Here is a 54651-nt window from a genome sequence, read left to right on the forward strand (position 1 = left end):
GGTGTATAACAGGTTAAAATACAGGTACGGTGCAGCAATCAAGCGGTGCCGGTCATAAGGAAAATCATCATGGCTTCACCTGAACAATGCGCGATCGATGCACCCGAGACGGACGCCCAGGCGCAGGCGCCGGATTACCTCGGGACGGCCACCTACAGCCCGGAAGACAACAAACTTCGGTTCTACCCGTTCGCGCGACTGTCCAAGGAGGATTATCAGCGCGCCAAGGACGCGGGGTTTTCGTGGGCACCCCGCCAGGAGCTTTTCGTGGCCCCGATGTGGACGCCGGCCCGCGAAAACCTGATGCTGAAATGGTGCGGCGAGGTGGACGACGAAGACCGCACGCTCATGGAGCGCGCCGAGGACCGGGCCGACCGCTTCGACGGCTACAGCGAGCGCCGCAGCCAGGAGGCCGACGCGGTGCGCGCCAAGGTCAAGAGCATTTCGGATGGCATCCCCTTTGGCCAGCCGATCCTCGTCGGGCACCACAGCGAGCGCAGGGCGCGCAAGGATGCGCAGCGCATCGGTGACGGCATCCGAAAGGCGGTGAAGCTGTGGGACACGAGCGAATACTGGGAGCGCCGGGCCGCAGCGGCGAAGCAGCACGCGCAGTACAAGGAGCGCCCGGACGTGCGGCATCGCCGCATCAAGGGCATCGAGGCCGACCTGCGCAAGGCCAGGAAGAACGAGGCCGAGGCGCAGGAACTGGGCCAGCTGTGGGCCGCCGAAGGTCTCGACCTTGAAAGAGCGAAGACGCTGGCCGACCGCGGTTATTTCTCGGTGAAGGAACGCGGGGAGCAATGGGGCACCTCAGCCTATACCCTGTTGACGCGCTCCGAAAACCCGTGGAACGTGGAGGACGTGGCCGCCGCGGCGATCCGGCTCTACGCCCGAGGCCTGGAGCATTCCCGGCGCTGGATCGCCCATTACGAAAACCGCCTCGCCTACGAGCGCGCCATGCTCGCCGAGGATGGCGGCATCGCGGCCGATCAGTTCGACATTCAGCCGGGCGGACAGGTGCAGGTGCGCGGCGAATGGCTGAACGTGGTCCGCGTCAACCGCAAGGAGGGCCGCATCGTCAGCGTGACGACGGATTGCCGCTTTGTCCGAGTGAAGGGCATCGAGGAGGTGCGCGACTACAAGGCGCCGAGCGCGGAGCGGGCCGCCGCCGTGCGGGCCATCACGAAGAAACCGCCATTGGCCAACTACCCGCATCCCGGCGCCGTGGAGATGACCCAGGCCGAATGGAAGCGCACCCATGCCGACTACAAGGGCACGCGCGAGGCCGGCCAGGGCGCGCGGCAGGCCGGATTCTTCAGGCCCGAACTGCAAGACCGGACCGAATCGAAGGAGCATGGACGCCATCGCGTGCGCACGGTGGTGCGCGGCGGCTCCCTGGTGTCCGTATTCCTCACAGATGCCAAGATCGTGCAGCCGCCCCAGGCCGCAGAGACCCAGGAGGCGGCAGGATGAACACGCTTCAGGCCTTGAAGCGCATCCACGCGGGCGAGCAGCAAGGCGAAAGCCTTGTGGATGCGCCCATGCTGGATGCCGCCGCGCAGGTCGCCACCGGTGCCGGCGCCCTGGTCGAACTGATCGACGCGGCAGGGGACGCGCACGCGATCCTGACCAACGTTCTTGCCCACCAGGGCGGGACGATGACGGCAGCAGATCGGCGCAGCCGGGGTGAACTGGCACAGCGGCTGCATTCCATTCTGGACGCCCTGCATGGCGTGCAGGGTTGCGGGGGTGGACGATGAACGGCACGGACCGCCCACGCATGGCGGCGACCTATGCACCCGGCACGGTGCGCGCTCGCCGGTGGCACGGCGAGGGCGATGTGCGCGGCTACCGTCCGCCCCCGGGCTGGTCGGCCTGCGCCGACCTCACCGACATCCACCCCATCACGGGCCGCGCCTTGCCGCGTTCCACGTGGTGGCTCATCGAGACGAAGGAATAGCCGCTACCGGCACCACACCCAGGCCGCCCAGGCCTGGGGAATGCGGCTGGCGTGCCGCGCTGCGCGCCGAGAACCTGGCCAGCGGCGCCACAGGCGCCGGACACCCACAAGACGAGCGCGTTTCTCGATGAGAAACGCGGGCGAATGCTGCGCCCAGGACATGCGCCTGCAGGTGATCCGGCGGGCATCTTGTTCATCAGGGCGCGAGGCAGGTTGTGTGCCAGCCAAGGCCGCGCCACGCGCTCGGGCGGCGGTGGCGTGCGACGGCTTCGGGAGCCCTCAGCGACGACCAACGAGGCCGCGCCCTGGGCCAGCTTGGGGCGCGAATGGGCGCTGCGCCCTGGGCGCTGGGCACGTGCGCGATTGACCGGTGACATGGGCTTCGCCCATACCCAATACCGTTACACACTGGCACATTAAAAGGTGCATTATCAGGTGTATAACAGGTTAAAATACAGGCATGTTAAGACAGCATGCAGAGGCAAGATTATGGCCAAACTGACGAAAGCCCAGCGCAAGGCGCATGCCGAGGCCTGCAAGATTCTGCAGAAGGATGCGCTGTCCATCGACGAGAAAATCTTCGTGCTGGAGAACTGGCACGAAGGCGCGGAGCACATGAACGGCGCGATCGGCGCGCACTTCACGCCGAGCGGACTGGCCCGCGACTTCGCCATCGATGCGGGCGGCGGGCGGCGCGTGATCGATCTGTGCGCGGGCATCGGCGGCCTGGGCTTCTGGCTGGACCTCGATGGCCGTGCGGGGGAGATGGTTTGCGTGGAGGTGAACCCGGCCTATGTCGAAGTCGGACGCAAGATCCTGCCGCAGGCGCAATGGATCTGCGGCGACGTGTTCGCGCTGCCTGATCTTGGATGGTTCGACCTCGCCATATCAAACCCGCCATTCGGGCGCAGTGCCGCGCGCTCGGCCCGGCAGGGCGCGCGCTACACCGGCGCGAGCTTTGAATATCACGTGATGGACATGGCCGCCGACATGGCCGGGCGGGGCGCTTTCATCGTTCCCCAGAGCAGCGCACCCTTTCGCCTCAGCGGCGCGCCGCACTACACCGTCACGCGAAGCGATGCCATCAGCGAGTTGTACGAGCAGACCGGCATTGAAATGGCCGCCGGCTGCGGGGTGGATACCAGTTTCTACCGCAACGACTGGCACGACGTGGCGCCACTGTGTGAAGTGGTGCTGTGCGAGTTTGAAGAAGCCCAGGCCTACCGCGAAGCGCATCCGCCGAAGTCCACGACCGCGCGGGCCGTGCGGAGCCAGCACGCGGCGGCACACGATGACGGGCGACAGGCGGCGCTCTTTGCGTGATCGCCAGGGAACGAGCCGCAAGCCATGAGGTTCCACCGTTTCGAGGCCTACCGGCCCTATGAAGTGACGCCGCGCAAGCTGTCGGCCCTGGCGCGCCGCCAGCGCGCCGAGCGCGAGGCGCTGCCCTTGTTCGCCGAGCAGATCGCGGCCGAACAGCCCAGCGCGGCAGAGGTGATGGCCCAGCGCAGCACGCAATGGACGCGCGCGTTCCGGCGCGACAGGGATCGCGCGGCCGAGCAGTGGCGGAGAGGGCGGCGCGAGCTTCGGGCACTGCCCGAAGCGCAGCGCGCATGGTTCCTGCAGTACTGGCAGCAGGAATGGCGCGGCCCTTTGACCGCGCACTATCTGCTGATGCTGCTGAACATGGCGCGCACCGGGCGGCTGCAGGACGAGCAGTAAGGCAGGCGCGCCCTGGCCGGCGGGCGGCCGGCGCGGTGGCGGCCGCTTGCGCTGGCCGTCACCGCGCGCCGCGTCCTGCGGCCGCGGCGACGAACTGACGGGCGCTTGCGCGGCCCGCCAGTCCGCTACTGCGAGCCAGCCGCCTGGATCGCGCGCTTGGCGCCTGCATCGAGCGCGGGCCACGCTTTCAGCGTGGCAGTGCCGACCTGCACGGCGGTGCGCTGCTGCACCAGGCGCGTAGTGGCGTAGGCTGCCCATCCCGAGACGCAGATCAACACCACGACGAGCAGCACGGCCAGGCCGCCGAAACGCCTGCCCGCCCTGGGCGGCGGGCCGCCCGGGCGCCGGGCGGCGCCGACAGCACCCGCCTCGATGCGGGCGGCGGCATTCTCCAGCCGCTGCGCGGCCGCCACCATGCCGCGGCCGGCTTCGCCGGCCTTGGCCAGGTCGGCGCGCACGCCCTGCACCAGGCCGCCCAGCTGCTCCAGATCCGCATCCAGCTCGGTGTGGCACAGGCGCTGCGTGTCCTGCAACTCGCCGTGTTCCCGCTGCGCCCGCTCCAGCCGCTCCAGCAGGTCGGCGAAGTCGGCCATCAAGACCTTGACGGCCGCGTCGCGGGCGGTGGTCGGCGCGTTCATTTCTTGCCGATGCCGATGATCTTCCAGACTTCGGCCAGATTCTCCTGCGCGGTTTGCGCCAGGTCCTTGTTCATCTGGCCGTCCACCGCCTCTTCCATGCCCGAAAGATCGCCCGCTGCGCGGGCCTCGGTGCGCTTCGCGCGCCAATCGGTCTTGTCCTCGGCCAGTTCGCGGATGGTCTTGCCCGAACCCTTCACGCGGTCGTACAGCTCGTTGCTGACGACCACGGCCTCGGGCTTGTAGGCGGCCCGGTTGCCGGTGGATTCGAGGTAGCCGTAGATCTGGCTGTAGGCGTCGACCAGGGACACGCCATCATTGGCGAACTGGTTGAAGACGACCCGAATGCGCTTGGGGTCAAACCCGCGCTCGGCGAGCCATTCCAGCGTGGAGATCGTGTCGCGCTGCTGCTTTTCCTGGGGCACCACGGGCACGACGATCAAATCGATCTCGTGAACGGCGCTTTTGAATTTCTTCATTTCCGCCATGAACCGGGTGACGTTGGACGCGCCCACATCGAGAATCACGTCGCCTTCGGCCATCATCAGCTCACGGAATATTTCTCGAAAGCTGGAGGCCTCGATTTCCTCGACTTCGATGCCTTGAATCGTATCGGCGTCGGAGGAATTGACCGACTCGACAGAAATGATTTTGGCGCCAGGCCGCATTGCTGCGAAAAGATGAACGGCCAGTGTGCTCTTGCCGACGTTACCGGACAGATTGATGAGTGCAATGTTCATGGTTTGTTCTTGCGTTTGATAAGTTTGCTGAAATCCTGGCGGCTGACAGCGCGTGCGCGGCGTAATTCATCAGACGCCGAGGTGAAACCGGGTTTTGCCGTTGCATCCGATTCGGACATTTTCAATTCGACGGGTCTTTTCTCCAGCTTTCCGAAAATCAGTGGCGACAGGCCCCCAGGCGCTGGTTGCGAAACTGGAGGTCTGGCCGCCAGGCGCGCGTGATGCTTGCGCATCTCGCGCGCGTACAGGTTCTCGTAGTAGGCGGGCGTCAGATCCAGACCACCGGAGGTGATCGCCACGTGGATCTGGGCATGGGAGAACCCATCCTGTCTAGCCGCATTGATCTGGTGCAGCGCCTTGGCCAGGATCGCGGCCTTCTTCTTCAGGCCCAGTTCGACGGCTCCGGCCACAGCTGCGCGGACACGGCCGAGGGCCGAGGTGGATTCGCCTGTATCGATCACTTTTGCTCTGGAAATGCTAAGAAAACGCTCTGATTGTAGTCCATGAGTTAGAGTCCAGTCCTGAAAAGTGCTCTGGAAATGCTCGGAATATGCTCTGGAAGACTGGGCGTGCCCCCCTTCGGGGGTCGTTCCCTTGCAGGTTTCGCTATCGCTCATCGCCTTCGGCGACCGCTGCGCGGCCTTCCAGGCAACTCACGCGGGGGAGGGCGAAGGGGGTGCTCCAAACGACCGGCAGTGAGGTGCTGGAGGCCGCTGCTGGGGCGTTCCAGGGCCACGCCCCAGACCCCTGGCCCACATGAGCGAGATCGACCGGCGCGCCTGAGCCGCCTGTGCACAAGCCAGGGCTCCGCATGGATATATATGCACAAGCCTGCCCAGCGACGCCCTACGGCGTCGCTGGGCCCCGGCTTGCGCACATACCCACGCTGCGCACCTGCCTTGCACACAGGGGGACGCCTACGGCCTGACGCGCTTCGCTTGCCACAGCCCGCACCAATGAAGGTGCGGGCTGGAACAGCCGGTGCCCCTGAACTGGCCTCGGTGCCTGATCTAAGCGTCGCAGAGGAAACCGAGCGCGCCAGACGAGCCTGGCACTCGACCTGGCCCGCACTTTTCGCGCCCTTGCTGCATTCCCCGGCGCTTCGCGCTGCCCTCAGACGCCCGCGACCCGGCGATGCCGGGTCGCAACCCTGGCGCGCCAGGGTTCTACACACCATACGCACCACAGGTGCCAGGTGTAAAGCGTTGTCGTGATTGGATATGTTGGGTATACTGGAGGCGTGGTTAGGTGTACTAACAGCGCATGAGTCTATATTTCATGCGGTTTTCCAGGTATACCGATAAAAAGGAAGGTGCATGTCCCGACTCGTTCAGTTCAAGCTCTCGGCGCAGGATTCAGAGAGGGCGTTCGAGGCCCTGGAGCGTTCCCCGGCGCGGAACCTCAACATGCTGGCCAAGGAGGTCTTCCTGCAGTTCCTGGCCAATCAGGATGGCCAAGCCGGGCACTTGTCTGGCATCGCCCAGCAGCTCGAAGAGATCAGGGCGCAGCAGCAGGAAATCGTCGACATGCAGCGCGCAGCCGATCCCGACACGCAGCTCAGCATGGTGGCCGCGCTCTTCCTTCTGATGTACCGATCGGTCAATGTGAATGCCCGTGCCGAACTGGATGAGATATTCAATTCCGATGCCGTCATCAACTACCTGAAACAGGAAGGTTGATATGGCACGGGCGAATAGAACTCCAGACGACGCCCTGCGAGGATGGCTGGTGGTTACCACCTTGCTTCTGGTTTTGGCAGGGTGGATAGCCGGTTTTCTGCTGTACTACCGGGTTCCCAAGTCCATGATCATCAAGGGCGTCTGGTTTGGAATCCTGGCCACGCCCTCCAATCCGGTTTTATGGGTCGGGCCGTTCATAGGACTAATGCTGGGGGTGGCCTTGTTCATCTACGGGGCCATTCGATGGACGACGAAATTCGGCGGCGCAGAATATATGCGCCATTTGCGCGGTCCGCGCATGGAAAACCAGTACGCGCTGCGCTCAAGGACCAAAAGCGGAAGCGGGCAATTGAGGTTCATGGACACGCCGGTGCCGCGGGACGTGGAGAGCACGCATTTTCTGGCGGGCGGCTCCACCGGAACGGGTAAAAGCCAGTGCATTGCCGAGTACATCGAAAGCGAGCAGGAGCGCGGCGAACGAACCATTTGCATCGACCCGGACGGCGGTTTCATGCGGCACTTCTTCCGGCCCGGCGACGTGATCCTCAACCCCTTCGACGCGCGCGGGCAGGGCTGGTCGGTGTTCAACGAGATCCGCTCATCTTTCGATTGCGAGCAGTACGCCATCAGCATGATCCCGCGCAGCCCATCGACGGAGCAGGAATCATGGAACTCCATGGCCCGGACCATCGTTTCCGAAACGCTGCATGTGCTCATCCGGAACAACGAGCTTTCCACCGACAGGCTGGTGCATTGGCTGACTTCTGCGAGCAACCGCGACCTGCAGACGCTGCTGGCCGGCACGCCGGCGGAGGGCTGCTTCCACGGCGCCGAGGAAACCCTGGCGTCCATCCGCGTGGTGCTGACGCAGTACGTGACACCCCACAAATACCTGGCCTCGGGCAGCTTCTCCTTCCGGGACTTCATCGAGAACAGCGAGGGCAACGTTTGGGTGACCTGGCGGCAGGACCAGCTGCAGGCACTCAAGCCGCTGATTTCCTGCTGGACGGACGTGATCTGCGCGGCCGTGCTGTCCATGAGCGACGACCGTGACCGCGGCCTGCACCTGATCCTGGACGAACTGGACTCGCTGGAGAAGCTGAACTACCTTGTGGACGCGGCCACGAAGGGGCGCAAGAAAGGGCTGCGCATCCTGGCCGGCATCCAGAGCCTGGCGCAGCTGCGGCGAACCTATGGCGACGACGACGCCCTCACGCTGCGCAATTCGCTGCGGTCGGTTGCCCTGTTCGGTGTCGCCGAGATGGACACCTACACGGCGGAGGAATTCAGCCGCGGCCTGGGCGAACAGACGGTGATTCGGCGCAACGACAGCGTTTCGGTCGGCGGCCGAGGCGGCTCGCGCGGCACCACCGGCACCAGGCAAGACACCGAGCGTGTCGTGTCGCCTGCAGAGATCCACCTTCTGCCCAACCTGACCGGCTATCTCAAGTTCGCCGGCAACTACCCCATCGCCCGCGTCAAGCTGCAGTACAAGGCCCGGCCCGACGTGATCGACCCCATGGTGATGGCCGAGCAGTACAGCAAGCCCATCCGCGGTTCCGCCGGCATCTTCGCCGGCGCATGAGGAGCGTCCCATGCTGAGCTTCCAAGCCGTCACTTCCAGCAAGCAGGCTGCGCACTATTTCGAGTCGGCAGACGACTACTACGAAAAAGAGGGCCACCGTGGCGAATGGCTCGGCAAGGGAGCCGAGGAGCTTGGGCTCACGCAGCAGCTGCAGGTGGATCGAGAGAGCTTCAAGGACATTCTGGACGGCAAGCTGCCCAACGGCGTGCGCGTGCGCTTCTCCGACCTGCGCTCGGATGACCGCAAGGGCATGGACTACACGTTTTCCGCGCCCAAGAGCGTCAGCCTACAGGCGCTGATCGCTGGCGATGCCGGCGTCACGGCTGCGCACGATCGGGCCGTCAAGCGCGCCGTGCAGCAACTGGAGAAGCTGGCCCACGCGCGCATCAAGGAGCAGGGGCAGAGCTACCGCGTGCGCACCGGCGTGATCGTCGCGGCTGCGTTCCGGCACGAGTTGTCGCGCGCCCAGGACCCGCAGCTGCACACCCACGTGATCGTCGCCAACCTCACCAAGCGCCCGGACGGCCAATGGCGCGCGATGAGCAACGAGGACATCCAGCACAGCATCAAGGCCCTGGGCGCCTACTACCGCACGGCGCTGGCCGAGGAACTGCGGGCGAGCGGCTATGGGCTGAGGGAGACGCAGAAAGGCTACTGGGAACTGGCCCACATTTCCGACGAGTTGATCCAGCACTACAGCACCCGGGCCCGGCAGATCGAGGAGGCCTTCGAGGCTCGCGGCGTGAACCGCGACACGGCCAACACCGCACTGGCACAGTCCGTGACCTTGATGACGCGCGACAAGAAGTCGGAAGTGGATCGCACCTTGCTGCGCGAGGAGTGGATCGAGAGCGCACGAGCAGCAGGCCTCAGCATGGATGCGCTGCTGGCCGCCAAGGAAAACAGCACGGCGCCGGACGTGGCCCGCCTGCGTGCCGACCCGGCGATGAAGGAGGGGGCGGCCGCGGCCCTGAACTTCGCAGTCGAGCACCTGAGCGAGCGTCAAGGGCTATTCACGCGCAAAGAACTGGTTGAACTGTCCATGTCCAAGGCTGCGACCACATCCACCATCAGCGCCGTCATGGCCGAGGTGGAAGCGGCCGAGAACGACGGCCGCCTGGTGCGCGAGTTGCCGCTGTACCAGACGGCACGCTCGCTCAACCAGGCCAAGAAGAACGAGGACGACAAGCAGGCCTCGCATTTCATGGACGTGCCCGAGACCGCCAAGCTCACGCGCACGACATGGATCGGGGCCACGATGCACGCGCGCGGGCTGAATGAGGAACAGGCCACCATCGAGGTGGACCGTGCCATCCAGAAAGGGGCGCTGGTGCTGGCCGAAGCGCGTTATACGACGCCGCAGGCCCAGGCCATCGAGCGCAGCATCCTTGCCATCGAGCGCGACGGGCGCGGCGCCCTGCAGCCGATCCTGAGCGACGAGGGCCTGGCGGCGCGGCTGGCCGCGAGCGACCTGAACCAGGGCCAGCGCGAGGCGGTGGAAATGATCCTCGGCACCACGAACCGCTTCGTGGCGGTGCAGGGCTATGCCGGCACCGGCAAAAGCCATATGCTGGAGCGCACCATCAACGAAATCACCCAAGACGCGACCCAGCAATCCCTGGCCGCCGGATTCGACGTGGTGGGCCTGGCGCCCTACGGCACCCAGGTGGCGGCCCTGCGCGAACTAGGCGTGGAGTCCAACACGCTGGCCAGCTTCCTGGCCAGCCGGAAGGCGCAGGCGGCCTTGAGCGAGAAATCGGTCGTGCTCTTGGACGAGGCCGGCGTCGTGCCCGCTCATCAGCTGGCCCAGGCGATGCGGATCGTGGAGAAGGCCGGCGCGCGCATGGTCATGCTGGGCGACCGCAAGCAGACGGGCGCGGTGGAGGCCGGCAAGCCCTTTGCGCAGCTGCAGGACGCCGGCATGCTGCAGGCTCAGCTGCGAGAAATCCAGCGGCAGCGCAATCCGGAAATCAAGGCCGCCGTGCTCAATGCCGCGAACGACCAGACCAACAAGGCCGTCACGCGGCTGCTGGGCAGCATCCGCGAGGTGCCGGAAGAGCAGGATCGCTATCAGGCCATTGCCTCCGACTTCACCGCGCTGTCCCCCCAGGAACGCGAGGCGACCCTGATCGTGGCCGGCACCAACGAGGCGCGCCACAGCATCAACGAGATGGTGCGCAAACGCATGCGCCTGGAGGGAGGCCTCAAGTACACCGTGCTGGAGAACGTGGACGCCACGCGCGCCCAACTCAAGCAGCCGGCCACCTACGCCCCGGATCTGGTGGTGAGCTATCACCGCGAGGGGCAGAACATCCAGCGCGGCGTGGACTACGCAGTGGTGGGCGTGGAAGGCGATCAAGTGGTGCTGCGCGGCAGCGACGGCCAGAACGTCACGGTCAAGCCCGCCCAGCACTTCTCGGCCACGCTGCACAAGAAGTACGACATCGAGATCGCGCCCGGCGATCTGCTCAAGATCACCAAGAGCGACAAGCAGCTCGGCCTGCTCAACGGCGACCGGGTGCGGGTGCAGGCTGTGAGCGCCGAGGCCGTTACCGTCAAGACGGAGCGCGGCACCATCGTGGCCATCCCGGCGCAGCGTCCCATGAACCTGCAGCACGGCTACGCCACCACGATCCATTCCTCTCAGGGCCTGACTTCCAACCGCGTGCTGATCGAGGCCAACACACGCTCGCTAACCACCAACCGGGCCGCGTTCTACGTGGCCATCTCGCGGCCACGCTACGAACTGAAGCTCTACACGGACCGGGCCGCCGAGTTGCGCGGCGCCGTGGCGCGGGTGCCGAAGAAGTTCGCGGCGCTGGAGTTGAGAACGGCGCACAGCGAGGCGCATATCGCCGAGCAGAAACATCGCCAGATCTCTATTAGTCGCTTGAGAAACTTGTCGAATGATTTGCAACGGCGTAACCCTAATCCACAGCCGGCGCAAGCAAATCGCAGCGTGGCTTTAGGAAGAACACTAAGATGAGGTAGCGGTGATCCAGCGCGGATTGCCCGATCGGGAGTCTCCAATGACAAGCTCGTGGCGCGAAATGACATTGGCAGCGGCTTTGGCAATAGGTTTCTCAGCGCACGCACACAACTGCGATCCGCTTGTATTTCTGTCTTTGAAGGTCGGCAGTAAAACTATAGCGGTCACAGAAGCGCAACTATCAGCGCTGCCGCAGCGGGTCATCGTTACGTCCACCAATTGGGCAAAAAAGGGCTCCTACAAGGGGCCGTATTTGAACGATGTCGTTGGCTTGGCCGGCAGAGGTAGCGTGCAAAAACTGACTGTATACACCTGGGATCATTTCAAAGTCGATATTCCATTTTCTGATTTAGCAAAGTATGGCGTTATCTTGGCGACAAGCCTTGATGACAAACGGCTGAAACTGGATGATTGGGGGCCAATGTTTGTCATGTACCCCTATGATGATTATAAAGAGTTGAGGAGGCCTGCAGGTCTCAACAAAATGGCTTGGCAGGTGTGTCGGATAGATATTTTATGAGACGTATATGGTTTTGGGTGTTGCGCTTCTCTTTACTCGTGGCATTCCTTCTCTTCTTCTACTACTTTATTACTAGTAAGCCGCCTGAAAAAATTATCGAAGAACCATATTGGTCGGTGAGTCAGTTCGAGACAAGTTTTTGGCGTTTAAAGGCTGACCTTGCGAGGATGGAGGACGGAGATGTCTTTGTTCAGGCGCAGTCAGAAAACAGCTTATCTGTTTTTCTTTCCAAAATACGTTTGCTAACTCGTGAATCACCATCGCGTACTACGCTGATGACAAATCACGATTTTGCCTTGCACTTTCCTGAGTTGAGTGCCTTGGAGCATGATGTTCGTGCTATCCATGACAGCTATGGTAGCGAAATGACTAAGGGCGAAGCGCTCCAATTACTGGAACGTTTGGATCGTATTGGTCACATGGTTTCCGATATATCAGCCAGCGTCTGGCAGATGCAACTAGCAAGTAGCGACGCTTCTTTCGAAGCTGCCGAAGCTCGTAACAAAACAATAAACCAGCTGATTGCAAGCTTGGCAATCATGGGCGGATTAGCAGTAATAATTTATACCTATTACAATTTGGGTTTGTATCGCAAGAACTGCGAACTTGCCCGGAGCCGCGACGAATTGGCCGAACGCAACCTTCAGCTGGCCCACCAGAAGAAGCTGCTCGAAGTCTCAGTGGCCGAGAAGAATGAGTTCATGGGGATGGTGTCGCATGAACTGAAGTCGCCCTTGCAGACCATTTCCTCATCCGCCGAATCTCTGCTCAGTCCGCTTGATCCGCACAGGCGCAACCGTCTACTGGCGCGCATCCAGCGGGCGACTCTGAGCATGAAATTTCAGATCAACGACCTGCTGACTCTGGCACGCTCCGAGGCTGGCGCGCTGGAGTTCCGCCCGGACGTGTTTTGCGTTCAGGACCTGCTAGAGGAAGTGCTGGATCTGGAATCACAAAACGCCTACGAGAAGGGGTTGCGGCTATCTATCCATGCGCCCATAGAACCCATCTTCGCTACAGCCGACAGCGGCCGCCTGACGCAGATCCTGGGCAATCTCACCAGCAACGCCATCAAGTACACCGAGCACGGGGCAGTGGAACTGTCGCTGGCCGATGTCAATGAACATCAGCTGGTGTTCACTGTGCGGGACACCGGACCCGGCATGCCTTCGGGGTTCGCGCCACTGGAGATCCAACCGTTCAAGCGCTATGGCGTCTTGCAGGGCGGCGATGGCGCCGGCATCGGCCTCAAGATCGCCTACTCGCTCGCTGAGTACCTGTCCGGGCAGCTGACCTACGACAGTAGTGAGGAGGGCACTTGCTTCAGGCTGACCATTCCGGCACTGCTGCAGACGGACGACCCGCGGCCTTCACCAGCCGAATCGAAGCAGCGCTGGCTCTTGGTGGATGACAACCTCGAACTGCTGGCTTCGCTGCACAGTGAATGCCAAGTGCTAGGCATCGAGGCCGACATCGCACCGTCGCCGGCGATCGCCGCGAACATGATGGCCGTCAATTACTACGATCTGGCCCTTATCGATGTGAACATGCCGGGCCGGCGCGGCGACGAACTCGCGCGTGACTTCAGGCGCGGCAGTTCCATGGCAAATCCCCGGTGCCTGCTGTACGGCATGAGCGCCCTGCATCATGGACCCTCGCCGATTCGCTCGCCCTTTGACAAGCTGCTCGACAAGCCCATCCGCATCAAGTCGCTGCTTGCCGGCCTCACACGCCCAGCGTCAGGTTCGCCATCAGAACGCCGGCTGTGATCGGTTTCTGGCAGACGAAGAAGTGGTAGCGCTTCTGCGCCTGCTCGACGGCGCTGCTGTCGGCCTTTCCCCCGGCGCCCATTTCCCCAGTCAGCAGCACGATGCGCGCTTGCCTGGAGATGCGGCGCAGTTCAGCAAGGACGGTTTCCGCCGTGTCCTTGCCAAGCCACCAGTCCAGAACAAAGGCGTCGTACTCGTGGCCAGACTCTAGGTCGGCCAGCAGCGCGCGCGGTGACGTATAGGCCTTGCTGGTGCATCCCTCGTCGGCCAGCATGTCGGCAAGGCTAGCGGCCGTGTCGGCAACGTCGTCCAACACGGCCACGCGAAGCGGTGTCTGCCCGTCCTGGCCGTGAACCAGTTCGATGACCTTGATCGCTTCGAAGGAGAAAGGCACCTTATCGACCGTCATCACGAGCAGGCCGCCATCGGTGTTGAACGCCGCCCACATATCGCCGCGATCGGGCGGGCCGTCACCCAGGCGAACCATCACAGGCGCCTTGTGCTTGTCGTTTACCAATTGCGCAGCGAAGGTCTTGCCCATCACGCCGCGGATCATGCTCAACATGGACTCGCCGTAGTGCTCGCCCATGCGAGCCAAGTCATCCCAGGTCCATGCTGACGTTCCGGTGACCCGGTGGTGGGCGGCTGCGCGCGATAAGCCCAGAACCTCGATTACCGCCGTCACGTAGTGGCGGCGGTCCACCTTGTGGCGCGCCAGAAGCGCGCGAACGATCTCGGCAGCCGATGGCGCCGATCCGGTCCCTTGTGTCTGGCTGTCCTCTTGAGCAGGCATGCGCTGTCCCTGTGTTGTGTCAAACAAAATTTATGATAAGCTTATGTATCGTTGAACAATACAATTAGTGCGATTTGTATTGTATTTCGTTACACGGTGCGCCCAATCTGTCGGATTGTGCATTCCTTCCATGACCGGAGATGTAAGTGATTGACTTGCCGCCTGATCTCGCGCAGTGCGCTCCCCAAGTATCCCCGGTGTTGATGCAGGCCCTGGTCCGCACCGAATCGGCGTGGAACCCGTATGCCATTGGGCCTGATGCCGGCCAGCGCGCAATTGCCCAGCCGCAAACACTGGATGAAGCGGTCAAGACTGTAAAGCAACTTCAGGCGGCGGGAGCCAAATTCAGCGTGGGTTTGGCGCAGATTCATATCAGCAATGTCACCGGCCGGGGAATGACCTGGGAACAGGCATTCGACCCCTGCAGCAATTTAAGGATGGGACAGACCATCCTTTTTGAATATTACGGCAAGGCAATTAAAGAGGGTTACAGCGGGGTCGATGCGGTTTGGGCCGCGCTTCGCGGCTACAACTCGGGCGGCGTGCATAGAAAGGTCAGCGATAAATACGCTGAAAAGATATTCACGTATATGCAGGCCCAGCAGGCGTGGGTACGGACTTCCAAAGCCGCCAGAAGCACGCCGGCAAGCACCGATCCGCGATTTAACCAACTTGCCCGGTCCGTTCAGATCGACATTTCTGGCGCAAACGCGCCGCCGGCGCTGCCCGCCGCCATTGCGTCCAATCCCAATTCGCTGCGCGATGGTGAATCCCCTGACATTTTCCAGGCGCAGGAGGTTACCCAGGGATTTTGATGCTTTGCCTTTTCATTGACTCAACAGGAACCAACATGAATTCCCATATCTTGCAAACGAGTGAAAACACGCTGACGAAAATTATGCTGCTCAAGGGCATTCTTCTGATCGGAATCCTGGCTGCCTTGCTGTTCCATCCGGCCGAGGCCCAAACGCTCAAGCAGACGGGCGTTTCCATCTTCAATGCCCTGTACGCCGTCATCGGCGTAGTCGGAGCCATCTGCGTGCTGGTCACAGGCATCAACTGGGCGGCGGGCAACTTCCTCGGCGCCCACGATCCCAAGCGGCTCTTCTTCCAAGTGCTCGCGGGCACGGCCATCGCCTTCGCCTCGGTGGCCATCGTGCAGTTCATCAAGGAAGCCGTGGGCGGCAACGGCAGCATCGGGAACCTGTGAACCATGGCCGGGGGAAGCAACAAGCACGTCGATGAACCCTTGGAAAGGGTCCTCGTGTACCAGGGGCCGCAAACCAAGGCGATGCAGTTCTATGTGCCCTTGACGGTGTTTGCCGTGGAGTGCGTCGCCCTGCTGGTCTTCTTCCGATTCTTTCAGTTTTGGGCGCTCTTGTTCGTGCTCCCCATTCACTTGCTGCTGATGCTGAAAACGGCCAGCGATCAATGGTGGGTGGAGAACCTTGTCTGCAATATCAAGTACAGGTATTTCGCCAGGAACAAGGGCTTGCGGGGAAAGAACGTGGTGACATTCACCCCGCATGCCACGCGACGGGAATTGAGGGCGGAGCTTGGCCCCCAGCTGAAAACCAAGAGGCGCAAGCATGCTCAATGACCGAGTGGATGCCAAGGAAGTCAGCGACGCTTCCCAGCTGCCCTACAGCCAGCAGATCAGCCAGACCATTGTCGTGACCGAAGCTGGCGATTACACGGCGACGCTGCAGGTGCATGGAATCTCGTTCGACACCATGACCAATGCGGAGATCGACGGGCTGAACCGCACCTGGCTCTCCGCCATCCATACCGCGCTGGCCAGCCCGAACCATGCCCTGTGGACGCATATCGTCCGCACGCGGCAAAAGGACGTACTCACCCACAACGAGTACGACAACGAATTCAGCGCAGATTTCGTCAAGGCGTACAACCAGTCCCTCGAAGGCAAGGACTTCTTCACCAACCGCCTCTACCTGTCTCCGGTGTACCGCCTGGCCGGCACCCAGGCCGACCGTTTCGGCCTGCGCTTCGCGTCCAAGAAAAGCGAGGACTACAGGGAACTGCACGAGCAGGCCAAGGAGGCGGCGCAGCGCAGTGTCGCCGTGCTGCAGGCCGCGCTCAAGCGCTACCACACGCGGCAGCTGCAGTCCTACTCCAGGGACGGCGGCCTGCATACCGAGATTGGCGAGTTCTATGCCTGGCTGCTGAACCACCGGCACAGCCAGGTGCAGCTGCGGCCCGCCAATCTATCGCGCAGCCTGCCGCTCGCCACGCTGGACTTCGGAGAGGAGACGGTCAGGATCGTCAACGGCGCCTCGACCACCTATGCGGCCGTGATGGCCATGACTGCGCCGTACACCTGCGAGTCCATCGACGCAAAGGTCCACGAGAAGCTGCTGACGGCCGATTTCGAGTTCGTGCTGAGCCAGTCCTTCACCGCCATTCCGCGAGACGCCGCGGAACGGATGCTCAAGGCGCAGCAGAACCGGATCGAGAGCACGGCCAGCAACGAGATCCAGATCGCCGACATCAAAGCGGCGCTGACGAATCTGCAGGCCAACAAGTTCAAGATGATGGAGCACGAATGGATTCTGGTGATCTACGGCTCCAGCCTGAAGGAGTTGAACCACCACGTCAACGACGCCATCACGTTGATGAACGAGAAAAGCATTCAGATCTCACGCCAGAACGGCGGGGCGCTGATTGCCACCTTCTGGTCGATTTTCCCGGGTGCATTCAAGCACGGCCGGGTGCGCGCCATGCCGATCAGTTCGCTGAACATGGCGAAGTTCTTCCCGCTGCACAACTATCCCACCGGAAACAGAAAAGGAAGCCAGTGGGGCAAGCCCATACTCGTTCTCTCGACCGAATCGCGCAACCCCTATTTCCTCAACCTGCACGTCAGCCGCGACCGGATGGCCGAGCAGGGCATCCAACTCAACATGGACGACGAGGACGATCCTGCCGTGCCCGCGCAGAAGCGGCAGAGAAAAGAGGTGGGCAACTACTACATCATCGGCGGCACGGGCGCGGGCAAGACAACCCTGAAGGTGGCAATGCGCGCGGCCTTGAAGCGGCGCGAGAGCCGGGACAACCGGCCGGTCAAGATTTTCACCCTGGACAAGGACTATGGGGAGGAAATCGTGATGCGGGCCATGGGCGCGCAGTACTTCATTCTGGAGCCGGGCGTTCCATCGGGCATCAACTTTTTCCAGTGGGACGACACCGAGGAAACCCGGGAAATGATCTACGACGTTGCCAAGTGGGCGGCGCAATACGACACGCGCTATGAACTGAAGCCCAGCGAGGCCATTGACCTCAAGAAGGCCATTTCATCGGTCTTCGACCTGCCGAAGGCGGATCGCCGGTTTGGCAGCATCATCCATTACCTGCCCTCGCACGAGACGGAATACAGCCTGCACCAGTTGCTCACGCGCTGGTGCCACAACGAGGACGATCCGCGTGCCAGTCCCTACGGCTGGGTGCTCGACAGCCCGGTGGATCGCCTCAACCTGAACGACAGCAGCGCCTACGGCTTCGATACGACGGCGGTGCTCAAGCTCGGGTACGCCAAGACCCCGCTGATGCGCCTGATCACCGAGAAGATTCTGCGCAGCGCGGCCGGCACGCCGCACGTGATCGACATGGCCGAGGCCTGGGCGCTGCTGGCCGATCCGCTGATGGGCCAGTTCATCGATGACAAATCCAGAACCATCCGCAAGCAGGATGGGATTCTCGGGCTGGATGCGCAAAACGCTGAGGACGTGGCCGAGAGCCACTTGGGCCAGGAGTTCCTGAATCAGTTTCCGACCTCGTTCATTCTGCCCAACAGCAAGGCCAGGGCGGAGGTCTATATCGACAAGCTCGGGTTGACGCCGCGCGAATTCGAACTGGTGCGCACCAGCAGCGCAAGCGACGGATCGGTGCTGGTGAAAAAAGGCAACGAATCCATCATGGCAAAGATGAACCTGACCGGGATGGACAACATGCTGTCGGTGCTTTCGGCCAGCACCGACAACGTGATGATCTGCCGCGAATGCATCCGGGAATTCGGACCCAATCCCCGCGATTGGTTGCCGCGCTTCTATGAAAGAAGGATCTAGATTTTTCAAAGGAGAAACAGCATGGTCAGGCTCAAGAAAATCAATTTGAGGATGTTCGGCATGGCCGCTGCGCTGGCTGTGTCCTCTTCCGTTTATGCCGGCGGTATTCCGGTGATCGACGGAGCGCATATCGCCACCGCCAAGATGAACAACATGGAGCAGATTGCGAAGTGGGTGGTTCAGCTGGAGCGGATGAAAACCGAGCTCGAACAGACCAAGGGGATTTGGGACTCCCTCAAGGACGGGCGCGGCATGGGCAACATCCTGCGCGATGACCTCATCCGCCAGTTCCTGCCCCAGGACTACTGGGCAGTCGCCGAGTCGATCCGCAGAGGAAACGGCAACTGGAACGGCATCAGCGGCCGGGTGGCCGACATCGTGAAGGCCTACCAGTACAAATCCTGCGCCGAACTCAACAAGGACCCAGTGTTGCGCCAGGAATGCGAGCGGCAGTGGCGCAATGCCGCCATGAACAAGGACTTCGGCGACCTGGCCTACAAAAAGGCGGCGGAGAACATCACCAATCTGCAGGAGTTCGTCCGCACCATCAACAGCTCGTCGGATCAGAAGGTCATCGCCGAGATCCAGGCACGCATCAACGTGGAGAACGCGCGGCTGCAGAACGAGCAGATCAAGCTCTCAACCATCGCCAAGATGGAGGAGTCCGAGCGGCAGCTGAAAACCGAGCGCGTCTACAACGGTTTCTCCGCGGGCATGGCGAACTTCAGCCGGCCCAATTTCTGAGGGAATGTGATGCGTCGCTTCCCTCGAATCGCCTGGATGCTGCTAGTGCTCGCGCTGTGCGGCTGCGAGTCCGCAGACGAGAAGGCCGAAAGACTTCGGCTTGAAAACCTCTACGCCCTGGACGACCTCAAGGTGGCCCAGGCCTACAAGAAGGCCGATTTCGCCGGCGCGGCCTATGCCAAGGAATATCTGGAAATCAAACGCGAGTGCGCCAAGGAGGAAATGAAGACGAAGGGCAAATGGTGCGAGAAATATTCGAAGATCGAGAAGCTGTACAACCAGCTTCAATCCGAATCGCTTCGCAGCATGCCACAGGCGCCAAAATTCTAAGGGGCCTGGACCATGGCAACTGGAGTTCTTGACAACGTCTACCTGAAGTTCGATGGCGCCATCACCGGGCTGTATGCCAGCGCTTCGTCGGGTATTTCGAGCTATGTGATTCCGATTGCCTGGATCGTGCTGGCCGTTCTGCTGCTGGTGTGGTGCTATCTCACCATGACGGGCAAAACGTCCATGCCGGTGCTGGACCTCTTTGTCCCGTTCATCGCCTTCATGCTGGTGCTGTACGCGATGGGCAGCGGCTACACGGCGTGGATCGCCGATCCTCTCTACAAGCTGCCCGAGGAACTGGTTTCCGCCGTGGGCCGGGGCAGCGCGACCACGCCGATTCAGGCGCTGGCGCTGTTCGAGGAGAAGTTCATCGGCCTGGCCACCGGCGGCTTCAACCTGCTGGTCGATTACGTCAAGTCCCTGGCCTGGGGCGCGGCCATCCTGCTGGCCATCGTGCTGCTGATCATGATCATCGCCGCCGTCATCATGATGGTGGTCATTTTCTGCGGCCTGGTCTACGCCAAGCTGGGCCTGACCCTGGTTCTGGCGGTCGGGCCGTTCTTCGTCTTCCTGCTCGTTCTCCAGCACACCCGCGACAAGTTTTTCTCGTGGCTGAACACGGCGCTCTTCTTCGTTTTCTATTACGTGCTGTGCTTCCTGTTCATGAATCTCTTCTTCAATTTTCTGGACGCCTACATCAATGCGCTGGCCGGCGTGGCGGCCAACAGCGGAGCGGGCGTCGCCGGAACCATCGCGGACGCCATCCGCAATCAGTTCATGGGCGGCGACATGGCCAAGGCCGGCAATGTGATCGTTCTTTTCATGCCCGTCGTTTTGCTCACGCTGATCATGGCCTTCATGTTCCTGCAGCTCAGCACGATCGCCTCGTCCATGACTTCCGGCGCCGGCGGTGCGGTCGGGCAGGGCGCATCCAGCCTGATCTATTACATGCGCGGTGCATTGCGCTCCAGGGGCGGGGCCAAGAGCGCGCCGGCCAAACCATGAAGGTGGATCTGATGCGTAGATGTTTGGTTCTGACACTGCTGGCCGCGCTTTCGGCCTGCAGCACCTACAAGCCGCCGCCTGGCTGGCCCGATGGACCGGAGCGGCCCATCAACGCGCAGCCGATTCAAAAGCCCGCGGTCGATTGAATGAGGAACGGGTATGAACGACTCGAATGAACAAGCGCAGGAGCGGTATTTCCAGGCGGCGGCCAGCTGGGATGCCGACAGCAGGAACGCCGAGCGCCTGTCCCTCAAGCGGTACAAGGCGCTGGGCATCGGCGCCGTGGTCTTCGCGGCCATCATGGGCGTGGCCGTCACCACGCTGCTGCCGCTCAAGGAGTTCGTGCCCATCATCATCCGTGTGGAGAACGCCACGGGCGCCTATGACGTCAAGCCCGCCGGCGAGAAGCTGGACGTGGGGGAGTCCCGCAACGAGAAGATCGTGATTTCCGACGTGGCCCGCTACATCAAGGCGCGCGAGGGCTTTACGCGCGGCGAGGCCGAGGAAAACTACAAGATGGTCTACCTCATGAGTTGCGGCACGCAGCGGGCCGAGTGGGACAACTACATCAACCCCCAACTCAACAAGAAGAGCCCGGTGCTGATGCTGACCAATCAGGACTCGGACCGCATCACCGTGCAGTCGGTTACCTTCTTGCAGTCGCTGGACGAGGACACTAAGACCGCCCAGGTGCAGTTTGAGAAAACCGTCTCGCGCGGCACGACTCCGCCGCTCAAGTACCGCTACGTCGCCACGCTGGGGGTGCGCTACGACCCCACCAACATCCCCAGCAACCAGCTGAACTTCTATCTCAACCCCTTCGGCTTCTGCACCGAGACCTACCGGCGCGACCAAGTGGGCAACCCGGTGGTGGTCAATGCGCCGGGGACGCCGAATCAGGAATTGAACCAGGTGATGGAGGACTTCCGCCGCGAAACCGATGCGGCGCTGGCCGCCGTGCGCGCCCAGCAGCAGCTGCAGGCCTCGCAGGCGGCCGCAGCTGCGGCTGCGGCCTCTGTCGCGGGTGCGGGCGCGCAGCCCGCGCCTGCGCCTGCGGGCGCCGCCGCTGGTGCGCCTTCCGCCTTGTCCAGCATCGGCACGAACGGGGCCGGCCAGGCGCCGCCGCCGGCGGCTTCCACCGCCCCGCCTGCCACCGCCAACCCGCGCCGACCATGACCATGAAACCGACAACCTTCCTTGTGGCCGCCGTCCTGTCGGCATGGATCGGCACGGTGGCGCACGCCGAAATGGGCGCCCGTTCCTCGAAGCTGGATGGCCGCGTGCAGATCGTGGACTACCACCCCGACGAAGTGATCCGCGTGAACATCGCCGAGGGGGTCCTGACCACTATCGAACTGCCGGCGCAGGACACCATCGATGACTTCGGCATGGGCGACCGGCAGGCCTGGCACGTCAAGTTCAAGAACAACCTCATCTCGATGAAGCCGGCCGGCATCAAGCCGGACACGAACCTCACGGTGTTCACGGCGCGGCGCAACTACCTGTTCACGTTGCAGAGCACCGGCCGCAAGAGCCGCACGGTGGCCTACTGGATGCGGGTGCGTGACTCCGAGGACGACGACAGCACGCCGGAGGGGCGTCGTGCTGCCCAGGCGCGCGCGGAGCAGAAGCGCATCGCCGACGACCTGCGCAACAGCCGCTACGAGGGCCGCCTGAATTCGGACTACTGGATCGCAGGGGCGCAGGAGTTGCAGCCCGCGTCCATGTTCGACAACGGCCGCCAGACCTACATGACCTTCAGCGCGGCCAACGCCATGCCTGCCGCCTTCGTCATCGAGTCGGACGGCACCGAGGCCATCGCCGACTTCCATGTGGAGGGCGACACGATGGTGATCCACCAAGTCGCCTCGCGCATCCTGCTGCGGCGCGGCAATCTGGTGTCGGGCATCACCAACAAGTCGCCCGCCGCCGCCGTGCAGCAGAGCCCGACCGGCACGGCCAGCGACAAGGTCAACCGCTCCGTCAACAGCGAGGAGTCCCGATGAACGCACGCTCCGACTACACCGATCCCGCAGCGCCGAAGCCAGAGCAGGAGCGCGGCGAATTCGTGGACCGGCGGCCGCCGAAGTCGCCGGGGCAGAAGATCGTGATTGCCGGCATCGCGCTGCTGGCCGTGTGCGTGCTCGCCTACGGCGCGCTCAAGCTGGCGGGCTTTTTCTCGGGCGAGAAAAAGCCCGTTGCCCAACTCGAAGAGCAGAAGCGCCCCGATTCCACGCCCGACTTCAACGTCTCCCTGGCCGAGCCGCCCAAGGCGGAACTGCGCTTCATCGAATGCGCCGGGGGCCTCAAGCTGCCCGAGGGCATGGCCTGTCCCGAGACCAAGCCCGAAGCGCAGGCACAGGCGGCGCCCGAGCCGCCCAAGGGGCCGACCGAGGAGGAGATCCTGCAAAAGCGCCGCTTCGAGTCGGAGATCGGCGTGGGCGGCGGCAAGCCGCCACCCGGCGGCGCGGCCAGCGCACGCGCCCGCGCGCCCAATCTCTCGGGCGACACCGGCTTGGGCGGCGCGCTGCTGTCCACCGCCACGGCCAGGACACTGGCCACGGTCAACCGCAACCCCTCGTTCACTCTGGCCAAGGGCACACTTCCGGACTGCACGCTGCTGACGGCCATCAGCACCGACCAGCCGGGCTTTCTCAAGTGCATCCTGTCGCGGCCGGTCTACTCGATGGACGGCAAGGTGGTGTTGATGGAGGCCGGCACGACGTTCGAAGGCGAGTACAGCGCGGGCATGGCGCGCGGCAAGAAGCGCATGTTCGCGGTCTGGAGCCGCGCCATCACGCCCAACTTCGTGGAGGTCACCCTGAACTCGCCCAGCACCGACGCGCTCGGCCGCAGTGGCATGAGTGGGCAGGTCGATCAGCATTTTTTCGAGCGCTTCGGCGGCGCGATGCTGTACTCGCTGTTCTCGGACGGCATGGACTACGTCATGCGGCGCGAGGAGTTGCGCAGCCAGGAGCGTGACGCGCGCAATGCCGCTGCCAACGGCGACAACAACACGGTCTACTACAACAACCAGGGCGGGGCGCTGCGGAACTTGGACCGCACGCGCTCGACCGCCGATCGTGTCGTGGAATCCATGCTGTCGCAAGGCGAGGACATCCAGCCCACGCTCTACAAGAACCAGGGCGAAATCATCAAGATCTACATCGCCCGCGACGTGGACTTTTCCCAAGTCTACGAACTTACGCGCAACCCAAGGAGTTGACGATGTTCCGCGATCCAGTTCACGACCTGGCGGAGCCACGCACGCCCTCGGTGCCGGCCGATCCCCGGCCTTCGGCCGCCGCCACGGCGGCACCGCCCGCAGCGGGCGCCGGCGCGCAGCGCGAGTCCCTTGCCGACCTCGACGGCGGCTGGGGCGGGCGCACCGGCCGCTCGCCTCTGGAGATCCACATCGAGCGATATTTCAGCCGCTGGCTGGAGCGTCCGGGCGTGCAGGAGGTGGCGATCAACCGCCCGGGCGAGGTGGCGCTGTGGGAGGGCGGCTACTGGCACGCACACCTCGATCCCGCGCTCACGCGCGACGTGATCGAGCAGCTGGGCCAGCTGGTGGCCAACCGTTCGCGCAAGCCCTTCAATGCGTCCAACGTCACCTTGTCCACGGCGCTGCCTGACGGCACGCGCCTGGAGATGACCGGGCCACCGGCCACGCTCAACAACCACATCTACGTCAACCTGCGCAAGCACAGCGTGGCCGCCTTCACGCTGGAGCAATTCATCGAGCAGGGGTATTTCGCCAACACGGTCCATATGTTCAACATGAACATGACCGACGAGCAGCGCGCCAGGGCGGGGCGGCAGCTGCTGCCCGAGCAACTGCGGCTGTGGGAACTGGCCCAGGCCGGGCGCTGGCCCGAATTCCTCAAGACGGCCGTGCTGGAGTACCAGAACATCCTCGTGTCGGGCGCGACAGGCAGCGGCAAGACCTCGTTCATTCGCGGGCTGGTCGAACTCATCCCCGCCGAGGAACGCATCCTGACCGTGGAAGACACGCCAGAGATGCCCCTGCCAAACCACCCGCACTGCCAGGCACTGTTCTACCGTCGGGAGGGCACCAGCACCACGGCGGGCGGCTCGGCCAAGGACATGCTGCAGGCGGCCATGCGCAAGACGCCCAAGCGCGTGCTGCTGGCCGAATTGCGCGGCGACGAGACCTACTACTACATCCAGAGCGTCCTGAACTCGGGGCACCCGGGCGGCATGACGACCACCCACGCGAACAGCCCGCGCGAGGCGTTCGTGCGTCTAGCCCTGCTCATCAAGGCTTCGCCGGAAGGCCGGGGGCTGGCGATGGACGAGACGCTGACGCTGCTGCACAGCCTGGTGAACGTGGTGGTGCAGATCGTTTTCAAGCCCGGCGCCGACCGCTACTGCTCGGCCATCTACTACGACCCGATGTACGCATCGACGCTGCTGGCATGACGAAGGCGCTGCTTCAGACAGTCGGCAGGGCGCGAGGGCCCGGCGCGCGCAGGCCCGGGCCGCGCCACGCGCTCGGGCGGCCGCGCCGTGCGAACGCCGCGAACCCGCTGCCGGGCGGCTACCGCAGCGCCCAGGGTGGGACGCCGGCGCGGATGGGCGCCGCGCCCCGTGCGCCGGGCACTCACGCGGCCGGACGCCGCCATGGGCTTCGCCCATACCCAACACCCCAAGGAGCATGAGCATGGCAACGAGACGGCCCGCGCCGAAGTCACCGGCGGAGGAGATGGTGGAGAGCAAGCGCCGCGCGATGCGCGCCGAACTGGCCGAGTCGCTGGGCCACGCGGCTCGGCGTCTGACGTTCGATGATCTGGTGCACCGCGCGCATTCCCCGGCGCAGGCCTCGGCGCGACGCAGTCAGGCCGGCAGCGGGCAGGGGGAGGCGTGGCAGACGCTCGGCCAAGTGCGCCGCGCGGACGCGGCCGGCCCGCAGCCGGCTACGGCCACACCCTATGCCCGGGGCAAGACGCAGCCGCCGCAGCAGGCGGCCGCCGACGCGGCCCGAAAGACCCGAGCGGGCGCGCTGCCCGCCCAGAACCAGACGCAGCCGGCAACCAGGCGCGGCGCGGGGCGTTGAGCCATGCCGCCAGGAATCGGCGAGCGCGGGCGGGAGCATTGACGCCGAGGCGGCCCGAGAGGGTCAAGCATCTAGATCAACCGCCAGAATAAAGCTCCTGGCGCGCGCGGCGCGATTCCGGCGATTCGTTGCGCATCTCATCCATCACCTGCTGACGTGTTTTCGGCGCCTCGGTACTCTTGATGGGCAGCGGGATGCCGCGTTGCAGCAACGCGAGCGAACCATCTTTGCGAGCTGCCTCGACCTCGGCCATCACTTGAGCACGGGTTTTGGTGCTCTTGAAGTGATCAGGGTGTTCGGTGTAGCCCTGCTCATTGGAAGCAGGATGGTACATCGAATCGGCCTGTGCCGCCATGGGCAGCGCCGTTGCCAGGACAACAGCATGCAGTGCGACAAGATGGGTGAATTTCATTGCGAGATCCTTTGCAGTGTGTGATCGAAAATACCTACATGCCCGAGGGCATGCACACAATGTAGAAATCCGCACCGAACGGGAGCAAAACGTGAAGATGACAATTTGGACAGGTAGCGAGAAGCCGGGTAAGGATCGGCACACCTCATGAAGCTTCTTATCGTGGAAGATGAAGCCAAGATCGCGGACTACCTTCGCAAAGGGCTTGCTGAAGAGGGCTACGTGATTGATGTGGCTGCGAATGGCATAGACGGTCTTCATATGGCTTCGCATGGCAACTATGACCTGATCGTCCTCGACACAATGCTTCCGGGGATTGATGGCTTCGGCCTGCTGGCTGCACTGAGGCAGAGCAAGCAAACACCAGTGATCATGTTGACAGCCCGCCATCGGATCGAAGATCGGGTACGAGGACTAAAAACTGGAGCAGACGACTACCTTGTCAAGCCTTTTGCCTTTTCCGAGCTGGTGGCTCGCATTGAAGTGCTTCTTCGTCGCGCGGCCGGAAACACGCCTGTTCCTGACGCACTTGTGCTCACACTTGCAGACCTGCAAGTTGACTTGGGAAGGCGACGTGCGACTCGGGCCGGGCAGCGTATCGACTTGTCGGCCAAAGAGTTTCAATTGCTGTCACTTCTATTGCGCCGCAAAGGAGAGGTGCTGTCTCGCACTGAAATTGCAGAACAAGTTTGGGACGTGAACTTTGATCATGGTACGAATGTCATTGATGTTGCAGTGCGTCGGCTGCGTAACAAACTTGATCTACCTTTTAAGCAACCACTATTGCACACAGTCCGTGGAATGGGCTATGTCTTAGAAGAGCGAGAATCGTGAAGAAAAAGCGTGCTGGATCATTGGGGCGTCGGCTTGCACGCTGGATGGCTCTTCTCACATTGGCAGGGCTGGCTCTGACTTGCCTGGGGGTATATACCGTTACAGCGCTTAGTTTCCAAGATCGGCAAAATGACACGCTGAGGCAGCAAAAAATCCAAGTAAGTCATTTAATTGCTGAGGTAGGAGGGCCTGATTTCACCACTCTTACACACAAGCTAGACGACGCTATGGTCGGACGGAGGGACGTAAGAATGACCCTGACCGGACCTAATGGGCGTGTGATTTACGCCAGCGGAAATATACCTAGTGATAAACGCACGATCGATGCGCGTTTCGAAATTTCGAACAGCAACGGCTCCATCCAAGCCCTGTTGAGTCTTGACGCCAGTGAAGATGATCGTGTCCTAAAACGCCTCGCTCAGACTTTGATTGCGGCTGCGCTAGCCGGTGCAGTGGTGATAGCGATTGGCGGATACACATTGGTTCAGATCGGCCTGGAACCAGTACGTGATCTCTCGTCGCAGATTCAAGCACTGGAAGCTGATAATCTCCATCATCAACTGGATGGCTCTGCACAACCTGATGAGTTGGTGCCTCTTGTATTTCATGTCAATGGAATGCTAGAGCGCCTACATACGGCCTATGAGCAACTGGAAGCGTTCAACGCCGACGTCGCGCACGAATTGTTCACGCCTCTGGCAACATTGATGGGAAGCACAGAAATCGCTTTGCGCAAAGCACGCGATGTCGAGACGCTACGGGACGTGCTTGGGGATCACCTCGAAGATCTGCAACGTATGTCGATGATCGTGCAGGACATGCTTTTCCTGTCGCAAGCTGACCGTGGGGCAGAGGCCCGCCGAGAGAGTGTAGACAGCCTGGCCAGACTAGTTAATGCGGTTGCGGACCTGCACGAGGCAGCGATAGAGGATGCTGGCCTTCAGTTGCAAGTTGACGGCGATGCGGCCTGCGCTGTCGATATACGCCTCTTGCAACGTGCACTGTCCAACCTCATCGGAAATGCAACTCGGCATGCGCTTCCGCAGAGCACGATTGTTGTGAAGATCAATAGGCACGATGCCGAAGTGGCTCTACGAGTGGTGAATCAGGGTAATACCATTCCGGACGAGCATCTGCCGTATCTATTCAATCGTTTTTATCGCGTTGACTCCGCGCGCACGGAGGCAGTCCGAAATCACGGGTTGGGCTTGGCGATTGTTTCCGCCATCGCCCGTATGCACAGAGGGCGAACCCTGGCTGAATCAAGGGATGGCGTCACGTCCATTGGGTTTGTGCTGCCTGATTGATTCATGTTTTTTGAACCGCATTCAGAAGTCGAAGCCCGTTGAGCACGACCAACATGCTTGCCCCCATGTCCGCGAAAACAGCCATCCACATCGTTGCACTGCCGAAAACGGCGAGCACAAGAAAAATGGCCTTGATGCCCAGCGCCAGAACGATGTTCTGCCACAGTACCGCGTGAGTTGATCGCGACAGCTTCACCGTCTCTGCGATTCGCCGTAGGTCGTCGTTCATCACGACCACGTCGGCAGCTTCCATTGCCGTATCGGTTCCAGCCGCACCCATGGCCACGCCAATGTCGGCCTGGGCTAGAGCAGGTGCGTCATTGATGCCGTCGCCGGTCATCGCTGTAGACCCAAGATCGCGCTGCAAAGTCTTGATCGCTTCGAGCTTGTCCTCGGGCAACAAGTTGCCGCGCGCTTGGGCGATGCCGGCTTCATGCGCCACGGCCGTGGCCGTAGCCTGGTTGTCGCCAGTCAGCATGACGGGAGTGATGCCCAGCGTTTGCAGCGACGCGATGGCCTCGCGCGACGAAGGCTTGATCGTGTCGGCGACAGCGAACAACGCAAGCACCCTCTCCGGCCTGGCCAGCAGCGTAACGGTGCGGCCCGCTTCCTCATGCCGCTTCAACTGCTCCTCGATTTCCGGTGAGCACTGGTCCCGCTCCTCTATCAGGCGGTGGTTGCCAAGCACATAGGTCACGCCGCCGACATTGGCCTGCACGCCCCTTCCAGCCAGCGCTGTGAAATCCCTTGCCTCGACGTCGCTGGGTTTCAGACCGGCGGCTATCGCACGCGAAACGGGGTGGTCGGAGTGGCTGGCCAAGACAACGGCAACGTGCTCCGCTTCCGCTGCTTCAGTCTGTGCATCGATGACGGACCAATCCACGAGCCGAGGCTTGCCCTCGGTGATCGTGCCGGTTTTGTCCAGCGCGATGGCCTTGAGCTTGCGTGCTTCTTCAAGGTAGATGCCGCCCTTGATCAGGATGCCGCGACGGGCTGCTGCAGCAAGGCCGCTGACGATGGTTACCGGTGTCGAGATGACCAGCGCGCACGGGCATGCGATGACCAACAGCACGAGGGCCTTATAGATTGCCTGCATCCAGGTCCAGCCGAGCAGCCATGGGCCGAGCAACGCGACTGCCAGCGCAATCACGAAAACTGCCGGGGTGTAGATCGCGGCAAAGCGGTCAACGAAGCCCTGTGTCGGCGCCCGTGTTGCCTGAGCTTCTTCGACGGCATGGATGATGCGCGCGAGCGTCGAATCCGATGCCAGTGCGGTCACCTCGAATTCGAAGGTGCCTGATTCGTTGATCGTGCCAGCAAAGACGGAGTCACCAGTGGTTTTATCGACCGGAATGCTCTCGCCGGTGACGGGTGCCTGATTGATGCTTGTTTGACCAGAACGAACTACGCCGTCCATAGGCACACGTTCGCCTGGCTTCACACGCAGCAACGCACCGACGACGACTTCGGCAACAGGCACGACCTTCCAACTGCCATCGACCTGCCTTACAGAGGCCTGGTCGGGCGCCATGTCCAGCAGCCCCTTGATGGCATTGCGCGCGCGATCGACCGCGCGTGCTTCGATCGCCTCGGCGATCGCATACAGGGCCATGACCATCGCGGCCTCGGGCCACTGGCCGATCGCGAATGCCCCCGTCACCGCGACTGTCATCAGCGCATTGATGTTCAGACGGCCATGCCGCAGGGCTGCAAACCCCTTCTTGTAGACGTCAAAACCTGCCAGCCATATCGCGACCCCTGCTACGGCGAGGCCAGCGGCGCGCCAGACTGCGGTTTCCGGAGCGAAGTACCCGATAACTTCGGCAGCGATAGCCAGGAGCAGCGCGGCAGCCAGCTTGGGCAACTGGCCTCGGACAGGATCGTGGTTGTGACCATCGCCTTCAGAGTGCGCATCACCTGAATCTGCTGCACGAACTTGCTGTGGATCAAACCCTGCCTTGCGGATGGCTTCCAGTGCGGGTGCCATCAACGGTTCATCGGCATCGATGGTCAAGGTTCGCTGACCAAGCTGAAATCGCAAACCGCGGATACCGGGCAAGCCGTCAAGGGCTCGGCGGATTTCAGCTTCCTCAGCGGCACAGTCCATCGTGGGGATTCGAAAGCTTCGACCTTGTACCTTTGCCGTGGTACCGGAAAGACGAACCTTTTCAGAGGGCCCGGTTCCGCAACAATCGTCGCTGATGGCGACTGCAGATCCTTGATCGGTGTGAGAGTGCTTCATGGATGATCCTTGCTTTTTCTATATTGAAAACCCTGTAGTCGGTGTAGAGTCAAGCCTTCTATACAGAAAGGTAGGATTTGCCCGTGAAGATTGGAGCACTGGCCGAAGCGACTGGAACGCCAGTTGAAACCATCCGCTTTTACGAGCGAGAGGGCTTGCTTCCGCCACCAGCGCGGGCTGAGAATAACTACCGCCTCTACCTGCCAATCCATGTTGAGCGGCTAGCATTCGTCCGCCAGTGCCGCGGGCTAGATATGACCCTGGACGAGATCCGCGCATTGATTGAGCTTCGCGATTCGCCTGCACAAGACTGTGGCGAGATCAATGCACTGCTTGACGAGCACATTGGCCATGTAGCGCAACGCATTCGCGAACTCCGCGTGCTGGAGAGGGACCTGAAGGCGTTGCGCGCGCGCTGCACGTCTCCGCATGCGGTCGCCGAATGCGGCATTCTCAGCGGCCTCGACCACGCGTCTGTATCAAAGCCTCTATCACCCAACTGGCCTCATTTGCACGGCACGCATTGATGCAGCTGTGGGGGCAGTCTCTTCATTGATTCACAGGATCAACCCAGCGGCCGCCGCGCTCGGGCTGGCCGACATAGATCGGGCGGACTGAACCCACGTCGAGGCCTGCGTTGTCGTAGTAGGCTTGGCAACTCGCCGGCATTGCATTGGAGATGTAGTACCCGTTGTCGCCACCGGCGGGCATCCAGCCGCGCCCATTGAGTGCGGCGGCGTCGCAGCGGCCGGAGCCGTCCACCAGTGCATTGACCAACTGGCGCGTGTAGCCGTCCTCTTTCGCCGTGGGGCACTGGTTCAGGAAGTCGCGCCGCGCGCCCAGTGTCTTGCCGAGGGTGCGCCTGACGATGGAGAAATAGCGCCGGATGGCGGGCTGGCACTCGCTGGGGCGCTCGCCGGTGGACAGGCACAGGATGGCTTCGCACGCCAGGCGGGTATCGCCCGTGAGCAGTTCCATGTCCGGGCTCTGGTCTGCCTGGGCCTGGGCGATGTTGCACAGAGCCAAGGCCAGGGCGGGCAGCAGATTCTTGGTGCGCGGTGTTGCCATGAGAAACCTCTTGCCTGTGTCGCCTTTGGGCTTTCATTGTATTGTCAAACGATAGTTAATATCCTTTTATGTTCTGATAAACGATACATATTCCCCTTTTTTAGGTTAATTATGTGGTGTAAAATGAGGTGTAGTTTTCAACATCTCCCATGAGGCCGACATGACCGACACCCCCCTGAAAAAACGTGTTCCGCAGCGCTGCACGCTGAAGGAGCTTGAAGAGGCGGTGTCGTATTTCAGGATCGCGCCGGCCACGATTGAGCGCGTGCAGCGCGTGCTGGTGGACGGCGAGGCGGTCTCAGTCGTGGCCCGCGGCGACAACCTCACCTACCAGCCGCTGGCCCGGACCTGCAACAAGGTGATGGACAAGGTGGAGGAACTGCGCAGCAATGCGCCCGTGCTGGTGCCGCCAGGCTGGGAAGAGGCCACGATCGTGGCGCCGGTGGAATTCATCGCCGAGACGCGCAAGCGCCTCGAACGCTACCTCTTGGACAAAGGATGGAAGAAATCGATCGCGTGATGCGGGACCCTGCCGCTTCCCGCTGGCTCAGGGACGCCCTGCGCGGCGCGCTGGTGCGCGACCCGGTAGATGCCGCCAACGATGCGCAGTTGCTGGCGCGACTGCTCGATGCGCGCTGCGCTGGCGTCCTGGCGCCCGGAAAGGACCCGCATGGATGCCCTTGAGCGGGAAAGCCGGCTGTGGCAGGCGCGCGCGGCGGTGGGCCAGGATCTGGACCGGCTTACCGCCGAGGCGGTGGCCCTGGCCCTGGACGCCGATCCTGGCCAGCGTGCGCGCGTGGCGGCGGCCAATGCCGCCAGCCGCCTGCTGCTGCGGCTGGTCGATCAGGTGGCCGATTCGGAGGCGAGGATCGAGGACGTGGCCGCGCTGTTCAGCTCGCGCCCGTTCACCTGGGATTTCACCGGCGGGGCAGGCGGCACGCGCATCGACGCGGCGCTGCAGCGCCTGTGCGTGTTGTCGGTTCTGACGCGGGCCGACGTCGAGCGCATGCGCGGCAAGCTGCACGGCGCTTCGCCGTGACGCCGGCCCACGCACGGAAAAGGTGGTGATGTATGGACCTGCTACTCGGCTGGCTTCGACTGCCCATCGTCCTGTGCGTGGCCGTGCTGCGGCTGTTGTCGTTTAGCGCCGGCATCGCCACCTTAGGCGGACTGCTAATGCAGCGCAGCGAATCGCGGTTCATCTGCTTCGTCGTGATGCCGCTCACGTCTTTCGCGTGCTACGTGCTGGCCTCGAAGCTGTCGGAGCAGTACCAGCGCGCGATGGCGCGGCGAGAGGCCGGTTCGGGTGCGCGGTGAGCGGGAGGCACTGGCGGCGCAGACGCGGCAGGTGGTCGGCATGCGCGCCGGCCGCGCGCACACCGGCGAGGAACTGAAGGAGTTGCAGGGACTGGAAAGCGTGGTTCGGCGGATCGCTTCGGCGCAGGGCTATGCGCTGGGCGAGTCCGCGCGGCCAACGCCCACGCCAGGGGCAAGGGTCTTTCCCCGGGCTACCCCCCCGATCTCGATTGGCGGCGGTCAAGCACGCCACCATGCCCGCTGAGGCGAAGCCTGCGGAGTCCAAAAGAGCCGCGCGCGATAGCAGATTCTTTAGTATTCGTACCTGTACGAATACTTCAATGCGAGCGCGCCAGCAAAGGTACAGGCCGGCGACGGCGCACGATGGCCGGCCTTTCTCGGCGAGAAACAGGTAGGCCTCGCAGCTGTTGCATTACACCTCTATAGGTGTATTAAATACACTCCTAGAGGTTGATTGCGGGCCCTCGCCGTCCTACAATGCAGACTTACAAAAAAGAGATCGTCAGTTAGTCCGAACATCCAAATCAACAGGAGTGAGAGCATGAAAATTCTGGTGACCGCTAACCAGAAAGGTGGCGTTGGCAAGAGCACGCTGACCGCGCACCTGGCCTATGCCGCGCACGAAGACGGCAAGCGCGTGCTGATGGTGGACATGGACCGGCAGGGAAGCCTGTCCATGACGTTCCCCAGCACGGGCGGCCACGGCATCGTGGCTTCGCAGCTGTACCTGCCTGCCCTGCCCGCCGATGCCGCGATCGAGATGGTGGACGAGGGCCTGGGCATCGTGCGCGCCGATGCCGCGCTGCTGGAGGTGGACCGTGCGGAAAACAGCGTGGTCAAGCGCCCGCGCGCGGCCCTGCAGCAATTCGCCGACCAGTTCGACCTGTGCCTGATCGACACGCCGCCGCTGCTGGGCATGCGACTGCTGGCGTCTCTGGCGGCCGCCGACTATGTGGTGACGCCGCTGTCCATCGGCGTGTACGAACTGGCCGGGCTGGGCGACCTCATGCAGACCATGCAGGCGCTGCGCCAGAAGGGCGTCAACCAGCACGCCAAGCACATCGGCTTTTTGCCGGTGAACACCAACACGCGCAGCACTGCCGAGCGCGACGGCCTGGCCATGCTGCGCCAGCGCTACGGCGATGCGGTGCTGATCGAGGCCACCCTGCCCTCGCGGGCGGCCGTGAAGAAGGCGGTGGCGGCGCGCAAGCCGGTGTGGCACTCCACTCAAGGCGGCGGGCACCTGGCGGCGGGCAAGGAATGGCGGGCGGCGTGCCGGCTGATCCTCAAGCGGGTGAAGTGAGGGGGAGACAGAGCATGAGCAAGAAATCCACCAAACCCGCCGGTGCGAACATCTTCGCCGGCGCCATCGAAGGGCTGGGCGATTCGGTCTCCGCCTTTTTCACGGACGACGAAGCCCAGCAGTTTCCGGTTGCGCTGGATTTGATCGACATGCGGCCGCAGATCCGCACCGAACTGGAGGACGAGGACAACCCCCTGCCGGAACTGGCGGCCAGCATCAAGGCAGTCGGCGTCATCAGTCCGATTTTTCTGCGAAGGAAGGGCGAGCGGTATGAGTTGATCGCCGGCGAGCGGCGCGTGCGGGCGGCGCAAATGGCCGGCCTGGATGCCATCCCGGCGATGGTGCGCGATCTGACCGACCAGCAGGCCGAGGACATCCAGGCGGCCGAGAACATCCAGCGCAAGAACCTGACCAACATGGAGCTTGCACGCCGCCTGCAGAAGGATCTGGAGCAGCTGGGCAGCATCGACGCCGTGATGGCCAAGCGCAACAAGAGCCGTTCCTGGGTGTCCAAGATTCTGTCGCTTAACAAGCTGCCCGAGCAGACCCAGCGGCTGGTGACCGAGGGCGTGACCGCCGACCTGGCCATCATCAGCGACGTGCGCCAGATCGAAGCACGCGATCCCTTCGTGGCCAAGGAACTGGTGGACGACCTGAAGAGGAACTTCGGCAAGGGCGACTCGCGGGAGAAGGTGCAGCGGGTGCGCGCCAGGATCAAGCCGGCCGCGAACAAGGCCAAGGCCGCCAGGCACGACTTGGGCGAACTCTATGCGCAGGCCAGGACGGGCGATGCCAAGGCCATCGCCGCCGCGCTCACCCCCGAGCAGAAGAAGGCGTGCGAGGAGTTGCGCGAATACTTCGAGCAGGGCTGCAATGCCGCCAAGGCCGGGCGGGCGGTCTTCGAAGGCTTCGACAGCCGCGTGTTCGGCACCGCCGGCGCCGGCGCGCTGCGGCTGGCCGCTTTCCTGCGCGGGGTGGACGCGGGCCAGTCGGGCCGCTTCCAGCTCGCCGAAATCCTGCGTCTGGTGCAGTCGGCATGAAGCTGGGACCGCTCGACCCCGGTGAGTTCGCGGCGCTGCACTTGATCGCAGTGCGCATCGGCCGCCTGAGCGAGGCGCGCATCGCGGCCGCGCGGCTGGTGATTCAGGAAGGCAAGACCTACAAGTATGCCGCCGAACTGCACCACGTCACGGCGCAGGCGGTGTGGAACACTGTCGCCAGAATGAACGCGCTGCTCTCGGCGTACCGCGAGGCCAAGACGCTGGAGGCGGCGGAGGCCGGGACAAGACCAAAGCGGGGCCAGCCACGGCCGCGCACAGCACAAAAAAAAACCGGCGCTCCATGAAGAGCGCCGGGCAAACAGTTAGTCCGCAACAGGAATGTTGCAAGGGGATTTTATGACGAAGAAGGATCTCCCGGGGAGCGCGCACGACGCCTCGAACACCCGGCCGCCGCGCGGCGCCGGGGCCAATCCGGCGCCCGAGCAGGACGGCAGGCCGCTGTCGCTCGACTACCGCGCCAGCACGCCGATGCCCAAGTGGGTTCACGACGTGATTGACGAGTCCTTTGCGATCGAGACCGAGGAAGCGAAGAAGGCCGGCGCGCTGGGCTTCATGGCGCGCGCGCTGGTGAACGCGACCCTGCCGTACAAGGACCCCAAGAGCCCGATCTTCGAGCGCCGCAACGGCCACTATGTGCTACGCATGATGGGCGGCAACGACAACGGTCTGCCCTACGGCGTCTACCCGCGCCTGCTGATGAGTTGGATCACCACCGAGGCGGTGCGCACCGGTTCGCCGGAGCTTGAATTGGGCGAGAGCCTGAGTTCGTTCCTGCGCAACGTGCTCGGCATCCAGCGGGGCGGCGGCAAGCGCGGCGCCAACGCGCGCGTTTCCGAGCAGATGGAGCGACTGTTCTCGACGCTCATCACGGCCACGTACACCGGCGACCGCGGGCGCTCGTTCAACCTGCGCAACGTGCTGATCGTGGACGAGGCGTCCATGGACAGGGAGACGGCCCAGCTGCTGGACGAAGCCGCCGGCGATGTGGCCATCGCGCCGGCCGCCGATGCCAGGGATGGGGATGGGGATGGGGATGGAGACGATCGGGACGATGAGGACGACAACCGCCTGTGGACGCCGCAGAGCCGCGAGATGGCCGGGCGCTGGCGCTCCCGTGTCGTGCTCAGCGCGCGCTTCTTCGCGGAAATCATCGAGCGGCCGGTGCCGATCGACCTGCGCGCTTACCGCGCGCTGCGCGGCTCACCGGTGGCCATGGACCTCTACACGTGGATGACGTACCGCATGAGCTACATCGAGCGCTCCACCCGGCCGGTGCCGTGGGAGGCGTTGATGCTGCAGTTCGGCTCCAACTACGCGGTGGACCCGAAGGACCCCAGCCGGGCGGTGCGCGAGTTCCGCAACAAGAGCTTCAAACCGGCGCTGAACGTTGTGCGCGAGATCTACCCCGAGGCCAGGTTCGACGTGACAGAACGCGGCCTGATCCTGCACCCGTCCAAGCCGCACGTGCCGCAGATCAAGGGCCAGGGCGACCTGTTCTGAACGCTCGTCGCTCGTCGTGCTCGGGCCTTTCGCATGGTGCGATCTACTCTCGGCGCCGGCCCGTGCGCGGTGCGATCTACTCTCGCCGTCAGGCCGTCAGGCCGTCCGAAGGCCACCCCATCCCCTGTAACCAACGGTGCGATCTACTCTCGCTGCTGTGGATAAGTCGGTGGAGAACATCAAGATGTGCGTGCGATCTACTCTCGGTAACATCTTCAATTGGATCAAGGGCTTAGCGGGTTATTCGTGCGATCTACTCTCGCAAGGTGTGCGATCTACTCTCGCTCGGGAGCCCTCGAAGCACGCATAAACCATTGATTTTCAACAGGAAAATGGGTTATCCACAGACGCCCCCTGTATTTCTTTTCCTTATATTTCTTTATTTAACCTGTAGTAGAAGGCCGCGTTTGTGTACAGGCCGCGCCACGTAGGGACACCGCCTCTTGGGGGCTACGCCCCCGCCGGCTCGCTCCGGCCGCAAGCGGCCTACGCCCCGGCCGCCTTCGGCGTCCTTCCCACCCGGCATCCCCCAGGGCTAACGCCCTCGCGCTGCGCGCTCACCCAATCCAGGCCCCCCCAAGGGGGCCGAACAAAGACAGCCCCCCGACAAGCCACGCCCTGATCAAGCCACAACTGTGAATTCAAACGCTGAACTGCTTATCAGGACGCGGGGCAAGTTGCGTGCCAGCCAGCGGCGTGCCCCGCGCTCAGACGTCTGTGGTGTGCGTAGGCTGCGGGAACCCTCAGTGACGACCAACAAGGCCGCGCCCCAAGGAGACTGCGGGCGCGGATAAGCGCTGCGCCCTATGGGCTGGGCACGTGCGCGTTCAGGCGGTGACATGGGCTTCGCCCATACCCAATACCGCCAGGTGCAAGCACCTGGCCAAGCGGGTGCGGTTTCTCGGGGAGAAAAGAAGGCCGCTCGATGGCGGCCGAATCGGCGCTCCGTTTGGGGAGGAGGGAGGGAGGAGAAGGAGCGCCGGATCGCATGATATCCACGCGGTTGCCTGGAATCGGCATTTCTGTATCGTTGAACAAAACATATAATCTGCCTATGTTTTGTTAAACATGAGGTTTGCCGTGAAAGCGCTTTTCCTTGCCGCCGCCGCGGGCTGGCTCGCCGCGTGTACCTCGCCCGGCCCGGCGCTGGAGGCCGCCCGGCCGACCGTTCGCCATCAGTATGTCATCGACGTGCAGCCCAATATCGCGTTGCACCGCGCCTACAACGACGACGGGCACACCTACCTCGAATTCCTTGATGCTAGGCGCATGAATCCGGTAGTCACCACCGTCGATGGCACGGCCCTACCCTACGCCTGGACCGACCGGCTACTGGTCTTGGAAGGGGTCTACGACAACCTCACCGTGACGACGCCGCATGGCGTGGCGCACGTCTACGCCAGGATGCCGGCGCCGCCGGCGCGCGTGGCCGCGCCGGTGCCGGCGCGTGCGCTGGAGTATGGCGCTCCGGTGCCTGCGGTGCGCCCGCCGGCGCCCGACAACTACGGCGACGCGGCCGAGTTGCCGGCCCGGGGCGACGCGACGACGCCAGATCGCATCAGCGTGGTCCTCAACGGCAGTTTCTCGGAGTCGCTGGGCGAAGGGCGAGCCAGCCAGCTGGTGGCCGCATCGCGCGAGGCCAGCCGCGTCACCATCGGCGCGGCCGTGGCCCGGGGCGGCCACCTGGCCGAGGCCCGGGCCTACTCACGCATCGCCGAGGCGCGCCAGTTCCTGATCGACAACGGCGTGCCAGCCGAGCGGATTCGCACCACCCGGGCGGTGGTCGGCGGCGCCCGGGACAGCCAAGTCGATTTCGTGATCGCGTACTGAGGGCGGGTGGCATGATCGGCGCGAGAAAAGTCGTCCGCCGGGCGTTTGGGCTGATGGTGCCGCGCACGTCGCAGAAGATGCGGCGCAACGAGGTGTACCGCTGGACGAACCGGCTGGTCTGGCTGGTCATCGTGCTGCTGGGCCTGGCGGCGGCCCTATTCGGCACGCTGGGCAGAAGCTGAGGCGCGGGCGCGGCCGCCGGGGCGGCGGTCGCTAGACTCTCGGCCATGACTGATGACCAATGGGCCGGGCTTTCCCTGGCAGAGCTTCTTGCGGCACGCGAGGCGCTGGACGCGAAGATCCAGGCCGTGCGCTCCGAGGCGCGCGACGCCGCCATCGCGCAGATCCGCGAACTGATGGCCACCTACGACCTGAGCCAGGCGGACGTGATGCCCGGTGCCGCTGCGGCGGCACGCACCCGGAAGATCGAGCCCAGGAAGAAGGCGCCGGCCAGGTACTACGACCCGAACAGCGGCAAGACATGGACCGGGCGCGGCAAGGCGCCGCGATGGATCGCCGGCCAGGACTACACGAACTTCCTCATCCCGGCCGAGGGGATATTGCGGAAGATGGCCCAGCAGGTGCCGGCGGGCGCTTGAGCGCATCCTTGTAGCGGCGAAAGAGCGCCGCGCACTCGTCGTTCAACGCCGGTGACAACCGGATCTCGTCTCCCCGGCCGCCGCCGGCGCGGGCTTCATCGGCGAACTGGCGAAGGTGGGCGCTGGTCTGCGACTGGCCGAAGCGGTCCAACTGCCACTTGCGCACATGCTCGCGGCCGGGCCGAATCGAGCCCAGCACCGCCAGGGTGATGCCCTGCTTGAGGTACTGGCGCCAAGACTTGACCACGCCGCCGAGCCGGGCGAATTCCGCCTTCGCCTGCACGGGGGTGGCTTCGCGCAGGCGCTGCAGCTGGGCGTCGTACCGATCGGCGTAGGTGGTCAGGCCGCCGACGCCGGGGAGCAGCTGGCGGCGGAATTCGCGTTCCAGGGCACGAAGGGGCGGCGAGGACATGCTCGCACTTTATTCAGTAATCGTACAGGTACGCAAACTTAATTTGGCGTCAAGGTAGTTTAAACGGGCAAGCCTGACCGACGATCCGACACCTCGCCATGCTAGACTGTGATGATGCGTCGCTGGATCGCCATTTTCATACTGATACTACCGCTCCAGTTCAGCTGGGCAGCGGTGGCTTCGTATTGCCAGCATGAAAGTGAGCCAGCGAAGACGGAGCACATCGGTCACCACGAGCATAAGCATGCTGACACCGATACAGTCGGCAAGACCAAGAAGAGTGAGCCAAGCCTCGACAAGTCCGATCGCGACTGCCGCCTTTGCGGTGGCTTGGGCTTGGGTGTAACTCAGCTCCATGTGGCCAAGCAATCCGTGGACCGTGGCAACACCATGGTTGCTCATATCTCCACGCCTTTCACTGGCGTGAACCCCTCTCCGCCCGATCGCCCTCAGTGGCCCGTCCTCGCCTGATCGGCGGGGCGCCTACTTCTCTTTTCAGCCAACTAGCCAGTCAGCCTGCACGTCTTCGTGACGTGCTTGGGCGTGCGCGGTAAGGCGAAACGAACCACAGGCCACCAAGCAGACCTGTGTCTGCCCTCCCGCCGATGTCTTCGTATTTCGAGGTCATTGGAGAATCGGATGTTAAAGGGTAATCACGGTAACAAGGGTCAGCGCGCCGCGCGCGGCCACAAGAAATTCGCGCTCGCAACGGTGGCTGCCACCATATTGCTGGGTACCACCGGAGCTTGGTCCCAAGTGATGGCTCCCAGCATGCAAAGCCCTCAATCGGTGCTGGGTACCACTTCTGTGTTGTCCGCCACGCCGTTGTCGCTCGCCAGGGCCATCGAGCTTGCGATGGAAAGCAACCCCGAGGTGGCTGCCGCCACACGCCAAGTCGAAGCCTCCGAAGGACAGGTGATCCAGGGCCGAGTTAGACCTAACCCGGAACTGGCCTACTCGCTTGAAGACACACGTTCGCAGACGCGCACGCAGAGTTGGCAGCTGAACCTGCCCATCGAACTGGGGGGAAAGCGCGCTGCACGCACAAAGGCCGCTGAAAAGGCCCGTGAGCAAGCCCTGGCACAGTTGGCAGACGTGCGCGCCACCGTTCGCGCCAACGTGGTGGCAGCTTTTTTCGATGTGCTGACCGCGCAGGAGCGGCTTGCTTTGGCAAAGGACAGTTCGGCGCTGGCCAAGTCGTCCACGGACGCTGTGGCCAAACGGGTTGCGGCAGGCAAGGTCTCTCCTGTCGAGGAAACCAAGGCCAGGGTGGCGGAGTCCGGTATCCGCGTTGAGTTGAGCCAGGCCGCCAGCGAAGAACGCAATGCCTTGACGCGCCTGAATGCGCTGCTCGGCAGAACCACTGCCGTCGCCGGTGCGCTGGAGGGTAAGGCTGACGACCTGCCCACATTGCCGACCCTGATGGATCTGCAGTCCCTGGTGGATTCTTCACCAGCCGTCGTGCTGGCCAAGGTCGAGGTGGAACGGCGCCGGGCCTTGACGGAAGTGGAACGGAGCAAGCGCGTGCCAGACGTCACGGTCAGTGCCGGTGTGCAACGGGCCAACGAGACCCAGCGCAATGTGCTACTTCTGGGCATCTCAATGCCCTTGCCCCTGTTTGACCGCAACCAAGGCAACCTGCTGGAGGCTCTGAAGCTCGAAGACAAGGCGCAAGACGAGCTTCAGGCCATTACGGTGCGCCTGCGCAGCGAGGTCGCCCAGGCGCACGACCGGTTGTCCACCATTGCTAACGAAGTGCAGGCTCTCCAGGCGGATGTACTTCCAGGCTCTAAGTCGGCCTACGACGCAGCGACCATCGGTTTCGAAAACGGCAAGTTCAGCTTCCTCGAAGTCCTTGACGCACAGCGCACGTACTTCACCGCCAAATCGCAGTACCTCAAGGCACTCGCTGAGGCCCACCGCGCAGCAGCCGAGATCGACCGTCTGCTTGGGGGGGCGTCTCCCGCGGATCAGACCATCACGCATAACTGAGATTGACCATGACCACCAGCAAACCAACCATCAGCAAAAGGCACCTGATTGCCATTGCCGTCGTACTCGCCTTAGGCGTCGGAGCCGGAGCATTTCTCCTTCAGGGCGGCAATACCAAGGCCGCGGAGGGCGATGGCCATGGCCACGGAACCCACACCGAAGCCAAGGGCCACGGTGACGGTGAACACCACGGCAAGGCAGATGGCAAGGGCCACGACGATGACAAGGGCCATGCCGACGAAGAGCACCATGAGGCGAGTGAAGCCAAGGGCCCCAATGGCGGCACTTTGTTCAAGGAAGGCGACTTCACACTGGAGGCCTTGCTGGCAGAAGGCGGTGGGGAGCCACGCCTGCGCATCTGGATGTCCGACAAGGACCAGGCGGTGCCGGCGAATGCGGCGTCCGTGACCGCGACCATCACTCGCCCCACCGGGGACAAACAGGCCCTGACCTTCAGCGCTGAAAAGGGAAGTTGGGTGAGTCGCGAAGCGGTGGAAGAACCCCATGCCTTCGAAGTCGAGATCATTGCCCAACACGCCAATGAGCCCTTCATGTTCGTGCTGAGCAAGGAAGAAGGCAAGGTGGAGTTGACTGACGCCCAGATCAAGGCGGCCGCCATCGGCGTTGACACGGCATCCGCTGCCAGCATCAAGAGTTCCTTGCTGCTACCCGGTGAAATCCGCCTGAACGAAGACCGCACCTCGCACGTGGTACCGCGCCTCGCAGGCGTCGTTGAAAGCGTCAGCGCAAACTTGGGCCAGGTCGTCAAGAAGGGCCAGGTTCTGGCAGCGATTGCCAGCCCTACGGCTTCGGAGCAACGCAGCGAGCTACAGACAGCACAAAAGCGCCTGGCATTAGCCAAAACCACCTACGAGCGTGAGAAAAAACTGTGGGAGCAGAAAGTCTCCGCGGAACAGGACTACTTGCAGGCTAGGCAGGCCCTGAATGAAGCCGAAGTGGCGGTCGCCAATGCCCACCAGAAGCTGGGTGCACTGGGACTCGGCGCGTCGTCTCCATCCGGCTTGAATCGGCTTGAACTACGAGCACCCTTTGACGGTATCGTGATTGAAAAGCACATCAGCCTGGGCGAAGCTGTCAAGGAAGATGCAGCCGTCTTCACCATCTCCGACCTCAGCAAGGTTTGGGCCGAGATCAATGTGCCGGCCAAGGATCTGCCCCAAGTGCGGGTGGGAGAAAAGGTCACAATCAAAGCGACGGCGTTCGACGCCTCAGCTACCGGAACTGTGGCTTTCGTCGGCTCGTTGATTGGTGAGCAGACCCGTACTGCGAAGGCTCGTGTGGTTTTGGACAACCCCAATGGCGCATGGCGACCCGGCCTCTTCGTCAACGTCGAAGTGGTTGCGGATGAGGCGACCGTTCCGGTAACGATCGCTACAGACGCCGTGCAGACCGTGGGCGAGAAGCCAGTGGTCTTTCTCAAGGTCAACGGCGGCTTCATCACACAACCCGTGCAACTCGGACGCAGTGACGGCAAGCGCGTGGAAGTGCTCCAGGGCCTCAAGCAAGGCGCTCCCTATGCGGCAACCGGCAGCTTCGTTGTGAAGTCCGAACTGGGCAAGGCCTCGGCCGAGCACACGCACTGACCTCGGAGTCGCTCCATGTTTGAAAAACTGATTCGATTTTCGATCGAGCAGCGCTGGCTGGTGCTGCTCGCGGCCCTCGCCATGGCGGCGCTCGGCGTATTCAACTACCAGAAGCTACCGATCGACGCGGTGCCCGACATCACCAACGTCCAGGTGCAGATCAACACGCAGGCGCCCGGTTACTCGCCGTTGGAGGCCGAGCAGCGCGTGACTTACCCCATCGAGACAGTCATGGCCGGCCTGCCCAACCTGGAGCAGACACGGTCCTTATCCCGCTACGGACTGTCTCAGGTAACGGTGATCTTCAAAGACGGCACCGATATCTACTTTGCTCGGCAATTGGTGAACGAGCGCATCCAGGAAGCACGCGACCGCCTGCCCATAGGCATCACTCCGGCCCTTGGGCCCATCTCCACGGGCCTGGGTGAAATCTACCTGTGGACCGTGGAAACCAAGGACGGTGCCAAGAAGCCGGACGGCAACCCCTACACCCCGACCGACCTGCGCGAGATCCAGGACTGGATCATCAAGCCGCAGCTGCGTAACGTTCCCGGCGTCACGGAAATCAACTCGATTGGCGGTTTCGCGAAGGAATACCAGATTGCCCCCATACCAGAGCGGCTGGCATCGCTGGGGATGACGCTGCAGGACATCGTGACCGCGCTGGACCGCAACAACGGCAACGTGGGCGCGGGCTACATCGAAAAGCGTGGGGAGCAGTACCTCATCCGTGCCCCTGGGCAGGTCCGGTCGCTGGAGGATATCGGCAACGTGATCCTGAGCAGCGCCAACGGCGTGCCGGTGCGCGTGCGCGACGTGGCCGACGTGGCCCTGGGTCGCGAACTGCGCACCGGTGCCGCCACGGACAACGGCCGTGAGGTGGTGCTGGGTACGGTGTTCATGTTGATCGGAGAGAACAGCCGTACCGTCTCCCAGGCCGTGGACAAGAAGATGGTGGAGATCAACCGCAACTTGCCCGAGGGCGTACATGCGGTGACGGTGTACGACCGCACCGTGCTGGTGGACAAAGCCATCAACACGGTGAAGAAGAACCTGCTCGAAGGCGCGATTTTGGTGATCGTGATCTTGTTCCTATTCCTGGGCAACATCCGTGCAGCAGTGATCACGGCGATGGTGATTCCGCTTTCCATGTTGTTCACCTTCACGGGTATGGTCAACTACAAAGTCAGCGCCAACCTCATGAGCCTGGGAGCGCTCGACTTCGGGATCATCATCGACGGCGCGGTGGTGATCGTCGAAAACTGCGTGCGGCGTTTGGCCCACGCTCAGGCCCATCATGGTCGGCCGTTGACGCGCGCCGAGCGCTTCCACGAAGTCTTCCTGGCCTCCAAGGAGTCGCGCCGGGCGCTGTTGTTCGGCCAACTCATCATCATGGTGGTGTACCTGCCTATCTTCGCGCTGACAGGCGTCGAGGGGAAGATGTTCCATCCCATGGCGTTTACCGTGGTGGCAGCACTCGTGGGCGCCATGATCCTGTCGGTGACGTTCATCCCTGCGGCCGTGGCCCTGTTCATCGGCAACCGCGTGAACGAGAAGGAAAACTTCCTGCTCGGCCACGCCAAGCGCATCTACGCACCGCTGCTGGATCGCGTGATGTCGGCCAAGGCCCTGGTGCTCACCATCGCTGCGGTAGCCGTGGTGCTGTGTGGGCTGATCGCCACCCGCATGGGCAGCGAATTCGTGCCCCAGCTCAATGAGGGCGACCTCGCTATCCAGGCGCTGCGCATCCCAGGTACCAGCCTGTCGCAATCCGTCGCCATGCAGCAGCAGATTGAAAGCACACTCAAGGCCAAGTTCCCGGAGATTGAACGAGTTTTCGCGCGCACTGGCACGGCAGAGATCGCCTCGGACCCTATGCCTCCGAACATCTCTGACGGGTACATCATGCTCAAGCCGATGGACGAGTGGCCTACACCTCGCAAGACGCGGGATGAGCTTCTCGCGGGCATCCAAGAGGTGGTCGGCAAGATCCCAGGCAACAACTACGAATTCTCGCAACCCATCCAACTGCGCTTCAATGAGCTGATTTCCGGAGTGCGAAGCGATGTGGCGGTGAAGATCTTCGGCGACGACATGGAAGTCCTGAACAAGACTGCGGAAGAGGTTTCCTCGATGCTGCAGAAGATTCAGGGCTCGTCCGAGGTCAAGGTCGAGCAGACCACCGGCCTGCCGATGCTTACCGTGAACATTGATCGCCAGAAGGCTGCGCGCTACGGCCTGAATGTGGCGGACATCCAGGACACCGTGGCAACGGCCATCGGCGGACGCGAGGCTGGCACTCTGTTTGAAGGCGACCGGCGCTTCGACATCCTGGTGCGTCTGCCGGAATCGATCCGCAATGACCTGGAAGGCATGAAGCGCCTGCCCATTCCGTTGCCCCGGGCATCCGGGGCGGCAGAGGCTCGAATCAACTTCATTCCGCTTGGAGAAGTGGCATCGTTTGAACTCGCGCCCGGCCCCAACCAGGTCAGCCGCGAAAACGGCAAGCGCCGCATCGTGGTCAGCGCCAACGTGCGCGGGCGTGACGTGGGTTCCTTCGTCGCCGAGGCGGAGCAAGGCCTGGCGCAGATCAAGATCCCCACAGGCTACTGGACGAGCTGGGGCGGCACCTTCGAGAACCTGCAGTCCGCGTCCAAGCGCCTGCAGATCGTGGTGCCCGTCTCCCTGCTGCTGGTGTTCGTGCTGCTGTTCGCCATGTTCGGCAACGCCAAGGATGGCCTGCTGGTGTTCACCGGCATTCCCTTCGCGTTGACGGGCGGCATCCTGGCCTTGTGGCTACGGGACATACCGATGTCGATATCGGCCGCCGTCGGGTTCATTGCGCTCTCAGGGGTGGCGGTGCTCAACGGGTTAGTGATGATCTCGTACATCCGCACGCTGCGGGAAGAAGGCGTGGCGCTGGACGCGGCGATACGGGACGGTGCGTTGACCCGCCTGCGCCCCGTGCTCATGACCGCGCTGGTCGCTTCGCTGGGCTTCATTCCGATGGCGATCGCCACCGGAACGGGTGCCGAGGTGCAGCGCCCGCTGGCCACTGTGGTCATCGGAGGGATCCTTTCTTCGACTCTGCTGACCCTGCTGGTGCTGCCCATCCTCTACCGCCTGGCGCACAAGCCTGACGAACAAGACGAGGACGTGTCCGCTGAGCCTGCGCACCCCGTCACCCCCTATTCCGCGTAGTTCCCCAAAGGGGCCCCCGCTCACACGGGGCCCTTTTTCCCTTCCCAACAAGGAGATTCCATGAAATTCAACCATGCACTGCTCGCCCTGGCCATCTCGGTCTCGGGAATCGCGTTCGCCTCCGAAAAAGACCATGACACCAAGCCTCTGCACGGCGGCGTTGTCGCTCAGTCGAAAGACATCGACTATGAACTGGTGGCCAGTGCAGACAAGCTACAACTGCATGTGCGTGACCACGGCAAACCGGTGGACGTGGCCGGCATGACGGCCAAGGTGACGCTGCTGGCCGGCACCGACAAACAGGAGGTCGAATTGAAGCCGTCAGGCGCCGCGCTCGAAGCTGCAGGCAGCTTCAAGGTGGGATCGGGCACCAAGGTGGTGGCAGCCGTTTCCAAGGCCGGTAAATCCGTTGCCTCGGTGCGGTACACGCTGAAGTGACCCCACGATGATCGAAACCGTTGCCGCTCACGCACATCCCGGCGACGATTTTCATCAATCCAGACCCGTGCGCGCTGCGCGCAATCACCTTGTTCATCTATGGTCCACGCAGTAGCGGTCAAGCTCGTCTGGATCTGGATCAGCTTCCTGATTACTGGTAAGCGTGGCCCCAAGGCCCTTCTTGTGAGGAGCGGAGGGTCAATGCAGGATATGTCCATATGCAAGACAGTGGACACACCCCAGAGTGGAACGGCCCGACGGTGGAGCGAGTCATGCGCAACGGCAAGCGCATCTACGTCTCGGCCTTCAAGGCCTGGCTGGTGGAGCAAGCGCTCAAGCCAGAGGTTTCGGTTGCCGGCCTGGCACTTCGCCACGGTGTCAACGCCAACCAGCTTCGCAGCTGGATGAAACTCGAGCACTGGCAGTCCTCACCTCATACGTTGTTGCCGGTCACGGTCGTCGCAGACGCTCGGCCAGCTGAGGTGGTGGCCACCACAAACGCCCGCCAGCCCGAGACAGTGATGGAGATTGAGGTGGGCGGCACTGTCATCCGTCTGCGCGGCCCAGTGGATACCGAGCAACTCAAGGCGGTGCTGGCCGTGGTGCGCGCATGATCGGTTTGCCAGCGAACACGCGGGTGTGGATCGTGGCCGGCCACACCGACATGCGCAAAGGCTTCGACGGTTTGGCGGCAATGGTCCAAGGAGCTTTGAGCGAGAACCCGTTCAGTGGCCACGTCTTTGTCTTTCGCGGCCGGCGCGGCGACATCCTCAAAGTGCTGTGGTTTGATGGCCAAGGTTTGCTGCTGCTGTGCAAGCGGCTCGAACGCGGCCGCTTTGTCTGGCCGCAAGCTGCATCCGGCGGCGTGTCTCTGACCTCAGCCCAACTCTCGATGCTGCTTGAAGGCATCGACTGGCGCATGCCGGCGCGCACGCACCGTCCCGATCTGGCTGCGTAAAGCTTGGCAGTTGCGGGTCATTCCCGATGAGGTGAGACAGCAGAGTTGGGCATACTCAAAACCGTGCCGACGCCCCATCAACCGCCCCAGAACATCGACGAATTGCTGCGCATCATCGCGGCGCGCGACAGCGAGGTGGCCCTGCTCAAGTTGATGGTCGACAAACTCAAATTGCAACTGCTGCGCCGGGTTCGCTCCGAATTCGGTACCTCCAGCGAACAGTGGTCGGCGCAGATGCCTTTGATCGATGGTGGCGAGACCGCGATGGTCACTCGAGCCAAGGCCGCATCTGCACCGGCCCCCGCCAATGACCCGCAGATCGACCGCAGTCTGCCCGCGCACCTGCCGCGCGATGTTCGGGAGCACCTGCCCGAGATCAGCGACACGCACCAGGACACAAATGGCCAGTCCTGCGGGTGCACCGCTTGTGGCGCTCGACTGCGTAAGATAGGACAGGATGTCTCCGAACAACTGGAGTACGTGCCTGCCCACTTCAAGGTGATCCGGCATGTGCGTCCCAAGCTGGCCTGCGTGGCGTGCCATGCCATCTTCCAGGCCAGCGCACCCAGCCGCCCCATAGCGCGCGGACTGGCCGGTGCCGGCCTGCTGGCCCATGTGCTGGTGTCCAAGTACTGTGACCATTTGCCTCTCTACCGCCAAAGCGGCATTTACGCCCGCAGCGGTGTTGAGCTGGACCGCTCAACGCTGGCCGGCTGGGTTGACCAGGCCGGTCAATTGCTTGATCCCCTGGTGGCCGCACTGGGGCGCTACACCCTGGCGGCTGCCAAGATTCATGCCGACGACACCCCCGTGCCGGTGCTGCAGCCCGGGCGCGGCAAGACCAAGACGGGGCGCTTGTGGGTGTACGTCAGAGATGACCGTCCGATCGGCTCAAGTGCGCCACCGGCGGCCTGGTACCAGTACACCCCGGATCGCAAAGGCGAGCATCCAGAGCGCCACTTGAAGAAATATCGCGGCATTCTCCAGGCGGATGCCTATGGCGGCTGGGGCAAGCTGTACGCCTCAGGACAGATCACCGAGGCAGCATGCTGGGCGCACGCGCGCCGACCGTGGTGGGACCTGTACCTGAGCAGCGGCAAAGACGAGACGTCTATCGCAGCACAGGCGCTCAGACGCATTGCCGATCTGTATGCCATCGAGCGTGACATTCGGGGAAAGCCTCCCGACATTCGACAGGCCCAACGCCAGGCGCGTGCCGGGCCGCTGCTGCAGGAGATGCACGTCTGGTTGAGCCAGTTGGTTGGTCGGGTGTCGGCCAAATCGGAGTTGGCCAAAGCCATTGGCTACAGCCTAACGCGCTGGCAGGCTCTGACGCGGTATTGCCAAGATGGGCGCATCGAGATGGACAACAACGCAGCAGAGCGGGCATTGCGCGGGGTGGCTTTGGGACGGGGCAACTACCTGTTCATGGGATCGGATGCCGGCGGCGAGCGAGCGGCGGCGATCTACAGCCTGGTGCAAACCGCCAAACTCAACGGGATTGACCCCGAGGCCTACCTGCGGGAGGTGCTCGGCCGCATAGCCGACCACCCCATCAACCGCATTGATGAGTTGCTGCCCTGGAACCTGATGCGGCAGTCCCGTCAGGCGGATCAACAACGCAAGGCGGCATGAGCGTGTCTGGCATTGACCCGCGGGTGCTGGACGCCCTGCAGAACGCAAGCAGCCTGGAGCTGTTCCAGCTCAGCACGCTGATCGAGCGGCTGCTGGCCGACCCACGCCGCATCATTGCCGTGCGCAAGGACATGAACCTGGGTCAAACCGTGCGCTTTGTGGACTGGCGCGATGGCAGTCTGCGAGAAGGCAAGGTGGTGGCCATGCGTGACACGCAGGTCACGTTGCAAGACCTGCGCGAGCGCAAAGAGTGGAAGTTGCCTTACGCCGCGATCGAACCGCCCTTGCCCGATCCTGCAACACGCCCTCAAGCTGTGGCGCCAGAGCCGCCGGCCGCCCCCCGACCGACGCGCAACGACTTTCGCTGCGGCGAGAAGGGGTCTCCTCGTTTTCAGTGCAATAAGTGACGGTACGAAAAGCTAGCACTGGCGCGGAGGTGGTGTTGGTAGATCGTTGATTTCATTGACTTTCCTGTTCACTTTCAAATCTGCGATTCGTGGCGTCAAACCGTGGTCGGTTTCATCCATTGGTGCCAGTTATCGATGCATTTGGCCGCGAAGGCAGGATTTGGTCAGCATAGCGGTCAACCGGGAAGCGAAACACACCCCGCAAGTTGATGCTCTCCAGCCTGGTGGGCGCAATCTTCCCGATCAGTTCCGGTGGAATGACCTGGCGGCGGTTCGACCAGCGATCCAGGACCGCCTGCATCTGTGAGGTATTCCACGCCATCACGATGTTGGCCATCAGGCTCAACGCATCGGCCACAGCCTGCATTTCATCGACACGTTTGGCCTGCGCCGGGCTGATCCGGCCGGTATAAATGGCGCGCTTGAGGGCGTTAACAGCCTCGCCCCGATTGAGCACCCGGCGCAACTCGTTCCTGAAAGCGTCCTTGACAAAGTAGTCAGCCAAAAACGCCGTACGCAGCAACCGCCCCAATTGCACGCCAGCCTCATAGATTGGATCGCCCTGGGCGGCAGAACCGAACCGCGCAAGAGCTGCCACCGCACTGGCATGTCCGCTCATGACCGAGGCTGCCAGGTGCACCAGACTATCCCAATGCTTTTCGATCAAAGCGACGTCGACATTGGCTTCGCACACCGCAGCGATTTCTGCGGGCACTTTGGTGCCGCGTGGCACAAAGAGGTGGCGCTGTTTGAGTTCCTTCAACCGCGGGCAAAGATCAAAACCAAGCAAACGGGCATGTGACATGGCAAAGTCGGTGTAGCCATGGGTATCCACAGCAAGCTGGCTGGTCTCCAGCTTTTCTTGGCGGATGACACCTTCAATGGCCACGCCCGCCTGGCGCTCATTGAGCACAAAGGGCTGCGCATGGAAGATGCCCCACCGGTCTTTTACATGGGAGTAGATTCCAATGGAAGGTGTGTTGCGCCGAGGATCAAGCCGGGCTTGCCACACCCGTTTGGTGGTCTCCATGCTCATCATGTCAGAAGATGCCAAATCGGACCGCCCCCAGGTGGCGGCAATCGGGTGTCGCTGCATGAATTCCAGCACAGCCTGGCAGGCCTGGCTCAGACGCCGTTCGTCCCGCGCCCAGCGCATGGCCTGGCGAATGCTGGTGGCAGACAATTGCGGAATCATGCGCGCGCATTCGACCGCAGTCAGACTGGTGCCGTGGGCCATGATGCCGGCATAGACCATCAGCAGCTCGTCGGTAGAGCGCGGCTCACGTCCGAGCATGATCCAGCTAAAGCGCACCTGGGCGTCAACGGCCAGAATCACTTCCGGCAATTGAACCTCACCGATGCGGTGATCCAAAGCCGCGCGCAGCTTGGTCACTTCTGGGTCTTCGTCCTCTGCGGGCAATGGCGACAAATGGAGTTCATCATCCACGCGCAGTACGCCACTGCGGGCTGCAGCGGCCACCGCATCGACACCGGCAGTTACTCTGGCCAGCAAAGGCTTCAAGAAAGTGGCAGCCTTGCTGGGTAACGATAGACGGGCATAGTGTTTCTTGGACTCTGCCTGCCAACGCTCGTCCGTGAAGAACAAGCGCGCACGACCCCGAAAGCTCAGGCTGTGCTCAATCCAGACCGAGCCATTGCGCACCGCGCGGCGCAGGGCAAACAGGGTGGCCACCTCCAACGCCTGAAACGCCCGTTCCCGGTCTGGGCTGGAGATCGAAACCTGCCAGATCATTCCCAGACTTGGTGCCACCACTTCAACTGGCAGCTTTCTGGATCCTTTGAGATATAAAGCTTGCAGCTTGGCAAGGTACTCGATGGCAGGATGCTCGCCGGTGGCCTGCCAGGGCAGCTTTGCAATGGCGACGAGCAACGACCGCACGGGGCGAATTCCATCAATCAATCCCTCGCGGACCAGGGAGGCCCTGCTCGGTGGTTTGCGTTTCTGGGTTTCGGTGATCAAGGCTTCAAGACGGGCACGCAACTCAGCATCTGGCACCGCACCTTGCGCGCTCAAGGCAACAAGTTCGCCGAGCAGCGTTTTGTACATTGCGGCCCAATTGACGGTAGCGGGGACATCGGCGGCAGCCTGACGCCACAGATCGGCGATCCGGCGCTGCACCATAAGGATCAACTGGTCTGTGGTGGTGAACAGGCAATACCGAAGAAAGCATGCGACCTCCACGGTGCGCGCTGGCTCTTTGATCTTGGCTCCGGCTGAGGGCGGCCTGGAGACAAGTCGGCGCGCGTAGCGGCGCAAGATGAGATCGGGGATGTCTGCCAGGTGCTTATGAACGTCCAGCGTGTAAAGCAGGTCGATGCGCTCCAGTACCTCGCTGATTTGGCGGGTTGAGTGTTTCGCCGGTGCAGCCCATAGCCAACTCTGCTGGGTTTGTCCATCTGGGCGCAGCTCTGAAACTGAGGCTCGCCAGCGATCAAGTGTTGCTGGATCAACGCTGGCGGCGATGGCGGTGCCTGTTTCAACTTCAAGCTGGGCAAGTGCCGCCGCAATCAGTGTCCGAATTGCCCGCTCGTGCACGATCACCAGCTTGTTCTTGTACAGCCATTGACGCGCCCGCACGAGTAGCTGATCGCGGTCGGCGCAGCGCGCCACTTCGTCGCGCAGTTCACGTACCAGTGAGCGGCGCTGGTGCTCGCTCATCCACTGGAATCCAAGGACCGTGCAGGCTACTTGTTGGTGATCGAATAGCGTGCGCCCGCGTTCATACATGGCTCTCAGCGAGGCGACTTCTGGTGCTGCAATGCCAAGCTCGTTGCCAAGGTGGCGCCACAAGGCTACTGGAATTACCCGAAAGGTGAGGTTGCCCCTGAAAAGTGGAGTTCTTAACCCTTGTTGAAAATACCGACAAGGAGTTGAGCAATGAGTGACAAGCAAGTGCGTGCGCAGTACACGCGGGAGTTCAAACTGGAGGCGGTTCGGCAGGTGCGAGCTGGCCAGGCGATTGCGGTGGTGGCCAAGGTGCTGGGCATTCCCAAGGCCAGTCTGGGCAACTGGGTGCGACTGTCATCCAAGGGAGAGCTGAACGACGTTGGCAGCGCCGACAAGGCGACCAAAGTCTCGCCCGAGCAGATGGAGATTGCCCGGCTGCGCGCCGAGAATGCTCGCCTTCGCATGGAGCGCGACATCGCAAAAAAAGCTGCGGCGTACTTCGCGCAGGACACGCTGCGAGGTACGCCTGGATTGACCAAATGAAGTACCGTTACCCGGTGAGCGTGTCCTGCGGGGTGCTGGAGGTCAGCGCCAGCGGGTACTTCAACTGGCTGCGCCGGCGAGAGGATGGTCATGGCCGCAGCGGCCCTGGCCGACTCTACAGCGATGAAGCCCTGCTGGCGCACATCCGTGCCATCCACGCCGAGGTCAAGGGCGAATACGGCTGGCCACGCATGCACAAGGAGCTTGTGGCCCGAGGCATCCGGGTGGGCAAAGACCGGGTTCGCAAGCTCATGCAGCAGCACGGCATCAAGGCCAAAACGAAACGCAAGTTCGTGGTCACCACCGACAGCCGCCACAGCCTGCCGGTGGCACCTGACCTGGTGCAGCGGCGCTTCAACCCTGAAGCTCCCAACCAGCTATGGAGTGGCGACATCACCTACATCCAAACCGACGAAGGCTGGCTGTACCTGGCCGCCGTCATCGACCTGTTTAGCCGCCAGGTGGTGGGCTGGAGCCTGCAGTCGCACATGCAGGCAAGCCTGGTCAAGGACGCGCTGACCATGGCGTGGTGGCGTCGCCGGCCACCACCCGGTCTGATATTCCACAGCGACCGGGGCAGCCAGTATTGCAGCCACGAGGTCCAGGGCGCACTGAAGGACTGGGGCATGCGTTCATCGATGAGCAGGAAGGGCAACTGCTGGGATAACGCCCCAACGGAAAGCTTCTGGGGGCGGCTGAAAACAGCCAGCGTACATGGGTGCAAATTCGCTACCCGTGAGCAGGCCGGGCAGGCGGTGATGGACTGGATGGCCTTCTACAATCACCGCAGGCTGCATTCCTCGCTGGGCTACCTCAGCCCGATGCAGTACGAACAACGCTGGTACGAGGCACAGCGCAAAAAGGCCGCGTGAATCGTGGGTTAAGAACTACACGAAACAGGGGCAAGGTCAAGGCACCGAGCAAACGCCCACTCATGCGCAGGAAACCAATATGGAGCGCCAGACCAAGCTTGTGGGAATCACCTCGGCGTGCATTGATTGCGTCGCGCTCGGCACCATCGAAGGTGAAAAATGCCTTCATCTCGAAGTCGCTGATATCGCGGGGGAGCCCACGCATCCCCAAAAACGTTGTGTGCCAACCCTGCATCGTGAACCTCAAAAGTGGGAGGCCACCATACCCGTTTACAAAGCGAACAGGAAAGTCAATGAAATCAACGGTCTACCCAGACCACCCCCGCGCCAGTGCTAGCTTTGCGTACCGTCACTTATTGCACTGAAAACGAGGAGACCCCAGTTCGTGCTCAGGCTTCAAGTTGCTGAACTGCTCCTTGATCTTCTGCATCTGCGTGGCCGAGCGCTTCGCATTCGACGCCTGGATCTTGATGTTCTTGTCGCCGTGATACCTGGCGTCCCACTCCCAGCGACGGATCAGGTCGGAATCGGCCTTGCGGCGTGTCTGCGCTTGAAAGCGTGCGAGCAGGTCACTCATGCCGTCCCTTCTTTCTCTTCAGTGCTTTTCCAGTGCCTGCCAGTTTTCGATGCGCAGGCCATCCACCCTTTGAAACTCGCCCACGTTTGCCGTGACGAGGACCAGCCCGCGCGACAGCGCATGCGCAGCGATCAGGGTGTCGTAGGCGCCGATCGGTCGGCCGATGCGCTCCAACTCGGCACGCACCGGGCCCAGCACCTCCGCGGCCTCGCGGTCCCAC

General features: G+C 62.7%; 57 protein-coding genes and 2 pseudogenes (1 of these 59 only partly in view). 46 read left to right on the forward strand and 13 right to left on the reverse strand.

Annotated elements, in window-relative coordinates; translation table 11 throughout:
• The first annotated feature begins 69 nt into the window (after positions 1-69).
• The 5 genes from NX068_RS18430 (at position 70) to NX068_RS18450 (ending at position 3682) form a co-directional block, all read left to right on the forward strand.
• Positions 70-1473: a DUF3560 domain-containing protein gene (locus NX068_RS18430; RefSeq protein ID WP_231698574.1), complete on the forward strand. Its 1404-nt coding sequence runs from the start codon at positions 70-72 to the stop codon at positions 1471-1473.
• Complete coding sequence (locus tag NX068_RS18435; RefSeq protein WP_231698573.1) at positions 1470-1760, forward strand: hypothetical protein; 291 nt, start codon at positions 1470-1472, stop codon at positions 1758-1760. The genes NX068_RS18430 and NX068_RS18435 overlap by 4 nt, the downstream gene beginning before the upstream one ends.
• A 20-nt stretch (positions 1761-1780) precedes the next feature.
• Positions 1781-1960 (forward strand): hypothetical protein, encoded by a 180-nt coding sequence (locus NX068_RS18440; protein ID WP_442806763.1) that lies wholly within the window; start codon positions 1781-1783, stop codon positions 1958-1960.
• A 489-nt stretch (positions 1961-2449) separates the two neighbouring features.
• Positions 2450-3283: a methyltransferase gene (locus NX068_RS18445; protein WP_231698570.1), complete on the forward strand. Its 834-nt coding sequence runs from the start codon at positions 2450-2452 to the stop codon at positions 3281-3283.
• A gap of 24 nt (positions 3284-3307) precedes the next feature.
• A complete protein-coding gene (locus NX068_RS18450; RefSeq protein WP_231698569.1) occupies positions 3308-3682 on the forward strand; it encodes a hypothetical protein in 375 nt (124 codons plus the stop codon).
• A 125-nt stretch (positions 3683-3807) separates the two neighbouring features.
• Here the strand turns inward: NX068_RS18450 and NX068_RS18455 are convergent, their stop codons facing one another.
• Genes NX068_RS18455 through NX068_RS18465 form a run of 3 tightly spaced genes read right to left on the reverse strand, consistent with a single transcriptional unit; the run spans position 3808 to position 5674 of the window.
• The gene (locus NX068_RS18455) at positions 3808-4320 is read right to left on the reverse strand and encodes a hypothetical protein (protein WP_231698568.1); all 513 of its coding nucleotides are present in this window, start codon (positions 4318-4320) and stop codon (positions 3808-3810) included.
• Complete coding sequence (stbB, locus tag NX068_RS18460) at positions 4317-5057, reverse strand: StbB family protein (RefSeq protein ID WP_231698567.1); 741 nt, start codon at positions 5055-5057, stop codon at positions 4317-4319. The genes NX068_RS18455 and stbB overlap by 4 nt, the downstream gene beginning before the upstream one ends.
• On the reverse strand, positions 5054-5674 hold the full coding sequence (locus tag NX068_RS18465; RefSeq protein ID WP_231698566.1) for a hypothetical protein: 621 nt from the start codon (positions 5672-5674) through the stop codon (positions 5054-5056). The genes stbB and NX068_RS18465 overlap by 4 nt, the downstream gene beginning before the upstream one ends.
• Before the next feature lie 699 nt (positions 5675-6373).
• Here NX068_RS18465 and NX068_RS18470 point away from each other — a divergent pair.
• From NX068_RS18470 to NX068_RS18490, 5 genes are read left to right on the forward strand one after another with little or no spacing between them, the layout of a single operon-like run.
• Entirely contained in the window at positions 6374-6736 is a 363-nt protein-coding gene (locus tag NX068_RS18470) for a hypothetical protein (protein ID WP_231698565.1), read from the forward strand.
• Between the two features lie 49 nt (positions 6737-6785).
• A complete protein-coding gene (locus tag NX068_RS18475; RefSeq protein ID WP_263462729.1) occupies positions 6786-8321 on the forward strand; it encodes a type IV secretion system DNA-binding domain-containing protein in 1536 nt (511 codons plus the stop codon).
• 10 nt (positions 8322-8331) lie between these two features.
• A complete protein-coding gene (gene mobF / locus NX068_RS18480) occupies positions 8332-11307 on the forward strand; it encodes a MobF family relaxase (RefSeq protein WP_231698563.1) in 2976 nt (991 codons plus the stop codon).
• A 43-nt stretch (positions 11308-11350) separates the two neighbouring features.
• A complete protein-coding gene (locus NX068_RS18485) occupies positions 11351-11830 on the forward strand; it encodes a putative pterin-binding protein (RefSeq protein WP_231698562.1) in 480 nt (159 codons plus the stop codon).
• Entirely contained in the window at positions 11827-13599 is a 1773-nt protein-coding gene (locus NX068_RS18490; protein ID WP_231698561.1) for a hybrid sensor histidine kinase/response regulator, read from the forward strand. Before NX068_RS18485 ends, NX068_RS18490 begins: the two co-directional genes overlap by 4 nt.
• Here NX068_RS18490 and NX068_RS18495 read toward each other — a convergent pair.
• Positions 13556-14392, reverse strand: coding sequence for a helix-turn-helix domain-containing protein (locus NX068_RS18495; RefSeq protein WP_263462730.1), 837 nt, complete (start codon positions 14390-14392; stop codon positions 13556-13558). The genes NX068_RS18490 and NX068_RS18495 overlap by 44 nt on opposite strands.
• A gap of 146 nt (positions 14393-14538) precedes the next feature.
• Here NX068_RS18495 and NX068_RS18500 point away from each other — a divergent pair, with 146 nt between their 5' ends.
• The 13 genes from NX068_RS18500 to NX068_RS18560 all read left to right on the forward strand — a co-directional run bounded on the left by NX068_RS18500 (position 14539) and on the right by NX068_RS18560 (position 25630).
• Positions 14539-15207, forward strand: coding sequence for a lytic transglycosylase domain-containing protein (locus NX068_RS18500; protein ID WP_231698559.1), 669 nt, complete (start codon positions 14539-14541; stop codon positions 15205-15207).
• A gap of 35 nt (positions 15208-15242) precedes the next feature.
• The gene (locus NX068_RS18505) at positions 15243-15602 is read left to right on the forward strand and encodes a TrbC/VirB2 family protein (RefSeq protein ID WP_231698558.1); all 360 of its coding nucleotides are present in this window, start codon (positions 15243-15245) and stop codon (positions 15600-15602) included.
• A gap of 3 nt (positions 15603-15605) precedes the next feature.
• Complete coding sequence (locus tag NX068_RS18510) at positions 15606-15992, forward strand: VirB3 family type IV secretion system protein (protein WP_231698557.1); 387 nt, start codon at positions 15606-15608, stop codon at positions 15990-15992.
• Positions 15982-18474, forward strand: a complete 2493-nt coding sequence (locus tag NX068_RS18515) for a VirB4 family type IV secretion/conjugal transfer ATPase (protein ID WP_263462731.1) — start codon at positions 15982-15984, stop codon at positions 18472-18474. The genes NX068_RS18510 and NX068_RS18515 overlap by 11 nt, the downstream gene beginning before the upstream one ends.
• A gap of 21 nt (positions 18475-18495) precedes the next feature.
• Complete coding sequence (gene virB5, locus NX068_RS18520) at positions 18496-19218, forward strand: P-type DNA transfer protein VirB5 (RefSeq protein WP_231698555.1); 723 nt, start codon at positions 18496-18498, stop codon at positions 19216-19218.
• A 36-nt stretch (positions 19219-19254) separates the two neighbouring features.
• Entirely contained in the window at positions 19255-19548 is a 294-nt protein-coding gene (locus NX068_RS18525; RefSeq protein WP_059401013.1) for a hypothetical protein, read from the forward strand.
• A gap of 12 nt (positions 19549-19560) precedes the next feature.
• Positions 19561-20553, forward strand: coding sequence for a type IV secretion system protein (locus NX068_RS18530; protein WP_231698554.1), 993 nt, complete (start codon positions 19561-19563; stop codon positions 20551-20553).
• Positions 20550-20699 carry a hypothetical protein gene (locus NX068_RS18535; protein WP_231698553.1) on the forward strand — a complete coding sequence of 50 codons (150 nt, stop codon included), beginning with the start codon at positions 20550-20552 and terminating at the stop codon, positions 20697-20699. The genes NX068_RS18530 and NX068_RS18535 overlap by 4 nt, the downstream gene beginning before the upstream one ends.
• Before the next feature lie 13 nt (positions 20700-20712).
• On the forward strand, positions 20713-21729 hold the full coding sequence (locus NX068_RS18540) for a VirB8 family type IV secretion system protein (RefSeq protein WP_231698552.1): 1017 nt from the start codon (positions 20713-20715) through the stop codon (positions 21727-21729).
• Positions 21730-21731: 2 nt separating this feature from the next.
• A complete protein-coding gene (locus NX068_RS18545; RefSeq protein ID WP_231698551.1) occupies positions 21732-22559 on the forward strand; it encodes a TrbG/VirB9 family P-type conjugative transfer protein in 828 nt (275 codons plus the stop codon).
• Positions 22556-23779, forward strand: a complete 1224-nt coding sequence (gene virB10, locus NX068_RS18550; protein WP_231698550.1) for a type IV secretion system protein VirB10 — start codon at positions 22556-22558, stop codon at positions 23777-23779. The genes NX068_RS18545 and virB10 overlap by 4 nt, the downstream gene beginning before the upstream one ends.
• A gap of 2 nt (positions 23780-23781) precedes the next feature.
• Complete coding sequence (gene virB11 / locus NX068_RS18555; RefSeq protein ID WP_231698549.1) at positions 23782-24996, forward strand: P-type DNA transfer ATPase VirB11; 1215 nt, start codon at positions 23782-23784, stop codon at positions 24994-24996.
• Positions 24997-25237: 241 nt separating this feature from the next.
• Positions 25238-25630 carry a hypothetical protein gene (locus NX068_RS18560; RefSeq protein WP_231698548.1) on the forward strand — a complete coding sequence of 131 codons (393 nt, stop codon included), beginning with the start codon at positions 25238-25240 and terminating at the stop codon, positions 25628-25630.
• A 76-nt stretch (positions 25631-25706) separates the two neighbouring features.
• On the opposite strand, the gene NX068_RS18565 is transcribed toward NX068_RS18560, so the two are convergent.
• On the reverse strand, positions 25707-26042 hold the full coding sequence (locus tag NX068_RS18565) for a DUF4148 domain-containing protein (RefSeq protein ID WP_231698547.1): 336 nt from the start codon (positions 26040-26042) through the stop codon (positions 25707-25709).
• Positions 26043-26189: 147 nt separating this feature from the next.
• On the opposite strand from NX068_RS18565, the gene NX068_RS18570 reads away from it, so the two are divergent.
• A complete protein-coding gene (locus NX068_RS18570; RefSeq protein WP_231698546.1) occupies positions 26190-26876 on the forward strand; it encodes a heavy metal response regulator transcription factor in 687 nt (228 codons plus the stop codon).
• Positions 26873-28183 carry a heavy metal sensor histidine kinase gene (locus tag NX068_RS18575; protein WP_263462732.1) on the forward strand — a complete coding sequence of 437 codons (1311 nt, stop codon included), beginning with the start codon at positions 26873-26875 and terminating at the stop codon, positions 28181-28183. The genes NX068_RS18570 and NX068_RS18575 overlap by 4 nt, the downstream gene beginning before the upstream one ends.
• 1 nt (position 28184) lies before the next feature.
• Here NX068_RS18575 and NX068_RS18580 read toward each other — a convergent pair whose 3' ends face one another.
• Positions 28185-30425: a heavy metal translocating P-type ATPase gene (locus NX068_RS18580; protein ID WP_231698545.1), complete on the reverse strand. Its 2241-nt coding sequence runs from the start codon at positions 30423-30425 to the stop codon at positions 28185-28187.
• 83 nt (positions 30426-30508) lie between these two features.
• On the opposite strand from NX068_RS18580, the gene cadR reads away from it, so the two are divergent.
• A complete protein-coding gene (cadR, locus tag NX068_RS18585; protein WP_231698575.1) occupies positions 30509-30952 on the forward strand; it encodes a Cd(II)/Pb(II)-responsive transcriptional regulator in 444 nt (147 codons plus the stop codon).
• Positions 30953-30974: 22 nt separating this feature from the next.
• On the opposite strand, the gene NX068_RS18590 is transcribed toward cadR, so the two are convergent.
• Positions 30975-31493 carry a TrbM/KikA/MpfK family conjugal transfer protein gene (locus NX068_RS18590; RefSeq protein WP_231698544.1) on the reverse strand — a complete coding sequence of 173 codons (519 nt, stop codon included), beginning with the start codon at positions 31491-31493 and terminating at the stop codon, positions 30975-30977.
• Positions 31494-31653: 160 nt separating this feature from the next.
• Here NX068_RS18590 and NX068_RS18595 point away from each other — a divergent pair, with 160 nt between their 5' ends.
• The 11 genes from NX068_RS18595 (at position 31654) to NX068_RS18645 (ending at position 39103) form a co-directional block, all read left to right on the forward strand.
• Positions 31654-32013, forward strand: coding sequence for a transcriptional regulator KorA (locus NX068_RS18595; protein WP_231698543.1), 360 nt, complete (start codon positions 31654-31656; stop codon positions 32011-32013).
• Positions 31992-32177: a hypothetical protein gene (locus NX068_RS18600; RefSeq protein WP_231698542.1), complete on the forward strand. Its 186-nt coding sequence runs from the start codon at positions 31992-31994 to the stop codon at positions 32175-32177. Before NX068_RS18595 ends, NX068_RS18600 begins: the two co-directional genes overlap by 22 nt.
• Entirely contained in the window at positions 32164-32532 is a 369-nt protein-coding gene (locus NX068_RS18605) for a hypothetical protein (protein ID WP_231698541.1), read from the forward strand. Before NX068_RS18600 ends, NX068_RS18605 begins: the two co-directional genes overlap by 14 nt.
• Positions 32533-32564: 32 nt before the next feature.
• Positions 32565-32810, forward strand: coding sequence for a hypothetical protein (locus NX068_RS18610; RefSeq protein WP_231698540.1), 246 nt, complete (start codon positions 32565-32567; stop codon positions 32808-32810).
• Positions 32811-33351: 541 nt separating this feature from the next.
• On the forward strand, positions 33352-34113 hold the full coding sequence (locus NX068_RS18615) for a ParA family protein (protein ID WP_231698539.1): 762 nt from the start codon (positions 33352-33354) through the stop codon (positions 34111-34113).
• A gap of 14 nt (positions 34114-34127) precedes the next feature.
• The gene (locus tag NX068_RS18620) at positions 34128-35153 is read left to right on the forward strand and encodes a ParB/RepB/Spo0J family partition protein (protein ID WP_231698538.1); all 1026 of its coding nucleotides are present in this window, start codon (positions 34128-34130) and stop codon (positions 35151-35153) included.
• On the forward strand, positions 35150-35458 hold the full coding sequence (locus NX068_RS18625) for a hypothetical protein (protein ID WP_231698537.1): 309 nt from the start codon (positions 35150-35152) through the stop codon (positions 35456-35458). Before NX068_RS18620 ends, NX068_RS18625 begins: the two co-directional genes overlap by 4 nt.
• A 52-nt stretch (positions 35459-35510) precedes the next feature.
• Positions 35511-36674, forward strand: coding sequence for a replication protein RepA (locus NX068_RS18630; protein WP_231698536.1), 1164 nt, complete (start codon positions 35511-35513; stop codon positions 36672-36674).
• 1080 nt (positions 36675-37754) lie between these two features.
• A complete protein-coding gene (locus NX068_RS18635; RefSeq protein ID WP_263462733.1) occupies positions 37755-38504 on the forward strand; it encodes a TrbG/VirB9 family P-type conjugative transfer protein in 750 nt (249 codons plus the stop codon).
• An 11-nt stretch (positions 38505-38515) separates the two neighbouring features.
• Complete coding sequence (locus NX068_RS18640; protein ID WP_187265813.1) at positions 38516-38686, forward strand: hypothetical protein; 171 nt, start codon at positions 38516-38518, stop codon at positions 38684-38686.
• A 45-nt stretch (positions 38687-38731) separates the two neighbouring features.
• Positions 38732-39103 (forward strand): H-NS histone family protein, encoded by a 372-nt coding sequence (locus NX068_RS18645; protein ID WP_147915023.1) that lies wholly within the window; start codon positions 38732-38734, stop codon positions 39101-39103.
• Here the strand turns inward: NX068_RS18645 and NX068_RS18650 are convergent.
• Both NX068_RS18650 and NX068_RS18655 read right to left on the reverse strand, forming a co-directional pair.
• Positions 39045-39515 (reverse strand): hypothetical protein, encoded by a 471-nt coding sequence (locus NX068_RS18650; RefSeq protein WP_147915022.1) that lies wholly within the window; start codon positions 39513-39515, stop codon positions 39045-39047. The genes NX068_RS18645 and NX068_RS18650 overlap by 59 nt on opposite strands.
• A 147-nt stretch (positions 39516-39662) precedes the next feature.
• Positions 39663-39917: a hypothetical protein gene (locus NX068_RS18655; RefSeq protein WP_231698658.1), complete on the reverse strand. Its 255-nt coding sequence runs from the start codon at positions 39915-39917 to the stop codon at positions 39663-39665.
• A 237-nt stretch (positions 39918-40154) separates the two neighbouring features.
• Here NX068_RS18655 and NX068_RS18660 point away from each other — a divergent pair, with 237 nt between their 5' ends.
• The 8 genes from NX068_RS18660 (at position 40155) to NX068_RS18695 (ending at position 49750) form a co-directional block, all read left to right on the forward strand.
• Positions 40155-41507 carry a TolC family protein gene (locus tag NX068_RS18660; RefSeq protein ID WP_147915020.1) on the forward strand — a complete coding sequence of 451 codons (1353 nt, stop codon included), beginning with the start codon at positions 40155-40157 and terminating at the stop codon, positions 41505-41507.
• Positions 41508-41515: 8 nt separating this feature from the next.
• The gene (locus NX068_RS18665; RefSeq protein ID WP_147915019.1) at positions 41516-43111 is read left to right on the forward strand and encodes an efflux RND transporter periplasmic adaptor subunit; all 1596 of its coding nucleotides are present in this window, start codon (positions 41516-41518) and stop codon (positions 43109-43111) included.
• A gap of 15 nt (positions 43112-43126) precedes the next feature.
• Complete coding sequence (locus tag NX068_RS18670; RefSeq protein ID WP_231698657.1) at positions 43127-46312, forward strand: CusA/CzcA family heavy metal efflux RND transporter; 3186 nt, start codon at positions 43127-43129, stop codon at positions 46310-46312.
• 60 nt (positions 46313-46372) lie between these two features.
• Complete coding sequence (locus NX068_RS18675; protein ID WP_147915017.1) at positions 46373-46750, forward strand: hypothetical protein; 378 nt, start codon at positions 46373-46375, stop codon at positions 46748-46750.
• A gap of 272 nt (positions 46751-47022) precedes the next feature.
• Positions 47023-47364 (forward strand): IS66-like element accessory protein TnpA, encoded by a 342-nt coding sequence (tnpA, locus tag NX068_RS18680; RefSeq protein WP_263462734.1) that lies wholly within the window; start codon positions 47023-47025, stop codon positions 47362-47364.
• Entirely contained in the window at positions 47361-47708 is a 348-nt protein-coding gene (gene tnpB / locus NX068_RS18685) for an IS66 family insertion sequence element accessory protein TnpB (RefSeq protein ID WP_020229613.1), read from the forward strand. The genes tnpA and tnpB overlap by 4 nt, the downstream gene beginning before the upstream one ends.
• A 63-nt stretch (positions 47709-47771) precedes the next feature.
• Positions 47772-49343 (forward strand): IS66 family transposase, encoded by a 1572-nt coding sequence (gene tnpC, locus NX068_RS18690; RefSeq protein ID WP_263462737.1) that lies wholly within the window; start codon positions 47772-47774, stop codon positions 49341-49343.
• Positions 49340-49750, forward strand: coding sequence for a hypothetical protein (locus NX068_RS18695; RefSeq protein WP_263462735.1), 411 nt, complete (start codon positions 49340-49342; stop codon positions 49748-49750). The genes tnpC and NX068_RS18695 overlap by 4 nt, the downstream gene beginning before the upstream one ends.
• 112 nt (positions 49751-49862) lie before the next feature.
• Here NX068_RS18695 and NX068_RS18700 read toward each other — a convergent pair.
• A pseudogene (locus NX068_RS18700) lies at positions 49863-52583 on the reverse strand (Tn3-like element IS1071 family transposase); the annotation flags it as partial.
• Positions 52584-52649: 66 nt separating this feature from the next.
• On the opposite strand from NX068_RS18700, the gene NX068_RS18705 reads away from it, so the two are divergent.
• Positions 52650-53854 (forward strand): IS3 family transposase gene (locus NX068_RS18705; protein ID WP_142085889.1). Its coding sequence is split into 2 segments (ribosomal slippage): positions 52650-52929 and positions 52929-53854, totalling 1206 coding nucleotides; the frame shifts between segments, so codons are not numbered across the junction.
• Positions 53855-53867: 13 nt separating this feature from the next.
• Here NX068_RS18705 and NX068_RS21275 read toward each other — a convergent pair.
• The 3 genes and pseudogenes from NX068_RS21275 to NX068_RS18720 form a co-directional block, all read right to left on the reverse strand.
• Positions 53868-54089 (reverse strand): annotated as a pseudogene (locus NX068_RS21275) (DUF4158 domain-containing protein); the annotation flags it as partial.
• Between the two features lie 114 nt (positions 54090-54203).
• The gene (locus NX068_RS18715; RefSeq protein WP_263462736.1) at positions 54204-54431 is read right to left on the reverse strand and encodes a hypothetical protein; all 228 of its coding nucleotides are present in this window, start codon (positions 54429-54431) and stop codon (positions 54204-54206) included.
• Between the two features lie 18 nt (positions 54432-54449).
• A protein-coding gene (locus NX068_RS18720) for a PIN domain-containing protein (protein WP_231698646.1) crosses the window boundary here: on the reverse strand, positions 54450-54651 show its final stretch. 215 nt of this gene lie beyond the right edge of the window; the window shows 202 of its 417 coding nt (coding positions 216-417); the start codon falls outside the window, past its right edge; it ends in the stop codon at positions 54450-54452.

Origin of the sequence: Thauera carbonicopians, assembly GCF_025699485.1 — a bacterium.
GTDB lineage: Bacteria > Pseudomonadota > Gammaproteobacteria > Burkholderiales > Rhodocyclaceae > Thauera.

What these genes read in the sequence shown, in the direction of transcription:
- NX068_RS18430 (WP_231698574.1), top strand. Translation starts at nt 70, where the DNA reads ATGGCTTCACCTGAACAATGCGCGATCGATGCACCCGAGACGGACGCC.
- NX068_RS18435 (WP_231698573.1), top strand. Translation starts at nt 1,470, where the DNA reads ATGAACACGCTTCAGGCCTTGAAGCGCATCCACGCGGGCGAGCAGCAA.
- NX068_RS18440 (WP_442806763.1), top strand. Translation starts at nt 1,781, where the DNA reads ATGGCGGCGACCTATGCACCCGGCACGGTGCGCGCTCGCCGGTGGCAC.
- NX068_RS18445 (WP_231698570.1), top strand. Translation starts at nt 2,450, where the DNA reads ATGGCCAAACTGACGAAAGCCCAGCGCAAGGCGCATGCCGAGGCCTGC.
- NX068_RS18450 (WP_231698569.1), top strand. Translation starts at nt 3,308, where the DNA reads ATGAGGTTCCACCGTTTCGAGGCCTACCGGCCCTATGAAGTGACGCCG.
- NX068_RS18455 (WP_231698568.1), bottom strand. Translation starts at nt 4,320, where the DNA reads ATGAACGCGCCGACCACCGCCCGCGACGCGGCCGTCAAGGTCTTGATG.
- stbB (WP_231698567.1), bottom strand. Translation starts at nt 5,057, where the DNA reads ATGAACATTGCACTCATCAATCTGTCCGGTAACGTCGGCAAGAGCACA.
- NX068_RS18465 (WP_231698566.1), bottom strand. Translation starts at nt 5,674, where the DNA reads ATGAGCGATAGCGAAACCTGCAAGGGAACGACCCCCGAAGGGGGGCAC.
- NX068_RS18470 (WP_231698565.1), top strand. Translation starts at nt 6,374, where the DNA reads ATGTCCCGACTCGTTCAGTTCAAGCTCTCGGCGCAGGATTCAGAGAGG.
- mobF (WP_231698563.1), top strand. Translation starts at nt 8,332, where the DNA reads ATGCTGAGCTTCCAAGCCGTCACTTCCAGCAAGCAGGCTGCGCACTAT.
- NX068_RS18485 (WP_231698562.1), top strand. Translation starts at nt 11,351, where the DNA reads ATGACAAGCTCGTGGCGCGAAATGACATTGGCAGCGGCTTTGGCAATA.
- NX068_RS18490 (WP_231698561.1), top strand. Translation starts at nt 11,827, where the DNA reads ATGAGACGTATATGGTTTTGGGTGTTGCGCTTCTCTTTACTCGTGGCA.
- NX068_RS18495 (WP_263462730.1), bottom strand. Translation starts at nt 14,392, where the DNA reads ATGCCTGCTCAAGAGGACAGCCAGACACAAGGGACCGGATCGGCGCCA.
- NX068_RS18505 (WP_231698558.1), top strand. Translation starts at nt 15,243, where the DNA reads ATGAATTCCCATATCTTGCAAACGAGTGAAAACACGCTGACGAAAATT.
- NX068_RS18510 (WP_231698557.1), top strand. Translation starts at nt 15,606, where the DNA reads ATGGCCGGGGGAAGCAACAAGCACGTCGATGAACCCTTGGAAAGGGTC.
- NX068_RS18515 (WP_263462731.1), top strand. Translation starts at nt 15,982, where the DNA reads ATGCTCAATGACCGAGTGGATGCCAAGGAAGTCAGCGACGCTTCCCAG.
- virB5 (WP_231698555.1), top strand. Translation starts at nt 18,496, where the DNA reads ATGGTCAGGCTCAAGAAAATCAATTTGAGGATGTTCGGCATGGCCGCT.
- NX068_RS18525 (WP_059401013.1), top strand. Translation starts at nt 19,255, where the DNA reads ATGCTGCTAGTGCTCGCGCTGTGCGGCTGCGAGTCCGCAGACGAGAAG.
- NX068_RS18530 (WP_231698554.1), top strand. Translation starts at nt 19,561, where the DNA reads ATGGCAACTGGAGTTCTTGACAACGTCTACCTGAAGTTCGATGGCGCC.
- NX068_RS18535 (WP_231698553.1), top strand. Translation starts at nt 20,550, where the DNA reads ATGAAGGTGGATCTGATGCGTAGATGTTTGGTTCTGACACTGCTGGCC.
- NX068_RS18540 (WP_231698552.1), top strand. Translation starts at nt 20,713, where the DNA reads ATGAACGACTCGAATGAACAAGCGCAGGAGCGGTATTTCCAGGCGGCG.
- NX068_RS18545 (WP_231698551.1), top strand. Translation starts at nt 21,732, where the DNA reads ATGAAACCGACAACCTTCCTTGTGGCCGCCGTCCTGTCGGCATGGATC.
- virB10 (WP_231698550.1), top strand. Translation starts at nt 22,556, where the DNA reads ATGAACGCACGCTCCGACTACACCGATCCCGCAGCGCCGAAGCCAGAG.
- virB11 (WP_231698549.1), top strand. Translation starts at nt 23,782, where the DNA reads ATGTTCCGCGATCCAGTTCACGACCTGGCGGAGCCACGCACGCCCTCG.
- NX068_RS18560 (WP_231698548.1), top strand. Translation starts at nt 25,238, where the DNA reads ATGGCAACGAGACGGCCCGCGCCGAAGTCACCGGCGGAGGAGATGGTG.
- NX068_RS18565 (WP_231698547.1), bottom strand. Translation starts at nt 26,042, where the DNA reads ATGAAATTCACCCATCTTGTCGCACTGCATGCTGTTGTCCTGGCAACG.
- NX068_RS18570 (WP_231698546.1), top strand. Translation starts at nt 26,190, where the DNA reads ATGAAGCTTCTTATCGTGGAAGATGAAGCCAAGATCGCGGACTACCTT.
- NX068_RS18580 (WP_231698545.1), bottom strand. Translation starts at nt 30,425, where the DNA reads ATGAAGCACTCTCACACCGATCAAGGATCTGCAGTCGCCATCAGCGAC.
- NX068_RS18590 (WP_231698544.1), bottom strand. Translation starts at nt 31,493, where the DNA reads ATGGCAACACCGCGCACCAAGAATCTGCTGCCCGCCCTGGCCTTGGCT.
- NX068_RS18595 (WP_231698543.1), top strand. Translation starts at nt 31,654, where the DNA reads ATGACCGACACCCCCCTGAAAAAACGTGTTCCGCAGCGCTGCACGCTG.
- NX068_RS18600 (WP_231698542.1), top strand. Translation starts at nt 31,992, where the DNA reads ATGGAAGAAATCGATCGCGTGATGCGGGACCCTGCCGCTTCCCGCTGG.
- NX068_RS18605 (WP_231698541.1), top strand. Translation starts at nt 32,164, where the DNA reads ATGGATGCCCTTGAGCGGGAAAGCCGGCTGTGGCAGGCGCGCGCGGCG.
- NX068_RS18610 (WP_231698540.1), top strand. Translation starts at nt 32,565, where the DNA reads ATGGACCTGCTACTCGGCTGGCTTCGACTGCCCATCGTCCTGTGCGTG.
- NX068_RS18615 (WP_231698539.1), top strand. Translation starts at nt 33,352, where the DNA reads ATGAAAATTCTGGTGACCGCTAACCAGAAAGGTGGCGTTGGCAAGAGC.
- NX068_RS18620 (WP_231698538.1), top strand. Translation starts at nt 34,128, where the DNA reads ATGAGCAAGAAATCCACCAAACCCGCCGGTGCGAACATCTTCGCCGGC.
- NX068_RS18625 (WP_231698537.1), top strand. Translation starts at nt 35,150, where the DNA reads ATGAAGCTGGGACCGCTCGACCCCGGTGAGTTCGCGGCGCTGCACTTG.
- NX068_RS18630 (WP_231698536.1), top strand. Translation starts at nt 35,511, where the DNA reads ATGACGAAGAAGGATCTCCCGGGGAGCGCGCACGACGCCTCGAACACC.
- NX068_RS18640 (WP_187265813.1), top strand. Translation starts at nt 38,516, where the DNA reads ATGATCGGCGCGAGAAAAGTCGTCCGCCGGGCGTTTGGGCTGATGGTG.
- NX068_RS18645 (WP_147915023.1), top strand. Translation starts at nt 38,732, where the DNA reads ATGACTGATGACCAATGGGCCGGGCTTTCCCTGGCAGAGCTTCTTGCG.
- NX068_RS18650 (WP_147915022.1), bottom strand. Translation starts at nt 39,515, where the DNA reads ATGTCCTCGCCGCCCCTTCGTGCCCTGGAACGCGAATTCCGCCGCCAG.
- NX068_RS18655 (WP_231698658.1), bottom strand. Translation starts at nt 39,917, where the DNA reads ATGAGCAACCATGGTGTTGCCACGGTCCACGGATTGCTTGGCCACATG.
- NX068_RS18660 (WP_147915020.1), top strand. Translation starts at nt 40,155, where the DNA reads ATGTTAAAGGGTAATCACGGTAACAAGGGTCAGCGCGCCGCGCGCGGC.
- NX068_RS18665 (WP_147915019.1), top strand. Translation starts at nt 41,516, where the DNA reads ATGACCACCAGCAAACCAACCATCAGCAAAAGGCACCTGATTGCCATT.
- NX068_RS18670 (WP_231698657.1), top strand. Translation starts at nt 43,127, where the DNA reads ATGTTTGAAAAACTGATTCGATTTTCGATCGAGCAGCGCTGGCTGGTG.
- NX068_RS18675 (WP_147915017.1), top strand. Translation starts at nt 46,373, where the DNA reads ATGAAATTCAACCATGCACTGCTCGCCCTGGCCATCTCGGTCTCGGGA.
- tnpA (WP_263462734.1), top strand. Translation starts at nt 47,023, where the DNA reads ATGCGCAACGGCAAGCGCATCTACGTCTCGGCCTTCAAGGCCTGGCTG.
- tnpB (WP_020229613.1), top strand. Translation starts at nt 47,361, where the DNA reads ATGATCGGTTTGCCAGCGAACACGCGGGTGTGGATCGTGGCCGGCCAC.
- NX068_RS18695 (WP_263462735.1), top strand. Translation starts at nt 49,340, where the DNA reads ATGAGCGTGTCTGGCATTGACCCGCGGGTGCTGGACGCCCTGCAGAAC.
- NX068_RS18715 (WP_263462736.1), bottom strand. Translation starts at nt 54,431, where the DNA reads ATGAGTGACCTGCTCGCACGCTTTCAAGCGCAGACACGCCGCAAGGCC.